This is a genomic window from Roseibium aggregatum (assembly GCF_017309185.1).
GTDB lineage: Bacteria > Pseudomonadota > Alphaproteobacteria > Rhizobiales > Stappiaceae > Roseibium > Roseibium aggregatum_B.
The window spans coordinates 57,041-113,494 of the sequence record NZ_JAEKJZ010000008.1 but is presented as its reverse complement, the minus strand read 5'-3'; the positions used below and the strand labels follow the sequence as shown (position 1 = coordinate 113,494).

Below are 56,454 nucleotides of genomic sequence, written 5' to 3'. Positions count from 1 at the left end.
CGGCGATTTCGCTCGACAGATCGAAGGTGCCGAAGTGGATCGTGCCGGATTTGCCCATTTCTTCCAGCGCGGCCAGCGTCGGATGAGCGGAGGTCGGGCCGAGGGTCAGGACGCCGTTGGTGTCCGGATTGCTCTGCAGATAGGCCATGACCTTGGACTTGATTTCCGCCGGGTCCTGGCCGCTGTCGATCATCTGCCCGCCAAGCTCGACACCGAGGGCGTCGGCGTATCCCTGGCAACGCTCAACCGAAGCCGGGTTGGTGATGTAGTGGTTCACGCAGAGAAACTTGGTGACGCCGGCGGCCTTGGCCTTTTCACCCGCTCCCATGCCGGCGGCATGCTCGGGCTGGCCGACATGCATGAGCGCGCCGATCTTCTTGGACTGCTCTTCGGTTCCGGAGTTGATGGTGATGACCGGAATGCCTTTGGCCACCGCGTTCGACAGGGGACCCGACAGAACGTCGTAATCCGCGATCGTCGCGATAATGCCGTTCGGATTGGAAGCGGCCGCCTGCTCGATGATACGGGCCATGTCCGCAAGGTCGCCGGTCGGCGGATTACGGTATTCGACTTCCACATCCATCTGGCCGCCGGCGACGGCAATCGCGTTCTTGATCGTGTTCCACCAGCTGTCGCTGTCCGGCGCATGGCTGACCAGAACAAAACGTTCGCCGTCGGCGGACGCAGGAGCGGCCAGGCCGGTAAATGCAATGGCTGCGGTGGCCATCGCCACTAGGGTCTTTTTCATTCGTTCCTCCCACAAGATGGACGCGGGTCCGAAATCCCTCCCGCGTTTTGAAAGTCTCCGGTGGCGGGGATGTCCCCAGGCCACTTTTGGAATTTAAATTCCATTTATCTTTTTATGCAACAGATTTTTTCCAATCCGGTCAAATCCGGTTCCGCTGGGCCCCGACAGAAACCGCCAGGGAGATCGCAAGAGACAGGCTGGCGGACAGGGCGCGGAAGGCGCCGACGTCAAGTTCCGTGACCAGAAGCTGGATGGCTTTCAGCTGAGCCAGCGGGCTGGTGACCACGTCGGTGATGGCGACGATGTCGGCTCCGATGGTGCGCGCCCTGGCCGTCATCTCGATCGTTATCGGTGTGTAGGGGGCAAACGTCACCGCAATGACCGCATCGTTGGGGCGGATCAGGTGTTCCATGTTGATGTTGGCGATGCCGGAATGAAGGACCGCCGGAACGTCCATTTTTTCAAAGGCATAGGCAAGGTAAGACGTGACCGGAAAGGCACGGCGGAAGCCGATCATGTGAATGGTCTCGGCGCGGGCGAGCACGTCGACCGCCTGCTGAAGCGCGATCGGGTCGACAGTGGTCAGAAGGTTTTCCAGGGAGGCCCGGCCAACCTCGACGAACTCGGCCAGAAGGGCGGAGGGAGATTCGGTCCCATGCTCGCGCAATTTGGCTAGGCGGGTGGCGTAATCGGGCCACTTCTGCGAGTAATCGGAGCGGAAGAGCCGTTGCATCTGCGAAAAACCGGAGAACCCCATTTCCTGGCAAAAGCGCATTACGGCCGAAGGCTGAACGTTGGCCCCTTCCGCGAGTTCCGCAACCGTCGAGACAGCGACCCGGTCCGGGTTGGCCGCGATGAAATCGGCGAATTGTTTCAGTCTCTTCGGGAGTTTCTCCGCCGTTTCGCCAAGCCTTCGGAAGAAAGCGTCAATGGTCTGGGGCGGAGTGCCGCCGTCCGGTGCGGCTTTGAGGACGTCGAGAGGGGTGTCATCCATTGTGGTCTTCTTTTCAGCTTGACACGTTCCGATGAAAGTGATTTTGGAATTTTTATTCTAATTTGGCAAGCCGCCGGATGAGCCGCGTGTGTGCCTTATGGATTTCGGGAGGAAACAATGGCGGTAAGTGTCGCACTGCTTGGGGCAGGACGTATCGGCAAGGTGCATGCGAAAGCAATCGCGGCCACGGAGGGCGCACGGCTCGTCGCCGTGGCGGATGCCTTTGCCGAAGCCGCGGAAGGCCTGGCGGCGGCTTATGGAGCTCGCGTCGGTAAGATTGACGAGATTGCCGGGGCGCAGGACATCGACGCCGTCGTGATCTGCACCCCGACCGACACCCATGCGGACCTGATCGAGCGCTTCGCCCGCGTCGGCAAGGCGATCTTCTGCGAAAAGCCCATCGATCTTTCCCTGGACAGGGTCCGCTCCTGCCTGAAAACGGTCGAAGAGGCCGGCGTGCCTTTCATGCTCGGGTTCAACCGCCGCTTCGATCCGCATTTCCAGGCCTTGCGGGCGGCGATCGACGAGGGCCGGATCGGCGACGTCGAAATGGTTCAGATCACGTCTCGCGATCCCGGGGCGCCGCCGCCGTCCTACATCACGTCGTCCGGCGGCATCTTCCGTGACATGACCATTCACGATTTCGACATGGCCCGCTTTCTTCTGGGCGAAGAGATCGCGACCGTCTACGCGACGGCGTCCGTTCTGGTGGATCCGGAAATCGGCAAGCTCGGCGACTACGACAGCGCAACCGTCGTGCTGACGACAGCCTCGGGCAAACACTGTGCGATCTCCAATTCCCGCCGCGCCACCTACGGCTATGACCAGCGGATCGAGGTGCACGGTTCCAAGGGGGTCGTCTCCGTGGAAAACCAGCGTCCGGTTTCCATCGAGGTCGCGACCGCCGAAGGCTACCTGCGGCCGCCTTTGCACGACTTCTTCATGACCCGGTACATCGACGCCTATGCGGCGGAGATCGCGGCCTTTGTCCAGGCGATGGAACAGAACAAGCAGCCGTCTCCCGGCGGACAGGACGGGCTGAAGGCCCTGGCTCTCGCCGAGGCGGCGTTGAAATCGATCCATGAACGCCGGGCCGTCGGTCTGGATGAAATCTGAAATGACTGACGCAGCCAGTACGGGAGAAGCAGCCGTGAAAAGCCTCGGGATTGGATTGATCGGTACCGGCTTCATGGGCAAGTGTCACGCGCTCGCCTATGGCTCGGTGAAACCGGTCTTCGGTGACGTCCCGGACACCCGTCTGGAGGTCTTGTGCGACGTGCCGGCCGAGAAGGCGTCTTCCTTCGCGGAGCAGTTCGGTTTCGCGCGCGCAACGGACGACTGGAAGGATCTTGTCGCCGATCCGAAGGTCGACATCGTCTGCATCACAACGCCGAACAAGGTGCACAAGGAGATGGCGATTGCCGCGCTGGAGGCCGGCAAGCATGTCCATCTCGAAAAACCGATGGCGCTGACCCTGGAAGACGCCAGGGCCATGCTGTCCGTGGCTGAAAGAACCGGCGCCAGGACGATCGTCGGCTACAACTATCTGCACAATCCGGCGATTTCCCACGCCCGCAAGCTGATTTCGGACGGGGCGATCGGCCGAATCGTGCATTTTCGCGGCATGGTCGACGAGGACTATCAGGCGGATCCCGATCTCGCCTGGACCTGGCGGGCGACCCGGGCGGACGCGGGTCTCGGCGCGCTCGGCGATCTCGGCTGTCATCTGGTCTCGCTCGCCGTCGCGCTGGTGGGCCCGGTAGAGAGCCTGATGGCGGAGACCAGGACCGTTCACCAGACCCGGCCCGTTGGCGATGGCTCGGAAGAACGCCGCCCGGTGGAAAACGAGGACATAGCCTCGGCGCTGCTTGCCTTTGAGAATGGCGTTCACGGCGTCATCTCGACCTCGCGCAGCGCATGGGGCCGCAAGAGCTATATCGCTCTCGAGGTGCATGGCACGGAGGGCATGATCACCTTCGACCAGGAGCGCATGAACGAGCTTCGGCTCTACCAGAACAGGGGACCGTTGGCCGAACAGGGCTACAAGACGATCCTGACCGGCCCTGCGCATCCGCCTTACGGCAACTTCGTCCCGGCCCCGGGACACCAACTCGGTTTCAACGATCTTAAGGTCATCGAGGTCCACGAGTTTCTGCGCGCGATCGCGGAGAACCGGTCACCCGTTCCGTCCTTTCGCGAAGCTCTGCATTTCGAAACCGTCATTCACGCCATTGCGTCGTCCGGTGAACAAGGTACCCGGGTCGGAATCCGGTAACGCCAAGCCGAACGAAGAGGACCCCGTTCAGTTGGCAAAGCCCGTACCGACCGCCATCGCCGCGCGGGCGCCGATTTCTGCCAGGGTCGCGGGGTCCGGACTGAGGATCTCCTCGCCGCCGTATTCGTTGAAGTTCTCGTCGAAGAGACGGTCGCGCTGAGGAAAGAAGGATTTGAGAACAATGTCGTTCGACGGTTTGCACCGCGCGAGAAACTGCTTCGCCGCGTCCCGGGACGCCAGCTTGCGCGCCGCCGGGTAGTTCCGTTCCAGGAAGCGAACGAGATCGTTGCGCAACTTCCTCAGTTCGCCCGCCCGGTCGGGAAACGCGTCCATCTTTTCATTGAAACTCGCCAGGAAATGGATCGCTTCGAGAGACAGGGATTCGTTGTGCGTCTTCGCCAACTGCGTCTTCGGAGGCGTTACACGGGCGGCGTTCAGGAAGGAGTTTATGATGCCTCCCTTCGCCCGGACTTCTTCCTCGAAGATCCTGACGGTGATGTTGTCCTTGCCGAACACTTCGCTCCATTGGGTCACGATCTTCCCATAGTCGTAGTAGTGGGGCAGTTGCCCGGCGACGTCGGGAATGACGCGGTCCACCGTCTTCTTGCCGAACTTGAACGGCGTCGAATAGTAACTGACCGCGAGGCGGTCCTGCCGCCTGATATAGAGGACGATCTCGATGTTGTCGGTGATGGTCGACAGGAGGCGCTTGAGCCGGTGCACCTGCTCAGTCGTCGTGATCCGGCTGTGCAGATGCTCGTTGGAAAGAAGGATCGTGTCGGGTTTCGAGGCCGCGATCTGCCAGTCGAGGGTTTCGAGAACGTATTTGTCCATTGCGTCGTAGCCAAAACGCTTCATCAGCGCGTAGGCCGCGGTCGTGATCTCATCCGCGTCCGGCCGGCCGATCGCCAAGGCCGGAAAACACAGGTGGTTCTCGCCGCCAAGTTTCTCGGGATAGAGGACCCCCTTTTCCGCGAACAGCTTTCGGTTCTCGTAAAGGTGCCATTGAATTGAAGTGGTGGCGGTTTTTTCCGTACCGATATGAAGAACTATTCTCACCATCTTCCCTTTCACAGGTTATGGCGGACTGACGTCTGCCAGTCAGCCGGCGTTTCCTCATTGCGCCTCGAGACCGACGGCCAGGGCGCCGGCAGGCGACAATCTCCCGCATCGCCAGATGCTGTATCGCTCGTGGGAGTCCCAGTCGTAGTAGTAAACGGCCTCCAGTCTGCCGGCTTCGCTCAAGTCACCAAAGTTTTCGCGGACCTGGCGGATCAGGGGTTCGCGCTTGCTGTCGTTGACGGGGCATGTCCGGCTGACGTTGGCGATGCCCCATTCGGTGATCCAGCAGGGCGTCCCGGCCTCGTCCGGCCGGCAGAATTCCAGCACGCGGTCGATGCGCCTGGCCAGGGCCGGTCCCGTCCGCCTGTTCGGATAGATGTGGATGCCATAGGCGTCGACGATGTCGTCGATGCCGCGTTGTTGCAGCAGTTCGATCGTTTCGGCCGCATTCAGGTGCTCGAAGCCCAACCTGTCCGCGGTTCCCGGTCCCATGTCGGAGAGCCCGGCGGAGATCAGTTTCGCCTCGCGGCTCAAAGCCGTCCTGCCCAGTTCCTCGCGGGTGATGCGCAGCGCTTCGATGTACTTGTCCAGACCGCGTTCGAAGGCGGCCGGGTTCGTCAGTTCCGAGATGCCGCGCGCCGTTCGCACGCGCCGTGCCGGATGGATCAGCAGGTCGCCGTTGTAGGGAGCGATATTGATCTCGTTTCCAGGTTCCACGGCGTGTAGCCGGATGCCCGCTGCGTCGATCTCCTGGAGGGACTGGCGCAGTTGCGAGCGGTACAGGTCCAGGTCGAGGTCGGAGAGGCGGTGGACGTCCCAGGTGCGGCCGTGAGCCGTGCGCGGTTGCCGGTCCGGCGGATAATAGCTTTTGTTCGCGAGCTGGACCTCGAGGAGAATACTCAGTCCCAGCCGGTTGGCGATCTTCAGGGCCCGAATGGCCCTGTCCACCGGGCGCGCGAGCGAAAGGCGGACATCCGTGACACCGCTTTTGGCGATTTGATTGAGGATATCCTGCTGTTCCGCCCTGGTGCGCCAGGCGAGATTGACCCGGTTGACGCCACTGAGAAAGCCGTCGTCCGCCGAGGCCGGCGGGAAGCCGAGCGCGGCAAGGGCAACGGCGATGATCAGCAGCGCAGCCTTCATTCTTTTCCGACTCCTATTTCCCGAAGGGTCTCGCGGAAGGTGCGCTCGCGGTCGGAATAGCGGTCGACCATCTCGGAGGCATTCAGGCTTGCCAGGTGATCGGCGACAAACTCTCGCCTGTTGTCCGCCCGGTCCAGATCTTCCCGGTCTATGGCCGGCAGACCCGTGTAGCCGAGCATCTCGCGCATGCGGTCGTCGATGGCTACCATGAGGCTGGGCACGCCCGACTGCATCGCGATGATCGAACCGTGGAACCTCCGGCCGAAATTGAAGTCCATCGACGACGCCCATCCGCGCCACTGGTTGGTGTCGAAGAATGTGCGCACGGCGAAAGGCCGGTCTCGTCTCTCCAGGCCCGGATAAGTCAACTTGCCGATCATTCGGCCCGAGGCGGAATCGTAACTGCGTCCTGTCTCGTCGGGTTCGACCTTCATGTCGAAATGAAGGAATTCGTCCTGCACGACATATTGCGGAACACTGCCCTCCGGCTCGAGCGCGTCGGCATCCGCGATCGATTCCAGATCGGCGCCGAGATAGCCGGAATAGATCGTACGGGCCTTGCCGACGGGAACCTGCGGCAGCTTTTTGAAGGAGGCGCGCATGTTGTGCGGCAGGAAGTAGGTCGACGGACAGCCGGTCGGCTTGACGAAGGAAAAGCCCTGGTCCTTGAGATAGCCGGCGGTTTCATGCCCGCGCGTCAGAAAATAGTGTTCCCTGTCCTTGAGGACATCCAGAAGTTTCCGGGTCCCTTCAGGCAGATCGTGCTCCTCAAGGTCCTTCCGGTTCTGCATGCCGATCCCCAGCATCACGACGGGCATCTTGAGTTCGCTGAGCACCTTTGCCTCTGCGTCCGCCGAAAGGCCCTTGCGCAGAAGGTTGGCGCACGTGAAGACGCAGATGTCGAATTGCTTGTTGAAGGCTTCGAGCGTCTCGCCATTGCTGAGGCAGTTGAAGAGATGCCAGAACGGGATGGCCTTGGCGGTGGAGGGAAGCGCACCCATGGCGCCTTCGCCGATGAGATAATTGCCCGTATTGCTGATGCCATTCAGCTCCTGCAGGAACTGTTCCGTCGTCTCCGGCTGTTTTTGCTGCTCGGAATAATATATTGCCAGGCTCTGAGCGCCCTTGACCAGGCGCGTATAGTGCCCCGGAACACCCGTGACAAGAATTCTAGGTGGCATGCAATGGTAACCTTTCTGCTTGTTTCACCCTGAAAAGATTCACTCCGCGGCTGCAACGTCGCGGTATGTGATTTCATGACGGCCGGGCGCCGCCGGGCGTGCCGCCGCCGAATTGGCTGCCGTTTCGTCGCACCAGCCTATGAACTCGGCGAACGAACTCGACCAGGACCGCTGGGCCGCCGATCTCAGACAGCCTTCCACAAGCGGTGCCAGCCTCGAGCGGTCGGTGGCGACCGCCTCCACGACGTTGACCAGCTCGCTGACGACCTCGGCATCGGTCGGGACATCAATCAGAATGCCGTCTTCCCAGTTCGTGATCAGTTCGCCGACCGCGCCGACCGCCGTCGCGATCGGAACGCAGCCGAGCTGCTGGGCCTCGGTTATCATCAGGGGCGCGCCTTCCCAACGCGACGGCATCACGAGAATGTCGGCCCATCCCAGGGCCTTGATAAGGTCGTTGCTGGCGAACACGGGAGGCTGCACGGTGACGTCCTGTTCGCGAAGCCGGTCGGCCCAGGACACGTTGGAATCCGCGAGAATTTCTCCCCCGATCGCAAGCGCCTCGAAGGGCGTGCCGCGGGCCCGCAGCCGGCCGAGGGCCGCGGTCAGGCGGTCGATGCCTTTCTGCCGGTCGAGCCGCCCCATGTAGAGCAGTCTCAGCGGGCGGTCCCTGCCGTCTTCTCGGCGTTTGGACACGACCTCGGAAAGCACTTTCGGCGGCACGGTGAAACTGGCGCCGTTGGGGACGGCGAAGGTCTTTTCGAACGGCACGCCGAAACTGTGCAGGTAGGTCTTGAGCTGTTCCGAACAGGTCAGGAACGCATCGTAGCAATGCTCATGCGCGATGGCGGCGTAGGGCTGGCCGGCCGGCCGTTGGAACACCGTGCTGTCGATGACATGGAGATAACAGGCGGTGCGCGAGCCTTCCGAACGCAGCCGGGAGATCAGCGGATGGACCGCCATCACGTGATTGTTGATGATGAGATCGAAGCCCGACAGCAGCCCTTTCAGGGGTTGCCAGTCCATCGGATGATCCTCGGCGATGAAGTCCTGACCGACAAACAGGCCGGAGCCGCCCCAGGCGGGAATGCCCTCGTTCCAGAAGTGGATATAGTCGAAACTCGTGTTGAATTCGTCGATCACGTCCATGCGCGCGTTGCCAAGCACAAAGAGGTGGGTTTCGTAACCCGACGCCTTCAGTTCCCGGGCCGCGGCATAGATGACTTTCTCCGCACCGCCGAAGGAGGCATTCGGCACCAGAAGGGCGACGGTTCTCTTGCCCTGCTCGTTGTGGCCGAGCGGCAGAACCGGTGACCCTCCCAGCTCTCTGCGCATGGCCCTGAAAAGCTCCGAATAGGGCATGAGCCGCATTGGGCGCCAGGTCCAGCGCCTGTCGGCCATCCGGCGCAAGGAGCTTTTTGCAACCGCGTTGAAGCAGCTCAGGATGATCTGCTGAGGCGGGATGAGGGCGCGGCGCGGGACCTTTTTCGGGTAGGGGAAACGCACGTTCAACACGGCGACCGTGGGCCAGATCTGATCGTTTCCGATGGTTGAGAACCAGTCCAGGGCATCGTTGTTGATGACGTCACGCATCAGCGAGGTGGACAGAAAGATCAGGTCCGCCGGCGGCACGTTCTGCGCGCCGGCCTCGTAAATCGTCGACTTGAGCTCCCGTTGCTTTCCGTCGTTGCTCAGATGCACGAAGACAACATTGGCCTTCTCGCTCAGGACCTCAAGATGGGTAAGGATGCCGGGCAGCATATGAGAACTGCGCAGGAGTTCCAGCGTCGCCCCGCTGCCGGCCATGACGAAGGGCGGAAAGTGGACATTGTCCGGTTCGCCGACGCTGGCCCAGAACTCCGCGACGAGTTCGTCGAGACGTATCGACTTGCCAGGTTTGATCGGGTCGGAGAAACACGACAGCGAGGAATCCTCCGTCCGCATGAACAGGTAGCGGGGGCATTCTTCGTGTTCGAAATCCACCAGTGTCGGCCGCTGGTAGAGCGACTTGTGGCGTTTTTTCAAAAAGCTTTCGGAGGCGGCGCGGTCCCGGTTGGCTTCCTTGAACCGGCTTTCCGCCCGCAAGCGGTATTCGAAAGTGGTGTCGTGGCACGGCTTGCCGACGAAGCCGTGTTCGATGCACGACAGCCAGAATTCCCAGTCCTCGAAGCCGTTTTGCCGGTCGTCGTTGAAGCGCACACCGGCCTGAAACACCTCGATGGCGATCATCGAGCCGGTGTCGCAGATATTGTCGGTGATGCAGTGAACCAGCCGGGAGTAGCGATTGCCGTAGTGGGAGCGCCAGCTGACCGAGAACGTGTCGATATTCGTGTAGACCCACCCGCAGTCGCTGGACACCAGTGTCCGGTAGAGGGTTTCGATCGTGGTCGGCAGGACCCGGTTGTCCGCATCCAGGAAATACACGGCCCGCGCTTCGGGAAGCTCCTCCAGCACGAAGTCGATGGCCCGGTTGCGCGCGCCGCCCGGTCCCGCGTTTTCCCCGAAAATGACGTGGATCGAAGGGTAGGCGGCGGAGAAGAGGAGAAGCTGCTCGAAGGTTTCCTGCCGGATGTCACCGTCGACCGAAACCACGATCGCGATACGGCAACCGGACGGTTTCGACGACAGGACGGATTGAATGGCTTCCATGGCGAGGGCCGCATGGCCGTAGAGCGGCATCGCAACCGCGATAAGGTCGGTCTGCGCTTCGCTACTGGACATGAACGTCCCCAGTTCCCGCCGCCGCCGGAGATTGCCTGACGATCCGGAAGCCCGAGACCTTCAGCCAGGAGAAATCCACCGAGTCGCCGACCGCGCGGCTGAGGATCATCAGGTCCATGGGGCCGCCCAGCGGTTCGTCGAGCTGCATGTTGATGCTGATCGGGCTCTCCGGACCGACTTCGCGCCAGCCGGAGAACATGGCGGTGGGGAAGGCCGGTTCGCTGCGTTCGATTTCCTCGACCTTCGACCGAGGGTCCGTGTTGGCGGGAGCGAGCAAAAAACTGACGGCCGCCGGCGCACCCTCCGGATGATCGATGATCGCATTCGCCGAAAGCGACGTTGTCCCTGCTTCCACGGCGCCGCTGATCGCGCCCGCGGTGATACCGCTCGGCAGCGGATGGCAAACCAGGGCGTGCTCGTGCTCGAGAAAGCTGATGGTTTCGAAGTCGGGAACGATGGAACTCACCGAAACGTCGATGACCTGCTTCAGCAGATCCACCGGCAGGTGATAGTTCTGTACGCGGGGGGTGCCCTGCGTCGATGTCGGCGCGATCATGTTGGGCGCGAGAGTCGGAGCAACGCCTGGAACGCCGGTGTAGACCCGAAAGGCCAGTGGACGTAAGTCGAGATCGGGATGTTCCACGTTCGATCGGGTCGTGTATCGCTCGCTGGCGATCGGGTAGCCAAGGGACAGACCGATGGTCTCGGTGCCCGATGTGGAGACACGAAGCCGCAATGTTCTCGCCGCACCTCCGCAGGCGCGCGGCAGGGAGAAGTAGTTCCAGCCGGTCACGAGGTTCTTGTAGTCGACGGTCCATTCCGCGACGGTCTCCTCGCTTTCGACGTAACTGAGCGTCACGGAGAGTGCGCCGCCGTCCTTCGGAACCGAGCTCAGGTGGAGCGCGATGCCGGCCACGCCGAGGCTCGACACCGGGAGCAGCTGGTCGATGAAACCGCTGGCGAGCAATTGGCCGATGCCTTCGTCTTTCGGATCGACATAGGGGTCGTGAACGAAGGTTTCGGCCAGGGGCTCCCAGTTGCGGGCCTGAAAGGCATCCTCCAGCGCCCGATAGTTTTCCAGAAGCGCTTCGCGTTCGCGCCGCAAAAGGGCGAGTTCGGCGGTGAAGGACGCCGAAAACGACGCCACCCGCCCGACACCGCCGTCAAGCAGGGCGCGCATGAGTTCGAACGCCTTTTCGCTCTTGCCGGCTTCGAGCCTGAGGACTTCAACCTCGGGGACGGTTCTAAGCTGTCTGATCGACGAGAGGATGGTCTTGAGGGAGGCCTCGCTTTCCTTCGAGAAAGCAACGGCAAGGAGGGGGAAGGTATTCCTGAGAACAGGGATGCCGGTTGATCCGGGTTCAAGGTATCGAACCAGATGCTCGATCGAACTCCCTGCAAGTGCTTCCCTGTCCTGTTCGGACGCTAATACCAGCTTTCGGCCAGCTGGCAACTGCCATGGTGCTAAAGACATCTCGTCTTGCATTGCCTCTTTAAAGCTTTGGAAGATTCTGCCGTGGATCGCCCCGCGTTTACACCGGCCGCATCAGGTAGGGTTCTACTGGGAGCGGTTGATGTGATCTGCCTCATCGAAACAAAAACGCCTTTAAATTACAGCAATTATTAAAATTTGCTGCACTTATTCCTGAGCTGTACGGATATCATGAAAACATCATCATGTAACCACCAATCGGAAAAATAAAAACCAGCAAATATACAAGTAAATTCGAACTATTATTGATTTACTTGTTTCTTTGCGGCCTAAAAATCTTCTCGATCCGGTGCGTTTCGCGCCTGCCTTTTGACCTGGCGGACGGAGGCGCGGCGTGCCCCGGGACACGCTTCGGGATTTGGGTCCGGGGCAATTGCACTACGTTTTTTCCGGAAATGAGGCTAAGTTGTCATGTGTTGAATTCAGTTGGGGAAGGGCTGGCGCATGAGGGCGGCCGCGGTTGACGATGTTGTGGAGACTGTTCTGTCGCCGGATGTGCCGAGAGCGCCGGTCTTTATCGTCACGATCTATGGTGATGTCGTCGAACCGCGCGGCGGTACGCTGTGGATGGGCGATCTTGTGTCCTGCTGTGCGGTCCAGGGCATCAGCGAAAGCCTCGTGCGCACAGCCGTCTCCCGGCTGGTCGCGGGCGGAAAGCTGCTTGGCGAACGGATCGGACGCAAGAGCTATTATCGTCTGACGGATGAGGCGCAATCGGAATTCCGGGCGGCGGCCCGCATCCTTTATGCCCCGCCACCGCCGGCGAGCGGTTGGCTCATGGCCCTCCGGACGCCCGATCCGCTACCGGAAGGATGGGTCTCGACGGGGCAGGGAGGCGCGATGGCTCCAAACCGGGACGACATTCCCAAGGTGGGCGGTCCGGTGCTGGCCGCCGAACCCGTCTCTGACCCCGGTGGACTACGGACCTATGCGGCGGAACGCTGGGACCTGGCTGCGGTTGCCGCCAGATACCGGGCCTTCCTCACCCGCTTCGAAGCGCTTGGAAGCCTGCTGTCCAGAGACGCGGGCGGGTGCGGGATGAGCGGGGAGCAGGCGCTCGCGCTGCGCCTGCAACTGGTCCATCATTACAGGCTGGCCGCGCTGAAGGACCCACGCCTGCCCCGTGCCGCCTGGCCGGAAGACTGGCCTGCCGAAGACGCAAGGCGTCTTTTCGTGACCTGCTATCTGGCCCTGACAGGCGCGGCGGACGACTTTGTCGGACGCATGTTTCACGATGAGAAGGGCCTGTTGCCGCCCGAAACCGAAGCGACCGTGCTTCGATTGAATCGTCTGCGGCGCGAAGCGACCGTGTAACGATCTGAAATAAATAGGGAATTTTTGCCAGCCGCGAAAGCATCACGTTTTTATGTAAAAAATGGTTTTATGCGTGATGTATTGATGCTATAAGACTGACCGAGCGGTCGGTAAATGATGGTCGGCCGGGAGGATAAATCGGGAGGACTTCATGACGGACGCCTTTATCTGTGACGCGGTGCGAACGCCAATCGGACGCTATGGCGGAGCCCTGTCGCAGGTGCGTGCGGACGATCTCGCGGCGAGACCCATCGAGGCGCTGATCGAACGGAATCCGAACGCGGATTGGGAAGCCGTCTGCGACGTCATCCTCGGATGCGCCAATCAGGCCGGCGAAGACAATCGCAACGTGGCGCGAATGGCGGTCCTGCTGTCGGGTCTTCCGGTTTCCGTGCCCGGCACCACGGTCAATCGCCTCTGCGGGTCCGGAATGGATGCCATCGGCCTGGCGGCGCGCTCGATCAAGGCAGGCGACGCCGACCTGATGATCGCCGGCGGCGTCGAAAGCATGAGCCGCGCGCCTTTTGTTGTTGCCAAGGCAACGTCGGCGTTCTCCCGCAATGCGGAAATGTACGACACCACCATCGGCTGGCGTTTCAAGAACAAGAGGCTGGACAAGGCTTTCGGCACCCATTCGATGCCGGAAACGGCGGATAATGTCGCCGAAGACTACAAGATTTCCAGGGAAGACCAGGATCGGTTCGCTGCTGAAAGCCAGCGCCGTTGGGATGCCGCGCAAAAGGCGGGCATCTTCAAGGACGAGATCGTTGCGGTCACCATTCCGCAGCGCAAGGGCGATCCCCTTGTGGTTGACACGGACGAGCACCCCCGTCCGGGCACGGGCGTGGAAGCGCTCGCAAAACTTCGCGGCGTGAATGCGCCGGATCTGACGGTTACCGCGGGCAATGCCTCCGGTGTCAACGACGGGGCCGCGGCCGCGATTGTCGCTTCGGAAGCCGCCGCGCAGGCGAACGGCCTGACGCCGAAGGCGCGCATCGTCGCCATGGCGGCGGCCGGCGTGCCGCCGCGGGTGATGGGCATCGGTCCTGTTCCGGCGACGCGGAAGGTTCTTCAGCGGGCGGGTCTCGAGTTGGGCCAGATGGACGTGATCGAGCTGAACGAAGCCTTTGCGTCCCAGTCTCTGGCGGTTTTGCGCGAACTCGGTCTGCCCGAGGATGCGCCGCACGTGAATGCCAATGGCGGCGCGATCGCGATCGGTCACCCGCTCGGCATGTCGGGAGCGCGGCTGGTTCTGCACGCCGCCTATCAGTTGCAACGCACCGGCGGACGCTACGGCCTTTGCACCATGTGCGTCGGCGTCGGGCAGGGCATCGCCCTTATCCTTGAGCGGGTGTAGCCTGAAAGTGGCGGGCTGTGGGGGCAGAGCCCGCTGGGTCGAATGACATAGGCGGACGCCTGAAGGTCAAGTGCCGGACCGAAGACCAGACCGGGCCGGCGGAATTGGAGGAAGTTTCATGTATGCGCAGCTCGTGAAATCGGATGCTATCAAGTCCCGCGAAGACATGTCGCCCGAGGAAAGGGCCTTTCAGGACCGTGTCGATGCCGGCGAAAAGATCGAACCCAAGGACTGGATGCCGGAAGGCTACCGCAAGACCCTGGTGCGCCAGATCGGCCAGCACGCCCATTCGGAAATCGTCGGTCAGCTGCCGGAAGGCAACTGGATCACCCGCGCGCCGACGCTGGAGCGCAAGGCCATCCTGCTTGCCAAGGTGCAGGACGAGGCCGGTCACGGGCTCTATCTCTACTCAGCGGCCGAGACGCTGGGCGTCTCCCGTGACGAGCTTCTTGAAAAGCTCCATTCGGGCAAGATGAAATACAGCTCCATCTTCAATTATCCGACCCTGAACTGGGCGGACATGGGCGCGGTCGGCTGGCTCGTGGACGGGGCGGCGATCATGAACCAGGTGCCGCTGCAGCGCACTTCCTACGGCCCCTACAGCCGCGCCATGATCCGCATCTGCAAGGAAGAGAGCTTTCACCAGCGCCAGGGCTATTCGATCATGATGAAAATGGCCTTCGGCACGCCGGAACAAAAGGAAATGGCTCAGGACGCGATGAACCGCTTCTGGTATCCGGCGCTGATGATGTTCGGACCGTCCGACAAGGATTCCGTCCATTCCGCCCAGTCCATGGCCTGGAAGATCAAGATCAACACCAATGACGAACTGCGCCAGAAATTCGTCAACGAGACGGTGCCCCAGGCGGAATATCTGGGCCTCACGATTCCGGACGAGAACCTTGCCTGGAACGAGGAAAAGCAGGGGTACGATTTCTCCGAGCCGGACTGGTCGGAGTTCTTCGAAGTGATCAAGGGCAACGGCCCGTGCAACCGCGAACGGCTCGGCGACCGGGTCAAGGCCTGGGAAGACGGCGCGTGGTTCCGCGACGGGTTGAACGCCTATGCAGAAAGGGCTGCCGAACGCCGCCGGGCGGCTTCCGTGGCCGCCGAATAATCCGAAGATATCAAGGTTTCGAGGGAGGACCTGTCATGTCCAAGAAAGAATGGCCGCTTTGGGAGGTTTTTATCCGTGGGCAACACGGACTGAACCACCGTCACGTCGGCAGCCTGCATGCACCCGACGCGGAAATGGCTATCAACCATGCCCGCGACGTCTACACCCGCCGCAAGGAGGGTGTCTCGATCTGGGTGGTGCCGTCCAAGGAGATCACCGCGTCGAGCCCGTCTGAAAAGGGCCCGCTGTTCGATCCGGCGGAAAGCAAGACCTATCGTCATCCGACCTTTTTCGACATTCCCGAAGAAGTGGGGAAAATGTGATGGCTGCGCTCGAAACGGCTGCAACATCCGTTCCCGAGGATTCCTTCGTTTCGGATGCCTCGCTTCGGCCCGCGTTTTTCGAATGGCTCTGCCGGATGGGAGACAACGCGCTGATCCTCGGTCACCGCACCTCCGAATGGTGCGGTCACGGTCCGGTTCTGGAAGAGGACATCGCGCTCGCCAACACGGCCCTGGACCTGATCGGCCACACCCAGATGTGGCTGGGTCTTGCCGGCGAGGTCGAGGGTGAAGGCCGGGACGCCGACAAGCTCGCCTATCTGCGCGACGCCATGAAATTCCGCAATCTTCTGCTGGTGGAGCTGCCGAAAGGCGACATGGCGGTGACGATGATGCGCGAATTCCTGTTCGACGCCTTTCACTATCACCTGCTCACGTGGCTCGCTGACAACTCAAAGAGCCCGCGCGTTGCCGAAATCGCCGCCAAGGCGCTGAAGGAAGTCAGCTATCACCTGGACCGCGCCTCCGATCTGGTGGTTCGCCTGGGCGACGGGACCGAGGAAAGCCACCGCCGCATGCAGGACGCGCTCGATCTCCTTTGGGCCTATTCCGGCGAGATGTTTGTGGGTGACGAGGTCGATGCGGCCATGACGCAGGCCGGTATCGCACCGGATCTCGAAAGCCTGCGCGGAGAGTGGGAAACCACCGTGCGCGACGTGCTGAAGGAAGCCACGCTGGCCATGCCCGCGGAAGCCGGCTTCGTCCACAAGGGCGGCAAGCAGGGCCGGCATACCGAGCATCTCGGTTTCATCCTCGCGGAAATGCAGTTCCTGCAGCGCGCCTATCCCGGCGCGAGCTGGTAGGGCGAAAGCAATGTCCACCACGCTTCATCCGGCACCGGACGAGGTCTGGGACTGGTTGTCCGAGGTTCCGGATCCGGAAATTCCGGTCGTCTCGGTCACCGAGCTCGGCATCGTTCGCGACGTCAGCTACGACGGCGATACGCTCGTCGTGGCCGTGACGCCGACCTATTCGGGCTGCCCGGCCACGGCGGTCATCGACATGATGATCGAGGACAAGCTGCGCGAGAAGGGCCTGGACAACCTGCGCCTTGAACGCCGCCTGTCGCCGCCTTGGTCGACGGACTGGGTGACCGAAGAGGCGCGCGAGAAGCTGAAACAGTTCGGCATCGCGCCGCCGGTCGACGGCACCGCGTCCACCGGCATGAGCGCCAAGGCGGCGCGCCTGTCCGGGGAAAGCGGCCTCACGGTTGCCTGCCCGCGCTGCGGCTCGAAAAACACGGAACGGGTCAGCCAGTTCGGCTCGACGCCCTGCAAGGCCGCCTGGCGCTGCAAGGACTGCCTCGAACCATTCGATTATTTCAAGTGCATCTGACCTCTGGGAGGAGGGTTTCGCCCATGGCACGATTTCATTCTCTGGAAGTAACCGACATCCGCCGGGACACCCGCGATGCGGTGGTGGTCACCCTGAAGCCGGAGGACGACGCCGATGCGCCGGCCTTCGATTTTACCCAGGGCCAGTATCTGACCTTTCGCCGCGATTTCGACGGGGAGGAACTGCGCCGGTCCTACTCGATCTGCGCCGGCAAGGACGAGGGCTGCCTCAAGGTCGGCATCAAGCGGGTCGAAGGCGGCGCGTTCTCGACCTGGGCGAACGAAGACCTGAAGGTCGGCGACCGGCTGGAGGCGATGACGCCGATGGGCCGCTTCTTCACCGAACTTGAGCCGACAAGCGCTAAAACCTATCTGGGCTTTGCCGGCGGCTCCGGGATCACCCCTGTCCTGTCCATCATCAAGACCGTTCTTGCCCGCGAACCGCAGAGCACCTTCACGCTGATCTACGCCAACCGGCAGACCAGTTCGATCATGTTCCGCGAAGAGCTTGAGGACCTGAAGAACGCCTATCTCGGCCGGTTCTCGCTGATCCATATCCTGGAAACGGAATCGCAGGACATCGAGCTTTTCACCGGGCGCATCGACGCGGAGAAGATGGACATGCTGTTCCGTCTCTGGGTTGACGCGGAGGAGGTCGACACGGCTTTCATCTGCGGTCCGGAACCGATGATGCTGACCATCGCCGACAGTCTGCGCCGGCATGGCCTCAACGACGACCAGATCCGCTTCGAGCTCTTCGCTTCGTCCCAACCCGGCCGGGCCAAGGCCCGCGCCACGTCCAGCGCTGTTTCGGCGGCCGCCGGAACCTGCGAGATCTCGGTCACACTCGACGGCACCACGCGCAACTTCCAGATGGAAAAGGACGGAACCTCGGTTCTGGACGCCGCGATCGCCAACGCCATGGACGCGCCTTATTCCTGCAAGGCGGGGGTGTGTTCCACGTGCCGCGCGAAGGTGATCGAGGGCGAGGTGGAAATGGAAGTGAACCACGCGCTGGAGGACTACGAAGTCCGGGCCGGCTACGTGCTTTCCTGCCAGTGCCTTCCTGTCTCAGACAAGGTGGTGATCAGCTATGACGAATGAAGCGGTTATCCAGGACGACGAGATCATGCCGCTCGCCGATTATCTGGAGCAGGGCGGCAAGCTCACATCTCCGGACAACGTACCGGCCCGCTACCGGGGCGAGTTGCTCCGCCTGATGTCGTCCTTCGTCGACAGCGAGCTGGCCGGTTCCGCCGGTTTCGCCGATGCCATCAACTGGGCGCCGGGCCTGAAGGAGCGCGCGGCCGCGAGCCGGATCACGCTGGAAAAGGTCGGTCATGCCGAACGGGTCCTTGACCTGATGAGCGATTTCGGCACCGACAAGGCGCTTTACAACAAGGCGCACAGCTGGGCCGCGCGCCTGCCGCGCGAAAGCCATGTCGACCCGAAACGCCAGGGCGGCGACATGCGTCTTTCGGTGTTTCACTACCCGCTGGAAAACTGGACCGACGCGGTGGTCATGAACGCGCTGATGGGGTTGGCGACAGTGCACCAGCTCGAAGAGCAGTGCCGGATATCCTACCAGCCGCTTGGCGAGGCCTTCCGCGAGATCCTGCCGCGCGAAAAGCAGCACATGGAAATGGCTCTGGAAGGCCTCGAAGGACTTGTTGGCGACGCCGGCGCCAAAGAGCAGGCCCGGGCCTCCGTGGACTACTGGATGCCGCGCGTGGCGGAAACTTTCGGCCCGGCCAGATCGGCCCGTTTCGAGCGGCTTAAGGCTATGGGTCTGCGTCATGCCGACAACGAAACCTTGCGGACGGCCTGGAAGGCCGACGCCGAAGCGCGGCTTTCCGAACTCGGACTCGCGTAAAACGCAAAAATAAAAAGGACAGGTCGATCATGGCAATGGGGACGACGGCGCGCCGTCTGGAAAGCTATCTCGAGGGCGCGTGGCGCCGGGGCGAGGGCGATGGCAGGCCGGTGCTGAATGCCGCGACCGGCGACATTCATGCCCTGATCGGCACCGAGGGGCTCGACTTCAAGGCGGCGCTGGAATGGGGACGCGCGAAAGGCGGTCCCGCCCTTCGTGCCATGACGATCCACGAACGCGCCCTGATGCTGAAGGAAGTCGGCCTGAAGCTCATGGACCTCAAGGAGGAATTCTACCTTGAGAACTTCGCGACCGGGGCGAGCCGCAAGGACGGCTGGGCCGACATCGACGGCGGGATCGGCACTCTTCTGACCTTCGCCTCCAAGGCACGCCGCGAGCTCCCCAACACGCGCGTGCTGACGGAAGGGCCGGTCGAAGCCCTGTCGCGGGACGGCTCCTTCGTCGCCCAGCATATCCTGACCCCGCTTCAGGGTGTGGCGGTGCACATCAACGCCTTCAATTTCCCGGTCTGGGGCATGCTGGAAAAGATCGCGCCGTCTCTGATCGGCGGCATGCCCTGCCTGGTCAAGCCCGCTTCCCAGACCGCCTACCTGACCGAGCTGGTCGTCCGCCGCATCCTGGAAACGGGCCTTCTGCCCGACGGCGCGCTGCAAATCGTCACCGGCTCTGCCGGTGACCTGCTCGAACATGTCATCGAACAGGACGTCGTGACCTTCACCGGTTCCGCGTCCACCGGCCAGATGCTGAAATCGAGCCCGGCGATCCTGAGAAATTCCGTGCGCTTCACCATGGAAGCCGACAGTCTCAACGCTTCGATCCTCGGCGCCGATGCGGCGCCCGGTACAGAGGAATTCGATCTCTTCGTCAAGGAAGCCCACCGTGAGATGACCGTCAAGGCCGGTCAGAAGTGCACCGCGATCCGCCGCATCATCGTGCCGAAGGCTCATCAGGACGCGGTCATCGAGGCCCTTTCCGCCAGACTTGCGCAGACACCGGTCGGCCTACCGGACGACGAAGCCGCGCGCATGGGCGCGCTGGTCTCGCTGAAGGACCGCGACGACGTTCGGGCAAAGGTTTCGGAGTTGGCCAAGGAGGCGGAGATCGTATCGGGATCTCTCGACGAGGTGCCGCTGGTGTCCGGCGACGCGGACAAGGGCGCCTTCATGGCGCCGGTGCTGCTGCATTGTTCAAACCCGATGCGGGCCGAGGCGGTCCATGCGGTGGAGGCCTTCGGCCCCGTTGCGACAGTGATGGCCTACGAGGACACCGGAGAGGCCGTGGCGCTTGCCCGCATGGGCCGGGGCTCCCTGGTGTCGTCCCTGTTCACCAACGACGGCGGCGTTGCCCAAGATGTCGTGACCGGTCTTGCTCCCTTCCACGGCCGTGTGCTGATCGGCAACCGCAAGTCCGCCAAAACGTCGACCGGCCACGGTTCGCCGCTGGCGCCCCTCGTTCACGGCGGTCCCGGGCGGGCCGGCGGCGGTGAGGAAATGGGCGGTATGCGCGGTGTGAAGCATTTCATGCAGCGCACCGCCGTGCAGGGAACGCCGGATCTGCTGTCCGCCGTCACTGGCCAATGGGTCGAGGGCGCGTCGGTCCGCGCCGACATTCACCCCTTCCGCAAGTCGCTCGCGGACTTGAGGATCGGCGATCAGATCGTCACCAGGACGCGCGAAGTGACCCTGGAAGATGTCGAGCATTTCGCCGAGTTCACGGGCGACACGTTCTATGCTCACATGGACAGCGACGCGGCCAGGGCGAACCCGTTCTTTGACGACCGGGTCGCCCATGGCTATCTGATCGCGTCCTTTGCCGCCGGTCTCTTCGTCGACCCGGAACCGGGCCCGGTTCTGGCGAACTACGGCGTCGACAACCTGCGCTTCCTGACGCCGGTCTATTTCGGCGACACGCTCAAGGTTCGGCTCACCTGCAAGGAGATCAACCCGCGTGAGAATGCCGGCCACGGTGAAGTCCGCTGGGACTGCCAGGTGACCAACCAGAAGGACGAGGTTGTCGCGCAATACGACGTGCTGACCATGGTGGCGAAGACCTGGCCGTTAGCAGGCTGACGATCGGGAAGGTCTTTGTTCCTTTATTTCTATCCGGTGTCGTCCCGTCAGTGCGCAGGCGCCTGATCGGGACGACCGCCTTTCCTCATCGATATATGCAGGTCTTGCCCCGGTCCGCTTATTGCTGTGAGGCGAAGACGCATCTCCGTCGCGTCCTGTCCGAGTGGAACAGGTTGAAAAACCGTTCATCGGTGGCGCGAAGGCGCGCTGTCAATCGAGCTCCTGCGAAATTTTGGAAGCTACCGATTTTCAACAGCGTGGCCTGCACGATAGTGACAGAATCTTCCGCAGCGGTAGGTGTTTCTGGAATCAACTAATGATTGAGTCATAACAATACGCATTAGGTAAAACTATCCTTAAATGTGTTTTGTGCACTATGTTTAAGCAGTATTTGACGAATTTTTCGGCGTTTTCCGGAGAAAATATTTGCCAGAAACTCGACGGGTTCGAATTTTACAGTACACTGGGTTTTGTTGCGCTGCACACCTCCCATGCGGCGTCGCACAAAAGGACCTGACCAAATGCTGTACACTGCCTATGTGGCCGTGTGCCTTGCATCGACACCGGTCCAGGACTGCAACAGGAACACCGCGCACGACTGGATGGTCGCGCCGGGCAAGGTTCAAAGCCTCTCCTATTGCATGGTCCGCGGACAGCAATACGCCGCCACATCCGGAATCGTGAAGGAAGGCGACATTGTGAAAGTCTACTGCAAGGCTCCCGACCAGTTCAGAACGGCCGGCTGACCGGCTCCTCCCATCTGAACGCACCCTTGAAATCCGGACGCTCCGAAAGGACCGTCCGGATTTTTCTTTGCCGTTGGCATTGGCGAGGAAGACGGCAGTTCAGGCCGACCACACTGGTTCTCGGTCTTGCTCCCTGTTCGGAGCAAAGACCTTTGTCCCTTTTGAGGATATGTATGCGTTGGGATCGACTTGCAGGAGTTTTGCTCTAAAATTGTCTTCTTGCGCGCGAACGTGAACCCGTGCGGCGCAAGTTTGAAAAAGGACAAGACCGCATGCTCTACACCGCCTATGTGGCCGTCTGTCTTGCAACCATGCCGGTTCAGGACTGCAATCGGGATACCGCAGTCGACTGGATGGTCGCGCCGGGACACTACGATCTTGCGCACTGCATGGTCCATGGCCAGAGGTTCGCTTCAACCTCCGGCATCGTGAGGGACGGCGATACGGTCAAGGTCTACTGCAAGGCTCCGGACCAGTTCAGATCCGCCGGGTGAGGCGGCGCTGCGTTTCTTCAACGCGTCAACGTTTGCGTAAATCACGGTATTCTCCACGTTTCGGCAGCGTTTTCGGCCCGCGCGAAAATATCACGGCAGAGGGAGAGAGAACCATTGGAACTCTCCCCATCTCACGCGCTTTGGCAATCATCCGATCGCTCGGGTCCGCCCGGAAACGCGCACCGGCGCGCCTTTGATGTCGTCGAGGGCCACCTTGATCAGGGAAGGGCTGCCCATGTCTTCGCCCTGGCGAATGGTGAATTGCCCGCCATGCGGCCAGCCGGTGTCGCGCAGGTATCCGGCGAAGGCCGCGGCTGCGGCCCCGGTCGCGGGATCTTCGAGCACGCCACCGGAAGCAAAGGCATTGCGAACGTCAAACGTCTGATTGCCTTCGATGAAGACCAGCATCACCGTGACAAGTCCATGTTTGCGCATGACGGCCCGGCCCCGGTCGAGATCGTAGGTCATGGCGGCGAGCCTTGAACGGTCCTTCAGGGGCAACACGATGTGGTCCGCGCCGCCGTGGATGCGTGCCGGCGCAAGCCGTTCGTCGAGATCCGCCTCCCTGAGATCGAACAGGGCCAGCACATCCTGGCGTTCGTCCGCCGATATGGCCTGGCTGCGGGTCGGAGGCGACTGCAGTGTCGCGACGATGCCGTCCGGCGCCTCTTCAGTGTCGACGGAGATCGACGCATTGTTGAGTTCGAGCGCGAATGTACCCGGTCCGCTTTGCCGTCCCAGGGCGGCTCCGAGAGCGATGGTCGCATGCCCGCAGAAGGGAACCTCGGACTCAGGTGAGAAATAGCGTACGCGCCAGGCCTTGCCGGTGTCGTCCTGTGCGACCGCGAAGGCGGTTTCGGAAAAGCCGACCTCGGCGGCGACGCGCGCCATGTCGTCTTCGTGTGCGGCCTCGTTGAGCAAGACCACCCCCGCCGGGTTGCCTCCCGTCGATCCCTGGCTGAAAGCTGCGATGCGTTGAATGTTCATGATAATCTCCTGTGCTTGTTTGACAGGATTTTAGGGACTGGCTACGTTTTCGTCCCGGCGATGGCGAATGCCGTTCTGCAAATATTCATTCACTTCGAAACTGTCGGACGGAATTTTCCTTCATGTCGAAAACGCTGGATCAGACCGACTGCCGGATCATCGAGATCCTCGAATCCGATGGCCGCCTGAGCCTCGCGGACATCGGGAAGATGGTCGATTTGTCCGGGCCGGCGGTCGGCGAGCGGCTTCGCACCTTGCGCGACCATGGATATATCTCGGGCTTCGGCGCCAGGGTGGATTTGCGCGCGCTCGGATACACCATCCAGGCGCTCGTCAGGATCAAGCCCCGCAGCGGACAGCTTCATGTCGTTGAAAGGATGATCGAGGAACAGCCCCGTTTCATGTCCTGCGACCGGGTAACGGGTGACGACTGTTATGTCGCGCGCCTGGCGCTCGCGGATGTCGCGGAACTGGACGACATACTGATCCCTTTTCACGAACGCGCCGAAACCCATACCTCGATCGTGAAGTCCTCGATCTTCGAAGGCCGGTTGCCGCCACTGCGTCCGGTGAAATGAAAGCCCCGTTACGAGAAGTCTGATGCGGGCGGTGCCGGTGGGGACAACGGGTTTCCCCCCCCCCCTCACTTCACCGCCTTCACGCCTTCCAGGATCAGCGTCGTCGCGACATTGGCGTAGTCGTCCCGTGAGATCAGGCCGCCTTCCTTGAACCACATGTAGACCCAGTTCATCATGCCGAAGAGCGACATGGTGACGGGCATCAGCAGTGGGCGGTCGGGATTGGCGAGTTGGGGGTGGATATCCTTCAGCGCCTTGGAGAAGTGCCGCACGATGCGGCGCTCGATGGCGACGATGTCGGCTTTCTGCGCGTCCGACAGCGCCGGGCCGGCGTTGAGCTGGACCTTGTGCTGGTCGTCGGCGCCGCGATAGTTGTCGAGCACCGTCAGCACCAGCGTCTTCAGGCGTTGGTGCGGCGGCAGGGACGGGTCGTCGGCCTTGTCCAGGGCTTCGTCCAGAATTGTCAGATGGGACTCGATGATCGCGAAGATCAGCGCGTCCTTGGACGGGTAATAGTGATAGAGCAGCGATTTCGAGACGCCCGCCTCCTGGGCGATCTGCGACATGGAGGCTTTTTCCATGCCCTGGGTCGCGAAGACGTTGGCCGCCGTGAGAAGCAGGCCGTGCCGCTTTTCCTCAAAATCGCTTGCGCGGGTTCTCGCCATGCGCTTTGAACTCCGTTTCTTGTCCGCTGCCCCGATCCGGCGCTTTTTAAACTTTACGTGAGGGAATGGCCAGAGGGCGAGTATCAGACGATTCTCGCCGCCCTCTCCGCGCCCGCCTCTGGAGAAAGCGGACGTGGGGAGCGGGCGGCCAAACCTCGGTCAAAAGCTCTCGGCTCAGTCCTTCGGCCGGTTGTCGACAACCCGCTTGGCCTTGCCGGCGGAGCGGTCGACGCCTTCCGGTTCGTGCACGTCGATCTTTGTGGAAATGCCGATGGTCGATTTGATGTGATGGGCAAGTTCCTTGGCCAGCGCTGCGCGGGCGTCGGAACTTGAGTGGGTCGGCATGGCCTCGGCATGGACGATCATGGCGTCCATCCGGCCGGAGCGCACCAGCTCGATCTGGAAATGAGCGGCGAGGCCCTCGCATTTCAGGATCAGTTCCTCGACCTGCGTCGGGAACACGTTGACGCCGCGCAGGATGATCATGTCGTCGCTGCGGCCGGTGATCTTCTCGATCCGGCGCATGGAGCGTGCCGTGCCCGGCAGGAGCCGTGTCAGGTCGCGGGTCCGGTAGCGGACCATCGGCAGGCCTTCCTTGGTAAGCGTGGTGAAGACCAGCTCACCCATTTCGCCATCCGGCAGGACTTCTTCCGTGACCGGGTCGATGATTTCCGGATAGAAGTGATCCTCCCAGAGGTGGAGACCGTCCTTGGTTTCAACGCATTCCTGGGCAACGCCGGGGCCCATGATTTCCGACAGGCCGTAAATGTCGACCGCGTGCATGTCGAAAGCCTGCTCGATTTCCAGACGCATGGCGTTGGTCCAGGGCTCCGCGCCGAAAATGCCGACCTTCAGCGACGACTGCCTCGGGTCGAGCCCACGGCGGCGGAATTCGTCCAGGATGGAAAGCATGTAGGACGGAGTCACCATGATGATGTCGGGCTTGAAATCCTCGATCAGCGTCACCTGGCGCTCGGTCATGCCGCCGGAAATCGGCACCACCGTGCAGCCGAGACGTTCGGCGCCGTAGTGGGCGCCGAGACCGCCGGTGAACAGGCCGTACCCGTAGGCATTGTGAAGGATGTGGCCCTTGCGGCCGCCGGCAGCGCGGATCGAGCGGGCGATCAGGTCCGACCATGTGGAAATGTCGTTGGCCGTGTAGCCGACCACGGTCGGCTTTCCGGTCGTTCCCGACGAGCCGTGGATGCGCACCAGCTCCTCGCGCGGGGTCGCGAACATGCCGAAGGGATAGGTGTCGCGCAGGTCCTGTTTCACCGTGAAGGGGAATTTGGCGATATCGGCGAGCGACTTGAAGTCGCCTGGGTGCGCGCCGTGCTCGTCGAAGCGTTTCCTGAAGAACGGCGAATTCTCGTAGGCATGGCTCAATGACCAGGCGAGGCGTTTTTGCTGGAGCGCGGAAATCTCGTCGCGGCTCGCGATCTCGACAGGGTCGAGGGTTGACCGGTCAGGGGTCAGGTCGATCATCTCTTGTCCTCCCTTGGCGTAACTTACGCCGGTGTGGTGTCGTCAGGCAAAAAAGTGCGGTTGATGGTTCGGGAATGGCCGCGAAACTCCGCAAGCACCGTCCCGTCCTCCCGTGTCACACGGATGTCGTAGATGCCGGAGCGTCCCTTGCGGGACACTTCGCGGGCGTCGGCCGTCAGCATGTCGCCCAGGCTGCCGGGCGCGATATAGGTGATCGAACAATGCTGCGCGACGGTCATCTGATTGTAGCTGTTGCAGGCGAAGGCAAAGGCGCTGTCGGCGAGCGCGAACAAGAAGCCGCCATGCATGTTGCCGTGGCCGTTGGTCATGTGTTCGGCGACCCGCATGGTAAGCACCGCCTTGCCGGGCTCGACCTTCAGGAGTTCGATGCCGAGGCCCTTGGAGGCCCGGTCGTCGTCCCACATCAGCTTGGCGCAGGCCTCAGCGAGTTCCTGCGGGCTCATCTCCGAAACGTTTTTCATGTCATTCTCCCTTGAAGACGGCAGCGCGTTTTTCAAGGAAAGCCGTGACGCCTTCCGCGTAGTCCTCCGTGTGACCGGCAATACGCTGGCAGTCCCGCTCCATATCGAGATGGCTGTCCAGATCCTGGGACGCGGCGGCCTGGATCAGCCGCTTCGTCAAGCCAAGTCCCACCGTCGGACCGGACGCCAGCTTTTCAGCGGTTTTTGTTGCCTCGCTCATGAGCGCGTCGTCGCCCACCGCCTTCCAGATCAGGCCCCAATCGGCGGCCTGGTCCGCCAACAGCGGTTCCGCCAGAAGCGTCAGCGCCTTGGCGCGGGGTTCGCCGACGATCCGGGCAAGCGACCAGCTTCCGCCGGCATCCGGAATCAGACCGATCTTGGAGAAGGCCTGGATGAACTTGGCGGATTTCGCCGCGAACACGATGTCGCAGGCAAAGGCGATATTGGCGCCGGCACCTGCCGCAACACCATTGACGGCGCAGACGATCGGTTTCTCCAGGTCGCGCATCAGGCGAAGCGTCGGATTGTAGAAGGTTTCCAGCGTGTGGCCCAGGTCCGGTTTTTCGCCGCCCTTGCGCGGGTCGCGGTCGCCCAGATCCTGTCCCGCGCAGAAGCCGCGGCCGGCACCCGTCAGCAGGATTGCACGGACAGACGTATCCTTGTGGGCCCGCTCGAGTTCGGCCCGCAGAGCCAGGTGCATGTCCTCGTTGAACGAGTTCAATTTGTCCGGACGGTTCAGCGTCAGCCGCAAAACGCCATTTTCGAGAACAGAGATAACTGTTTGATTATCCGTCATTAAATCCTCCCGGACACATTTTTCCTCGGGTGTCCCTGAAACAAGTTGTTGCATAAACCGTCCGGTCGGTCAATTATAAGAACCGCGCCGGCGACGTTTCGAGCGCATCTGGGAGGAGACTATATGCCTGAGCTGTTCGATCGTCATCGATCATTGCTGGACGACGCGTTGAGCGCGATCAGGACCCGTGAGTTCTGGACGCCGTTCCCCGAGTTGCCGTCCGGCAAGATCTACGGCGAAACCGCCCGCGACGACGGTGCGGCGGCCTTTGAAGCGCTGCTCGGCAAACCCTTCGCCATTCCGGGGCATCCTGAAGAGCGTCGCCTTGGCGCGGAGCGCTCTCCCTGGAGCCTCGATCTCGGACTGAGCTATCCGGCCGCCTCTCCCGGAGCCTTGATCGAAGCCTCCGAACAGGCGTTCGAGGCCTGGTCAGAAACCTCTGTGGAAACCCGCGTCGGCGTTCTTCTGGAGGCCCTTGTCCGGCTCAACAGACAAAGTTTCTTCATCGCCAACGCGACAGTCCACACCACTGGCCAGGCCTTTCCGATGGCCTTTCAGGCCGGCGGGCCGCATGCCCAGGACCGGGCGCTGGAAGCCGTCGCGGCAGCCTATGCAGAGATGACCTCCGTGGCCGGCGGCGCGACCTGGGAAAAGCCGCAGGGCAAGCAGCCGCCCATCGTTCTGGAAAAGCGCTGGGACCTCGTTCCGCGCGGCGTAGCGCTTACGATCGGATGCAACACCTTTCCTGCCTGGAACGGCTATCCGGGTCTTTTCGCCAGCCTTGCGACCGGCAACACCGTGATCGTGAAGCCCCATCCCATGGCCATCCTGCCCCTGGCGATCACCGTCAAGGTGCTGCGCGAGGTTTTGAGCGAACAGAACCTGCCCGAGGACGCGGTGCTGCTGGCTGTCGACGAACCGGAGGCGCCGGTGACGAAGGAGCTGGTGGAGGCTCCGGAAATCCGGATCGTCGATTATACCGGTTCGTCCGCCTTCGGCGGCTGGATCCGGGAGAATGCCGGCGATGCGCTCGTCTTCACCGAGGAAACCGGCGTCAATTCCGTGGTCATCACGGGCACGGACGCCTTCAAGGCCATGTGCGCCAATCTGGCCTTTTCCGTCTCGCTCTATTCGGGACAGATGTGCACGTCGCCCCAGAACATCTATGTCCCCAAGGGTGGCATTGAGACCGACCAGGGGCACAAGTCCTTCGACGAAGTGATTGCGGGAATCGCGGCGGCCGTCGACGATCTGACGGCGGATCCCAAGCAGGCGTCCGGCATCTGCGGGGCCATTGTCAATCCAGCGACGCTCGCGCGCCTCGATGCGGCCCGGTCCGCCGGGCGCGTGGTGCGCGAGAGTGCCGGGACCGGGGCCGGGCGGTCGGCGACGCCCCTGATCGTCGCGGTCGCGGAAGGCGCGGAGATCCACGAGGACGAATGTTTCGGTCCGGTGATCTTCGCGATTGCCACGGAGACCGCGAAGGATGCGATTGCCGAAGCCTCGGACCTCGCGCACCGCAAAGGCGCCATTACCGCGGCTCTCTATGCGACCGATCAGGCCCTGATCGGCCGGGCGGCGAAAGCCTTCGCGCGCGCAGGGGTCAATCTGTCGGTCAATCTCACCGGCAACATATACGTCAACCAGTCGGCGGCGTTTTCCGATTTTCACGTGACCGGAGCCAATCCGGCGGGAAACGCCAGCCTGACCGACACGGCATTTGTCGCGCCGCGGTTCCGGCGCGTCATGATCCGGTGGCCGAAATCCGCTTGAGGAAGGGCGGCCGGCCGTTTTTTGAACAGCAAGGGAGGAACCCCCATGAAAGTAACGACGACTGCACTGGCCACGCTGATGGCCCTCGGAATTGCGACCGCGGCACATGCGGAAATCAAGTTGGGCGCAAGCCTGTCGGCCTCCGGCGGCGCAGCGTTCCTGGGCGATCCGGAAGCCAAGACGCTCGAAATGCTGGTTGAGGAACTCAACGCCAAGGGCGGCATCAACGGCGAAAAGGTCGAGCTGGTGCTCTATGACGACGGCGGCGACCCGAACAAGGCTCGGACCTTCGCGACCCGCCTGGTCGAGGATGACGAGGTTTCCGCCATCATCGGCGGATCGACCACCGGAACCACCATGTCGATCCTCGCGGTGGCCGAGAGCGAGGGCATTCCGTTCATTTCGCTGGCCGGCGCGATCCAGATCATCGACCCTGTGCGCCAGTTCGTGTTCAAGACGCCGCACACCGACCGCATGGCCTGTGAAAAGATCTTCACCGACATGCAGAAGAACGGCATCACCAAGATCGGCATGATTTCCGGCACCGACGGCTTTGGCGCTTCCATGGAGGCCCAGTGCAAGGACGTGGCCGGCGGCTATGAAATCGAGATCGTGGCGCAGGAAACCTATGCGCCGCAGGACGCGGACATGACGCCGCAGCTCACCAAGATCAAGTCCACGGACGGCGTCCAGGCGATCCTGAACCCGGGCTTCGGCCAGGGCCCGGCCATCGTCACCCGTAACTACGCCCAGCTCGGCATCGACCTGCCGCTCTACCAGAGCCATGGGGTGGCCTCCGACGGATTCATCGAGCTGGCCGGGCCGGATGCAGCCGAAGGTGTCAGGCTGCCGGGCACGGCCCTTCTGATCGCCGACATCATCGAGGACGGCGATCCGCAGAAGGACGTCGTAAGCGCCTACAAGGCCGCTTACGAGGAAAAATACGGCGAAGACGTTTCCACCTTCGGCGGCTATGCGCACGATGCCTTCAAGCTGATGACCGGCGCCATCGAACGGGCCGGCAGCGACGATCCGGAAGAAATCCGCGACGCGCTCGAGGCCACGGATGGTCTTGTCGGCACCACCGGCACCTACACCTTCAGCGCAGACGATCACCTGGGCCTCGACCTCAGCGCCTTCCGGATGCTCGAAATCCGCGACGGCGAGTGGGTCTCGGTCGACTGATCGCGCAACTTCCGGCCGGGAGGGATCTCTCCCGGCCGCTTTCTCCGACAAGCATGCACGGGAGACGTCCATGGACGCCTTTATGCAGTTCATTTTTTCCGGCCTGACGGTCGGCGCGGTCTATGCCCTTGTCGCGCTGGGCTTCACGATCATCTACAACGCGTCCGACGTGGTGAACTTCGCCCAGGGTGAATTCGTGATGCTCGGCGGCATGATCACGGTCTTTGCCTTCGACGCCGGTCTGCCGCTGCCGCTTGCGGCCGCGATCGCCATCGTGATCACCGCGGGTATCGGCGTCGCGCTCAACAAGTTCGCGATCGAGCCGGCCCGCGGCGCGCCGGTGGTCACACTGATCATCATAACGATCGGGGCATCGATCCTGATCCGCGGCGCCTCCCAGGTCGTGTTCGACAAGCAGCTTCACCGTCTGCCGGCCTTTTCCGGCGACGACCCGATCCATGTTCTGGGCGCGACCCTGTTGCCGCAAAGCCTCTGGGTGATCGGCGGGGCCATCGGAATTTTCATCGCGCTGTGGCTGTTCTTCACCCGCACGCTTCTCGGCAAGGCCGTCCTTGCGACCGCCAACAACAGGCTCGCCGCGCAGCTTGTCGGCATCAACACCGGCTTCGTCATGACGCTGTCGTTTGCCCTGTCGGCAGCCATCGGTGCGCTTGCGGGCGTTCTGGTGACACCGATCACCCTGGTGAGTTACGACGTCGGCGTCGGCCTCGCTCTGAAGGGCTTCGCCGCCGCGATGCTCGGCGGCATGGGCAATCCGAAAGGCGCGCTCGCAGGCGGTCTTCTCCTCGGCCTGTTCGAGGCTCTGACGGCGGGTTACATCTCGTCCCAATACAAGGAAGCTGTCGCCTTCATCGTCATCCTTGCCGTGCTCTTCGTCATGCCCCAGGGCCTGTTCGGCGCGAAAAAGACGGAGAGGGTCTGACCATGTCCGCCAACAGCAAATGGGTCCAGCTTGCCGTTCTGGCCGGCATCATGCTGGTCCTGCCCGTATTCTTCCCCTCCGGTTACTACTATCGGGTCGGCGCGCTGGTTTATGTCAACGCGCTCTCCGTGATCGGGCTCGTCATCCTGATCGGATACGCGGGGCAAATCAGTCTCGGCCATGCGGGCTTCGCCGGGATCGGCGCCTATGCCTGTGCGCTCGCGCCGGTTCATCTCGGTATTCACCCCGCGCTTGCCGTGCTGCTTGGAGCGGTCATTTCCGGCGTGCTCGCAATCCTCATCGGTCGGCCGATCCTGCGGCTGAAAGGCTATTATCTGGCGGTCGCCACGCTCGGCTTCGGCATCCTGGTCTCCATGGTTCTGTCGAACGAACGCGGTCTGACCGGCGGTCCGGACGGCATGGCCGTGCCCGACCTCGGCCTGCGCCAGGTTCTGCGCGGCATGGGGCTGAAGCTGTCCGGCGGCGAATTCTGGTATATCGCCAACGCGCTCGTGCTTCTGGTCGCGATCTGGATCGCGCTGAATCTCTTTCACAGCGCGACGGGCCGCGCCATGCGGGCGCTCCACGGTTCGGAAACCGCCGCGCGCACAGTCGGGATCGACGTTGCCCGCTACAAGCTGCAGGCCTTCGTGATCTCCGCCGTCTATGCCTCCGTCGCCGGCTCGCTGCTGGCGCTCCAGAACGGCTTTATAACCCCCGATGTCGCCGGCTTCATGCATTCGGTGGAGATGGTGACCATGGCGGTGCTGGGTGGTGTCGGATCCGTGCTCGGGGCAACCCTGGGTGCGGCGATCCTGACCCTTCTGCCTCAGGTTCTGACGGTTCTGGCCGACTATGAGCAGCTCGTCCTCGGCCTGATCATGATCCTGGTCATGATCTTCCTGCCGCTGGGTCTGTTGCCGTCCATTGCCGCGCGGATCAGATGGAGGGGCGTGTGATGGCCATTCTCGAAATCAACGGCCTGGGCATCAGCTTCGGCGGCTTGCGCGCCGTCAACGATGTCAGCTTTTCCGTCAAGCCGGGCGAGATCGTTTCGGTAATCGGCCCGAACGGCGCCGGCAAGACCACGCTCTTCAACATGATTTCCGGTGTTTACCTGCCGAGCGACGGCGAGGTGAAACTCAACGGCGAGAACGTGACCGCGAAAGCCCCGCATCTTCTGGCCGAAAAAGGCCTTACACGGACGTTCCAGAACCTGCAGATCTTCCAGGAAATGACGGTTCTGGAAAATGTTCTCGCGGGCTTCCATCTGAGCGTGCGCCCGTCGATCCTGAGTGATCTTCTGTCGCTGCCGGGCGCGAAGCGCCGCTCCGCGGAAGCGCGCGAAAAGGCGATGGCCTTCCTGGAAAAGGTCCGCCTGGCCAACGCGGCGGAAGAGGAAGCGGGAAATCTTTCCTATGGCGCGCTGAAGCGCCTGGAGATCGCCCGCGCGCTCGCTGTCGGACCGAAGGTGCTCCTGCTCGACGAGCCGGCCGCCGGCTGCAACGCGGTGGAGACGGAAGAAATCGACGAGCTGATCGCCGAACTCGCCCAGTCCGGAATCGCCATCTTGCTGGTCGAGCACGACATGAAGATGGTGATGCGGATATCCAACCATATCGTGGTGCTGGATCACGGCGAGAAGATCGCCGAAGGCACGCCGGAGGCCGTTTCCAAAAACCCGGACGTGATCGCCGCCTATCTCGGCGCCGAGGAGGAGCCTGCTCATGCTGACGGTTGAGGGACTGCGCTCGGCCTACGGCCATATCGAGGTGCTGCACGGGATCGATCTTGAGGTTTCGTCGCGCGAAATCGTCACCGTCGTGGGCGCCAACGGCGCGGGCAAGACAACGCTTTTGAAGTGCCTGTCCGGCACCCAGCCGGTCACCGGCGGCGATATCCGCTTTCGCGGCGACGCCCTGACCGCCGTGCCCGCCTACAAGCGCCTGCGCCGGGGTTTGGCCCAGTCGCCTGAGGGACGGCAGATCTTCACCAATCTTTCGGTTGAGGAAAATCTCCGGCTCGGCGCCTTTCTCTTCACGGACGACAGGGTCGACCGGGACATGGAAGATGCCTTCCAGATGTTTCCGATCCTGCGCGAGAAGCGTAATCTGGCGGCCGGAGGCCTGTCGGGCGGGCAGCAGCAGATGCTGGCGATCGCCCGGGCGCTGATGGGGCGTCCGCATTGCCTGCTGCTCGACGAGCCGTCCATGGGTCTTGCCCCGCTTCTGGTCGCGCAGATCTTCGAGGTGGTCAAATCGCTCCGCGACAAGGAAGTCACCGTGCTTCTTGTGGAGCAGAACGCCTATGGCGCGCTGAAGATTGCCGATCGCGGCTATGTCATGGAAACCGGGCGGATCACGCTGTCCGGTCCATCCGGCGAGTTGATCGAGGACCCGCGCGTCCGCGAAGCCTATCTGGGTCTTTAGGTTCAGGTCCTGGGAGGACCAGTCTCAAGGAGTAGTCATGTCCGTTCTGTCCGTCAGCCATGAAGGCGAAATCGCCGTTGTGACGCTCGACAATCCGCCGGTAAACGCCATTTCGGAAGAGGTCCGCAAGGGCCTCTTCGAGCTGGCCGGACAGCTTGATGCCGATGACGGTGTGAAGGCGGTGGTGCTGATCTGCGCAGGCCGGACATTTATCGCCGGTGCCGATGTGCGTGAATTCGGCAAGCCGCCGGTTGAACCGCATCTGCCCGATGTGGTGACGCGGCTGGAACAGGCGGAAAAACCCTGGGTCGCGGCGATCCACGGGGCTGCGCTCGGCGGCGGCTTCGAGATCGCCATGGGTTGCCGGTTCCGTGTCGCCGAGGAAAAGGCGAAGGTCGGGCTCCCGGAAGTGACTCTTGGGGTTATCCCCGGCGCGTCCGGTACGGTCCGGACACCGCGTCTTGCAGGGTTGGAAACGGCGGTGGAACTGGCAACCACCGGCAAGCCGATGACGGCGGCTCGTGCCCTGGAAAAGGGTCTGATCGACAAGGTGGTCGCAGGAGATCTCAGACAGGAGGCGACAGCGTTTGCGCGGCAGGTCCTGAATGTACCGCTGCCGACACCTGTTTCCGAGCGGCCGGTCGAGGTCAGGGACGAGGCCTTTTGGCAAAGTGCTGCCAAGGCGGCGGGCAGGGCCGGCCATCGAGCGCCGCTCGCGGCTCTGGAGAGCATTCGTTTCGCCGTCAGTCATTCCTTTGAAGAGGCGATGGCGCACGAGCGGCAGACCTTCCTGGAGCTGCGCGGCTCCGACGAGGCGGCGGCCTTGCGCGCCGTCTTTTTCGCCGAACGCGCGGCCCCGCGGCCGGAGTTTCTGAAAGGCATCGAGCCACGGCCGGTCAGGACGGTCGGCGTTGTCGGCGGCGGCACCATGGGCTCCGGCATTGCCTCCGCCTGCCTGTCTTCCGGCCTGGAGGTCGTCCTGATCGAGCGCGATGACGACGCGCTGTCCCGTGGCGCCGCGAATGTCGAAAGAACCTTCGACGGCGCGGTCAAGCGCGGCAAGATGAGCGCGGACGGCAAGGCGGCCCTCATGACGAAGCTTGGCGCCTCGACGGATTATGCTTCGCTTGGCGATTGCGATCTGGTGATCGAGGCCGTCTTCGAGGAAATCTCGGTCAAGCGCGAGGTGTTCGAGAAGCTGAACCGCCATTGCCGCGCCGATGCTATTTTGGCGACGAACACATCCTATCTCGATCCGCGCGGCATCGCGTCGTCGCTGGACGATCCAAGCCGGTTCCTGGGCCTGCATTTCTTCAGCCCGGCCAACATCATGAAGCTTCTGGAAATCGTTCCGGTTCCCGAGACCGCACCGGACGTTCTGGCCGCCGCCTTCGCGCTCGGCCGGCAGCTCGGCAAGATCCCGGTCCGCTCCGGCATCTGCGAAGGCTTCATTGGCAACCGCATCCTGAAGCGCTATCGCGCCGAAGCGGAGACCCTCGTTCGCGAAGGCGTTGCCATTGCCGATGTGGACGCCGCGATGCGGGGCTTCGGCTTCAAGATGGGCCCCTTCGAAGCCCAGGACCTGGGCGGTCTCGACATTGCCTTCCTGCAGCGCGAAGGCGCCCGCAAGGACGGGCAGGACGTTCCCGAAACGCTCGGCGACATTCTGGTGCGCGCGGGACGCACGGGTCAGAAATCCGGTGGCGGCTGGTACGATTACGCCGAAGGCGACCGCAAGCCGCTCGCCTCGGCAACGGTCTCGGAGCTGCTCGCATCGAAGATAAGCGGATCGGCGACGCTGACGGGCGAAGAGATCGCCGCCCGCCTGGTCGGCACGATGGCGGCGGAGGGAGAGGCCATCCTTGAAGAGGGCATTGCGGCCAGCGGTTCCGACATCGACCTGGTCGAGATTCATGGATACGGCTTTCCGCGCTGGAAGGGCGGGCCGATGTTCTGGAGCGAGCGGGTCTCCGGTACACGCCAGGACTGAACACAAATCGCCATGGCAATTCAGGATTTAATGCGGCGGGTTTTTCTCGACTCCGAGATCGGGACGCTGTTGAATTGGCACTGGACAAAGTCCGAAAAGTAGTTATTCAATATAACTATTATAGACCATCACATAGCCGGAGGGAGGAAACCCGGTGATGTGGTGGAGTTGATCTGACAGGGAGGAAACGATGATCAACTTTGACAAGCGCCTTGTGAAATGGGCGTGTGCCGCCGCGTGTTCGGCGATGACACTCACTGCCATTCCATCCGCTTCGTTCGCGCAGGAGGTGACGCTTCGTCTTCACCAGTTCCTGCCTGCCCAGGCGAATGTGCCGAAAAACGTCCTGGACCCCTGGGCGGACAAGGTCGAAGCCGACTCCGGCGGCCGGATCAAGATCGAACGCTATCCCGCCATGCAGCTCGGCGGTAAGCCGCCGGAGCTTATCGATCAGCTGGTCGATGGCGTCGCCGATATCGTCTGGACCGTCTCCGGCTACACCCCGGGCCGTTTCCCGCGCGCGGAGGTATTCGAGCTTCCCTTCACCATGGCCGATGCCGAAGCTTCGTCCCGTGCCTACTGGAAACTCGCTGAAGAAACCATGATGGACACGGACTTCGCCGACTTCAAGCCGCTGGGGCTCTGGGTGCACGGACCGGGTGTGATCCACTCCTCCAAGCCCATCGAGAGCCAGTCGGACCTGAACGGGGTCAAGCTGCGCGCGCCGACCCGCGTGACCAACGTCCTGTTCTCAAACCTCGGCGCCACCCCGATCGGCATGCCGGTTCCGGCGATCCCCGAAGCGCTCAGCAAGGGGGTGGTCGACGCGACAGTCATTCCCTGGGAAGTCGTCGGCGCGCTCAAGGTGAACGAACTCGTCAAGAACCACACCGAGTTTCCGGACAAGGCGCTCTACACGACCACGTTCATCTTTGCCATGAACAAGGACAAATACGATTCCCTGCCGGACGATCTCAAGGCCGTGATCGATGCGAACTCGGGCCTCGAATTCTCCGCGTTCGCCGGTAAGCAGATGCAGGCCGACGATGCCGGACCGCGCGCGGCGGCCGTTGAGATGGGCAACAACATCATCGAGCTCTCCAGCGAGCAGGCCGCGGAGTGGCAGGCAGCCGCCCAGGGCACCGTCGATGCCTGGACCGCCGAGATGGATGAAAAGGGCCTCGACGGCACCGGACTGCGCAAGCGGGTCGACGAACTCCTGGCCGAATAATCGTCGGAGCGAACATCCCGGCAGGACATCCTGCCGGGACAGTTTTCCGGCAAGGGAACAATGAACATGCTGTTTCAACTGATGGAGCGCGTGGCGCGCTTCATGGCAATTCTTGGCGGCCTGGTGCTGACGGTTCTCATCGCGCTGACCTGCATCAGCGTGCTCGGGCGCGGTCTGAACACACTCGGGCATTCGCCCTTCCTGAACGCTCTGTCGGAAGGGATCGCGAAGGCGCTGATCGCGACGGGTGTCGGACCGGTTTCCGGGGATTTCGAACTGGTCGAGGCCGGTATCAGTTTCTCGATTTTCGCCTTCCTTCCCATCTGCCAGCTCCGGAAGGGGCACGCGACCGTCGATATTTTCACCAACGCTCTGCCGCAAGCCGTGAACCGGTTTCTGACGGCCTTCTGGGAAGTGCTGTTGAGCGGTCTTATCGTCCTGATCACCTGGCGGCTCTATGTCGGCATGAGCGACAAGATGCGCTACGGCGAGACAACCTTCCTGCTCCAGTTCCCGGTCTGGTGGGCCTATGCCTTGAGCCTCGCCGCTGCGGTGATTGCGTCCGTTGTCGCCCTTTACTGTGCCTATGTGAGCATCGTTGAGGCGGTTACCGGCAAGCGTATCCGGTTCGTACCCGAGGGAGGCGTGCATTGACCTCCCTTGAACTGGGCTACCTGTCCTTTCCCGTTCTGCTCCTCTTGATTTTCCTAAGAGCGCCCATCGGCCTGGCGATGATGATCTGCGGTCTGGGCGGTCTCTACTTCGCGACGGGAACGCCGGCGATCTTTCTCTCCAAGCTGAAGAACGAGACCTATTCCACCTTCTCCAGCTATTCCCTGACCATTATTCCGATGTTCCTGCTGATGGGCCAGTTCGCGACCCATTCCGGCATGTCCTCGTCCCTGTTCAAGGCCGCGGAAAGCTGGCTCGGGCACCGCAAGGGCGGTGTGGCCATGGCTGCCGTCGGTGCCTGCGCGGGCTTCGGCGCGATCTGCGGATCGTCTCTGGCCACGGCCGCGACCATGAGCCGGGTCGCCCTGCCGGAGCTCCGCCGCTACGGGTATTCCGGCGGCTTCTCCACGGCAACGCTCGCCGCCGGCGGAACCCTTGGCATTCTGATCCCGCCGTCGGTCATCCTGGTGATCTACGCGATCCTGACGGAACAGAACATCGCCAAGCTGTTCCTGGCGGCTTTCGTCCCGGGCATCCTCGCGGCAATCGGTTATATCATCACCATTTCGATCTACGTGCGCCTCAATCCGGATTCCGCCGGAACCCGCGAAGCGGTTCCCTATGGCGAAAGGCTTCGGGCACTGATGGATGTCTGGCCGGTGCTTCTGGTCTTCGGGCTCGTCGTCGGCGGCATCTACCTCGGCTGGTTCACGCCCACCGAGGGCGCCGCAGTGGGTGCGGCCGGAACCGGCCTGCTCGCCCTTTTCTCGGGCAACCTGACCTGGGCAATCTTCAAGGACAGCATTGTCCAGACGGCCATGAGCACCGCGATGATCTTCTTCATCGTCCTGGGCGCGAGTTTCTACAACAGCTTCCTGGCGCTCAGCCAGGTGCCGCAGGAGCTTTCCGGCTGGGTTGTCGGCCAGGGCTTCAGCCCCTGGACGGTGCTGATGCTGATCCTGCTGTTCTATCTGGTCTTCGGCTGCCTCATGGACAGCCTGTCCATGATCCTGCTGACGATCCCGATCTTCTTCCCCGTCATCAGCGTGCTCGATTTCGGCATGACCCCGGAGCATCTGGCGATCTGGTTCGGCATTCTCGTGCTGATCGTGGTCGAGGTCGGCCTGATCACGCCGCCGGTGGGGATGAACCTTTTCATCATCAACGCGATGGACCGCCAGACCCCGATGACAGAGACCTACAAGGCGGTTCTCTGGTTCGTCATCTCGGATATTCTGAGGGTCGTTCTGCTGGTTCTGTTTCCGTCGATCACCCTGTTCCTGCTGGCCGGTTAACCCGGCCGGCGGACGAGGGAAGCCTTCGCGCGTAAAAATAGATATGAGACATAATAATGATGAAACAAACTGAACTGGGGCTGCATGATGCTGGTATCTGAAACCGCCGTTCTCGTGACCGGGGGCGGTAGCGGACTGGGGGCTGCCACGGCGCGTCATTTCGCAAGCCGGGGCGCCAGGGTCGCCATTCTCGATTATGCCATCGACAAGGCTGAAAGCGTCGCGGCCGATATCGGCGGATGCGCCGTTCAGGCGGATGTGTCTGACCCGGATGCCGTTGACAGCGCAATCGAGGAAGCCGCCGGAAAGCTCGGATCCGTACCGCGTGTTGTCGTCAATTGCGCCGGCGTCGGCCTGGCCGCCCGCATCGTCGGACGGGAAGGCAAGACCTCCTTCGATGTTTTTGAAAAGACCTTGAAGGTGAACCTTTTCGGCACCTATCACGTCATGAGCCATGCCGCGAAACGCATGATGAACCTTGATCCCTTGGAAACCGGTGAGCGTGGCGTGATCGTCAACACCGCGTCGGTCGCCTATGAGGACGGCCAGCTTGGGCAGGCCGCCTATGCGGCGTCGAAAGGCGGTATCGCTTCCATGTGCCTGCCGGCCGCCCGGGAATTCGCGGCCTACGGCATTCGCGTCGCCGCCATCGCGCCCGGGCTCTTCAAGACGCCGATGATGGAAGGATTGCCGGAGGAGGTCAGCGCGAAGATCGCCGCCAACATTCCCTTCCCGCCGCGGCTCGGAGAGCCTGAGGAATATGCGCTTCTCGCCGAGCATATCGTAACCAACCCGTTCCTCAACGGAACGACCATCCGCCTGGATGGGGCCGTGCGTCTGCCGCCCCGCTGAGGAAAATCCGATGACTGACCCGATACTGAAAATCGACCTGGACGGCGCCGTTGCCACCCTGACCATGAACCGGCCGGACAAGCGCAACGCCATGTGCGACGAATTGCTGGCGGCGCTGGACGGCTTCTTTTCCAATCCGCCGGCGGACGTGAAGGTCGCCGTTCTGACGGGGACCGCCGGCCATTTCTGTTCCGGGCTGGACCTGAGCGAACATGTTGCCCGCGACGCCGAAGGCACCATGCGCCATTCGCGCGGCTGGCATCAGGTGATGGATCGTATTCAGTTCGGCGGACTGCCGGTGGTCTCTGCGCTTTTCGGGGCGGTGATCGGCGGTGGCCTGGAGCTGGCGGCGTCGACGCATGTTCGGGTGGCCGATCCCTCCGCCTTCTTTCAATTGCCGGAAGGCCGGCGGGGCATCTTCGTCGGCGGCGGCGCAAGCGTGCGCGTGGGGCGGATCCTTGGCGCCGACCGGATGACGGAAATGATGCTCACCGGCCGGAAATACAACTCCGATGAGGGGCTCGCGCTCGGCCTGACTCACTACGTCGTCGGCGAGAACGAAGCCCTGGCGAAGGCCCGGGAGCTGGCGGCCAGAATCGCCGCCAACGCGCCCCTGTCGAACTACATCATGATCCAGGCCCTGGCGCGCATCGAGGACATGTCGAAGGCGGATGGGCTCTTCACCGAAAGCCTGTGCGCCGCGATCACGCAAACCAGCCCGGATGCGCTCGAGGGGCTTGCCGCCTTCCTCGAAAAACGCAAGCCGAATTTCAGGTGACGCCATGAAGAAAACCGCCCCGGAGCCGGAAACCGTCGGCGGGACCGTCCGCGTGAGCGACAAGACGCTGCGGTCCCTGCACGGCTATCAGATGAAACGGACGTTCAACGTCATTCAGTCCGATCTGATCCAGACGCTGAAACCGTTCGATCTCAGGATGCTGACCTATACCGCGCTCGTGCTGATCGTCGACAATCCGGGCCTGCGCCAGTCGCAGCTCGCGGAGGCGATGGATGTCGAGCGTCCCAACCTTGTTGTCATCCTGGACGAGCTGGAACGCCGCGATCTGATCGTCCGGGATCGCCTGAAGACCGACCGCCGGGCCTATGCGCTGAAGGCGACGCTCTCCGGGCGACGCCTCTGCGAGAAGGCCGTCGCCGCCGTGTCGAAACACGAGGAACATCTGCTGCGGGGCATTGGTCCGGAAGACCGGGCAGTCGCGATTGAGGTTATGCGGCGGATCGAGGCCAACCGCCGGTAAAATTGAATTTGCAGTCTTTGGGAGGAGTCCTGCATGAAGCGTACTTCGGCTTTCCAGCCGCATTCCGTCGAGCGGGAGGACCGCGCCGACGGCACGATCCTGCTCAGATCGAAACACGAGCTGACCAAGCCGGTGGCCCGCACGGGCGACTGGCTTCTGAAGTGGGCGGACAAGGCCCCTGACCGGGTGTTCCTCGCGGAACGCAGCGGTGCGGGTTGGCGGGAGGAGACCTATGCCAGCGTGCTTCAGAAGGTCCGGGCCGTCGGCTCATCGCTGCTTGCCCGCGGACTGGGGCCGGAAACGCCGATCCTCGTGATCTCCGGAAATGGCGTCGATCACGGCATCCTTGCGCTCGCGGCGCAATATGTCGGCGTGCCGATCGTGCCGGTCGCCGAACAATACGCCCTGATCCACGGTGCACACGGACGTTTGCGGGAGGCGATCCGTCTGATTGGCCCGAGAATGGTCTACGCGGTTGACGCGGAGCAATATGGCGAGGCGCTTGATCTCGATGTCCTGCAAGGAGTCGAAATCGTTTGCAGCCGTCCTGGAAGCCGCAGTGTGACCGCCTTCGCTGATCTTTTGAAGGGAGACAACGCCACGGACCCCGACGCCGCCTTCGACACGGTGACGGCGGACACGGTTGGCAAGATCCTCATGACCAGCGGCTCCACCTCCAGCCCGAAAGGGGTTTTGACGACCCACCGCATGATGTGCGTCAACCAGGAGCAACTGGCGGATGCCTTGCCTTTCCTGCGCGCGCGTCCGCCGGTCATCGTCGACTGGCTGCCCTGGAACCATGTCTTCGGCGGCTCGCACAATTTCAACATGATGCTGGCCAATGGCGGCAGTCTCTATATTGACGACGGCAAGCCGGTAAAGGGCCTGTTCGACCGTACGGTCGAGAACCTGAAGCTGAAGACCGGCACGCTCGCCTTCAACGTGCCGCTCGGCTTTGGCATGCTCTTGAGCGCGCTGGAAGCGGACAGGGACCTGCGCCGCCGCTTTTTCGAGGATCTCGATCTGATTTTCTACGCCGGAGCGTCCCTGCCTCAGGAGGTCTGGGCGGGTTTCGAGCGCATGACCTACGAGATCAAGGGCGAGATCCCGCTGATGACCTCCTCCTGGGGGCTGACCGAGACGGCGCCTTCCGCGATGATGCAGCAGGAGCCGGCCCCCCGGTCCGGTATCGTCGGCGTGCCGGTGAACGGGGTGACCGTGAAACTGATCCCGGACGAGGACATGCGCTGCGAGATCCGGGTCAAGGGACCGAACATCATGCCCGGCTATTTCAACGATCCCGAGAAGACCAAAGCCGCCTTCGACGAGGAAGGCTACTTCATCACCGGCGATGCGATGGTGTTTCTCGACGAGAAAGACCCCGACAAGGGCATGCGCTTCGACGGCCGGATCTCCGAGGACTTCAAGCTCCAGTCCGGGACCTGGGTCCGGGCGGCCCAGCTCAAGCTGGACATGCTCTCCCGTCTTGCCCCTCTGGCGTCCGATCTGATCGTGACCGGCGCCGACCGCGGCCAGATCGGGGTCATGATTTTCCCGAACGTGGCCGAACTCACCCGTGAGGGCTTCGCGCTCCAGGAAGACGGCGGTGCCTATTCCTGCGAGTTGCTGCAGGGGGAAATTCATCGCAGGCTCAGCGAGCGGGCTCGCGAAATCAGCGGCAGTTCGGCCCTGGTGTCCCGCGCCATCGTCCTGTCGGACCCGCCATCCATGCCGGAAGGCGAAATGACGGCCAAGGGCAACCTGAATGCCCGCAAGGTCCTGACGCGCCGGGCAGCCCTGCTGGAACGCCTTTACATCGACAACGACCCCGCAGTGGTCACAATCTGAGGACGGAGACAATGGTCGACATCACCAAGGTCCGCGCGATCGACATCCACACCCATGCCGAGGAACCCTGCGGCTGCCACACGGACGACGGCTATGACGATTTGCAGGCGACCATGGCGAAATATTTCCGCGCGCCGTGGAGCCACCCGCCGACCGTGCCGCAAACCGCGGCCCATTACCGCGAGCAGAACATCGCCGCCGTCATCTTTCCCGTCGATGCGGAACGGGAGACCGGTTACCGGCGCTACAAGAACGAGGAAGTCGCGGGACTTGCCGCCGAGAATGCCGATGTGCTGATCCCGTTTGCGTCCATCGACCCGCACAAGGGCAAGATGGGGGTGCGCGAGGCGCGCCGTCTGATCCGGGATTTCGGCATCAAGGGGTTCAAGTTTCATCCGACGATGCAGGGCTTCTATCCCAACGACCGGATGGCCTACGACCTTTACGAAGCGATCGCCGAGGAAGGCCTGATCGCGTTGTTTCACACCGGTCAGACGGGCGTGGGTAGCGGCATGCCCGGCGGCAACGGCATGCGCCTCAAGTATTCCAACCCGATGTATATGGACGACGTTGCCGTCGATTTTCCGGAGATGAAGATCATCCTGGCGCATCCCTCCTTCCCCTGGCAGGAAGAGGCGCTCGCCGTCGCCCAGCACAAGCCCAATGTCTATATCGATCTCTCCGGCTGGTCGCCGAAATACTTCCCCGAGATCCTGGTCAAATACTGCAATTCGATCCTGAAGAAGAAGGTTCTGTTCGGCTCCGACTGGCCGATGATCACCCCGGAACGCTGGCTCGCCGATTTCGAGAAGATCGCGATCAAGGATGAATTGCGCCCCGACATCATCAAGGGCAATGCCGCCCGGCTCCTGGGGCTGTCATGACCGCCCCGGCGCTCGACCACGTCTGCGACCTGACCGTCGAACTCGGACCCGTGAGGGAAATGGGCCCTGGCCGCAACGGCCTGCGGCGGATCATTCCGATTGTGGGCGGTACGGCCACCGGGAGCATTTCCGGCAAGGTTCTGAACCTGGGCGCGGACTGGCAGACCATTCTCGCCGACGGCTCCGCCGATATCGACACCCGCTACGCGGTCGAGACGGATGACGGCGCGGTCATCGAAATCGTCAACAAGGGTGTGCGGCACGGCCCGCCGGAGGTTCTCGAAGCGCTGGCGCGCGGCGAGGATGTCGATCCCGCCCTTTATTATTTCCGCACCACCGCCCGGCTCGAGACCGGTGCGCCGGCCTATGCCTGGGTCAACCGGACGCTTTTCGTCGGCACCGGCCGGCGTCTTGCCTCCGCCGTGCGGATCTCTCTTTTCTCCATTCGCTGAAGCACCCGATGAAACCCTTTTCCGCTCCCCTCGACGATATCCTGTTCTCGCTCACCCATGTTGCCGGTGCCGCCGGGTTGCCGCACTGGGATGCGGACCTCGCGTCGGAAATCGGCGCGCATTTCGCCGCCTTTGCGGAGGAACAGTTCGCGCCGCTCAATGAGCCCGGCGATCGCCAGGGCTGCCGCCTGGAAGCGGGGCGGGTGCGAATGCCTGACGGCTTCAAGGCGGCCTATGAGGCCTATTGCGAGCAGGGTTGGCCGGGCCTTTCGGCACCGGAAGCCTTCGGGGGGCAGGGCTTGGATGCGACCGTTCTCGCCATCACCTCAGAAATCTTCTCCGGCGCGAACCACAGCTTGCAGATGGTGACCGGACTGGTGCCCGGCGCGATCAGTACCTTGATGAATTTCGGAATGGAAGATCAGCAGACCCGCTTCCTGCCGGCCCTGGCGTCCGGCGAGGCGCTGGCGACCATGTGTCTGACGGAGCCGGAAGCCGGCTCCGACCTGGCGCGCATCCGTTGCCGTGGCGAGGAACAGGGTGGAAGCTGGCGGATTTCCGGCGAAAAGATCTTCATCTCCGGCGGAGATCAAGACCTCAGCCCCCTCATTCATCACCTTGTACTCGCCCGCACCTCCGACGACGGCCTGAAGGGTCTGTCCCTTTTCATCTGCCCGAAGCTGCTGGAAAACGGGGAGCAGAACCGGATATCCGTGACCCGGATCGAGGAGAAAATGGGGCTCCACGCGTCGCCGACCTGCCAGATGCGGTTCGAGAATGCGGAAGGCGAGCTGATCGGCCGGCCCGGCGAAGGGCTGAAGGCTATGTTCACGCTGATGAACCACGCCCGGGTCGATGTTGCCCTGCAAGGCGTGGCCCATGCGGCGCGCGCTTACGATGTCGCGCGCGCCTATGCGGCGGAACGCATCCAGGGGCGCGGACCGGACGGCAAACCGGCGACGCTGGACCGGCACGCCGATATCCGCCGCATGCTGGAGGAAATCGACGGTCTCGCCCTGAGTGGCCGGGCGCTGGCGCATCTGACACTGGTGACCATCGAGGCAGGCAGGGACCCGGATCTGGCGGAGTTCCTGAAACCGATCGCGAAGGTCTTTTGCACCGAAGCCGGCATGCGTGCCACGGAACTCGGAATGCAGGTTCTCGGCGGCTACGGCTACCTGAAGGAATACGCGCTGGAACAGGCCTATCGCGACGCGCGTATCACCGCCATCTACGAAGGTGCCAACGGCATCCACGAGAAGGCGCTCGCCACACGCCTCTTGGCAAAACAGCCGGGTCAGGCCTTCGCGGAATTTCTGCAAGGCGAATGCGCGCGCCTCGAAACGGTCAGTCCGATTGTCGGGTCCCTTTACGCATCCTGGTGCGACGCAAGGGACAAGGTTTTGTCCGCGCAAGACCCTTCGGAACTCGCCCATGCCTTCATGCGCCGGACGGCGGACAGCCTGATCCAGGTGCTTTGGGCCCGCATGTTGGAAAAAGCCCACTTGCACCCGGACCCGGTCCGTCTCAGGCGGTGTTTCGACAGGGCTGTGGCGGGCTATGCCTGCTAGGGTTCCTCGGAAAGAGCCAACAGGTATCGAACCACTGACGGTCGCAGGTGAACGGTGCTCAGCTAACGAAGAGGGTCCGTCTTCAGGCCTGCTTTTGCTTGGAACCGTGCGTTTGCTCTAGCTGGACTTGTTTCCGTACTTGAATTTGAATTTTTCACCACCGATGTTGGCAACGCCGTTCCCGCTTCGATAATTCTGTTCGATCGTGAACCAGAAAGTTCCCTTGTTGCCATCCGTGCAAACAAAATTTCCTTTGCCGTATCCAGCAGCCAGGTCATTGACGGAGTCAAATCGGCCTTTACATTTTCGACCTTTATTGCTCGCGATATTGAATTTGCCCGACTGAAATCCAAGTGCGCTGCCCTTGAAAGTTTCCGTTCCTCTGGCGTTGCTACCAGTGATTTCAAATTCGCTACCGCAACCGGAAAGGGCGAGGGAGACAGACAATACCAAAAGCGGCAATCTCATTGTTGTTCATCCTGTTTCTTGATCTAAACGGCATCTCTGAAATTGATTTTGTGCCCAAGGACACAAGAGCCAACGTCCACCGGCAGTGCGTCTATAGACAATTCAGGATTGCATATTTTCACGACCATATCCAAGGCGTTTGTTTGTTTTTCTCCTGGTGCTGTCGTATTCGAATTTGAAGAATTTTCCTTCCGAAACACTTTTGCTTGCAGGCCTGGTGAATTGAGTGACGAGAACGCTCAAAAAGGCTTCCGGTATCGACTGCGGCGGCTGGCTTCGCTAACAATCAGGTTCCGACTTCTTTCGATAGGTCCTTTGCCTGTCATCCTGCATCTCGATCCACGAAACTTGCCCTCAACACCCGGAGATTTGCCGTTGCCGCTCGACCGTCTCGATTTCAATACCGACCGGATTCTCGCGGGCCTGAAGCCCTGGGTCGAATGCGAGAGCCCGACCTACGATGCCGCCGCCGTCGACCGGATGATGGACCTGGCGACCTACGATCTGGTCGCGGCAGGCGCCTCCGTCGAACGCATTCCTGGCCGCATGGGCTTCGGCGGTTCGGTAAGGGCGACTTTTCCGCACAAAAAGACGGGTGCACCGGGCATCCTGATTTCCGGCCATCTCGACACCGTGCACCCGAAGGGAACGCTGGAGGTCCTGCCCTGGCGGATCGAAGACGGCAAGTGCTACGGGCCGGGCGTCATGGACATGAAGAGCGGCAACTATCTGGCCATCGAGGCCCTGCGCAAGCTGGCGCTGGCCGGGATCGAAACGCCGTTGCCGGTGACAATCCTGTTCACGCCGGACGAGGAGGTCGGTACGCCGTTGACCCGCGACCTGATCGAGATGGAAGCGCGCAAGAACAAATATGTTCTGGTCCCGGAACCGGCGAGCGCCGACGGCGGAGCGGTCACCGGTCGCTATGCGATCGCCCGCTTCAACCTGAAGACAAGGGGCAGGCCGAGCCACGCCAGCTGGGCGCTCGAAGACGGCCGTTCGGCGATTGCCGCCATGGCGAAGAAGATCCTGGAAATAGAAGCCATGACCACGCCGGACTGCACCTTCAGCGTCGGCGTCGTCCATGGCGGCCAGTGGGTCAATTGCGTTTCGTCCACTTGCGAGGCGGAAGTGCTCAGCATGGCCAAGCGCCAGGAAGACCTGGACGAAGGCGTCGAAAAGATGCTCGCCCTGAACGGCGAGGAAAACGGCGTCGTCTTCGAGGTCACCCGCGGCGTCACGCGCCCCGTCTGGGAGCCGGGCGAAGGCACCCTGCAGATGTATGAGATCGCCCGGGAGATTTCTCAGGAAATCGGCTTCGAGCTCAATCACGGCAGCGCCGGCGGCGGTTCGGACGGCAACTTCACCGGCGCCATGGGCATTCCGACCCTCGATTCCATCGGCGCCCGCGGGCGCGGCCTTCACACGCTCGATGAGCACATCTTCATCGACAGCCTTGTCGAGCGCGCGCAGCTTATGGCCGGGCTTTTGACGCGGTTGAAGTGAGGGGTTGTTTGCCTCTCCTAAAGTCACCCCGGCCAAGCGAAGCGCGAGCCGGGATCGGAGAGCCATAGGTGTTTGTTTAATGTCTGAGTTTTCAGTTTGAGATTTGTGGTTCTCCGATCCCGGATCTTCGCTATGCTCCGTCCGGGAGGACGATAAGAGCGCTCGCCGCATGTCGCAAAGCGCTTAAAATTGGATTGGCATACCTTCCATGTCCTCACACGAAGTCCGGAACGATCTCATCGCGCTGATCGCGCGGTACCTGCAAGCGAGTTCGTCGCAGATCGTTCAATCCGTGGCGGCCCTGATGCCGGGGCAGGACTATCGGTCCCTTCCGGAGCCCTTAAGGAACGCGCCGGTCTGCGCGCATCTGACGGCGGCGGAGACTTTGTTCCCGTCGCAAGGCAACGCCGTCGCGATTGCCTCGAAGTTCCGGGAGTTGCTTCCCGTGTTGCACTGGACAGCGGATTATCCGCAGCATCCGGTCCTGAAGGACGCGTTTGGCCATGCGGTGATCGCGGCGTCTGACGCCATCGTCATGGGCTGCAATATGCTCGCTGCCAGGACGGACTATCCGGCGCATTGGCATCCGGCGGAGGAAATCTACATTCCGCTCAGCGGGAGTGGCGCCCGCTATTGGCAGGAGAGTATCGGGACGCACAAGACGGGATCTCCAGGTGACATCATCCTCCACGGAGCCCGCGAGCTGCACGCCATGAGTACGCTGGACCATCCCGTTCTCAACGTCTGGATCCAGTACGGAGCGGAACCGGGCGGCCCGGCGTTTTTTGGTTGACTGGAATCCGTAGCGCGCAGCAAGCAAACCCTGCGTTCCCACTCCCTGTGTCACCCCGGGCGAGCAGCGCGAGACACGGGGCATACTCGTTTCCAGATCGCTCGCGTGAATTATCGAGAGCTGCGACAAGGAGATATGCAAGTCGGCCCCGGACCTACGCTTCGCTGCGTCCGGGGTGACTCAAGGAGATGGATCGAGGCCAGTTCAAGGTCGGTTCAAGGGACAATGATCCAAAGACGTCAGGACGTCTTCGACAATTCGTCACGGCTCGCCGTCAGAAAGACTTCCGCGTTGTTTGTCAGCGACGGGCCGAGGTAGCCGCCTTCCTGGATCAGGGCCGTGGGCAGGCCCATGCGGACGATCTCGCGGGCCATGATCTCGAAGCCGGTCCCGGTCATGCCGACCTCGGAGAGCGGATCGTCGACTGCCATGTCGAACCCGAGGGAGATGACCAGGGCCTCGGCGCCGAAGTCCTGAATGGCTTTGACGCCTTCACGGAAGCGCTCGAGGATGGCCGCTTCCGAGGCGCCGGGCTCGAGCGTCAGGTTCAGGGTCGCGCCTTCCCCGTCGCCTTCACCCGTCTCGTCGGCATAGCCGAGATAATAGGTCGGGTAGTTGTCCGGATCGACGTGAAGCGAGCACAGGAAGACGTCGCCGCGTTCGTAGAAGATATCGAGCGTGCCGTTTCCGGTGTGCGTGTCGATATCGTAGATCGCGACCTTCTTGTGCGACTGGCGCAGCACCTGTGCGGCGACGGCGGCGTTGTTGAAGATGCAGAAACCGTTGGCGCCGTTCGACATGGCGTGGTGACCGGGAGGGCGGCACAGGCCGTAGATCATCCTCTCGCCCGCGTTGACCCGGCTTGCTGCCTCGATCGCCGTTTGCGCGGACCAGTAGATCGCTTCCCAGGTGCCCTCCGTGAGAGGCACGGACGTGTCGGTGGCGTACCAGCCCAGTTGTCCGTAGATGGAGGAGGACCGCCGTCCGGCCCGGCGGCCGGGGTGATAGGTCGGAATCGCCTCGGCGTCTTCCGCCTCGGCGCGCCAGCGTTGATAGGCGTCCTGCCAGAAGTCGACATAGTCCGGGTCGTGAACCGCCTTGATCGGTTCAACGCCGTGATCGCCCGGCGTCTCGATGGGAAACCCGTTCTTGATCAGCATGTCGCGGATCAGAATGGCGCGCTCGGGCTGTTCGGGATGGGGTATATAGGCCCCGCGCCGGAAATAGCGGGCCGGATTGTGCTTGAGCTGACGCTCGTCGAATATGGCTTTCATCGGCTGGCTTTCTCTCCGGGCTTCAATAGCCTCTGGAATGGTCGACGGTGTTTTTGGGGGCCTTGCCCAAGGCGACGTCACAGGCGGCCTGAACGACTTGTTTCGCCATCAGGTGGCGGGAGGAATCGCTGGCCTGGTGCGGCGTGATCAGGATGCGGTCGTCGGTCCACCAGGGGTGGTCGGGGGGAAGCGGCTCGGTATGGAAGACGTCCAGCGAGGCGCCGCCAAGCTGGCCGCTGTCGAGGGCCGCGACGAGATCCGCGTCGACAAGATGTTCGCCCCGGCCGATCTGGATCAGCCGAGCACCCCGTGGCATCAGGTCGAACAGGTCCTTGTTCAGGATGCCTTCGGTCGCCGGTGTCAGCGGCAGAACGTTGATCAATGCCTGGGCGCGTGCCGCGACACGTTCGACGGACCCCATGCCGGTTTCGAAGCTCACGCCGGCAGGCGAAGGGGTGGTCGGGGTGCTGCGCGCCGCCGCGACAACCGGGAACCCCATGGCGGCGACAGCTCGTGCGACCGCCCTGCCCATCAGCCCGTAGCCGAGCAGACCCACCGTGTAGTCGCAGGGGGACGGGGCCGCGTCGAAGTCCTGATGCTCCCAGATGCTTTTGGCCTGACGGTCCAGATAAAAGCCCATATTACGGTGATGCCAGACCACCTGCCAGGCGGCGAAGCCGGCCATGAGATCGGCCTGGCTGTCGTCCTGGACACGGGTGACATAGGCCGCGTCCGGCAGGCTCGGACAGGCCAGGATACTGTCGACCCCGGCCGCGATCGAGCACGCCAGCTTCAGATTGGGATAGGCGGTGAAGGCATCGTCCGCCGGATACCAGGCCAGGGCGAAACGGATGCTCTCGGGATCGTCGATCTCGCCGGGGCTGCGCAGCCGGATGCGATCCGCGTAGGGAGCGAAGACCGCACCGTAATGCGCATTCAAGTCGAAGCGTTCGCCGAGATAAACCCCCTCGACGACAGGTGTTTTCATGTCAGAGGTTTGCATCGCCGATCCGCTCCAATCCGCACCAGTCCGCAATGAACAGGGCAATCGCCCCGGTCACGCGCTTGATCGACGACAGGCTGACCCGCTCGTCGAAACCGTGAATGTTTTCCGTAATCGGTCCGTAGACCAGACACGGCATGTCCGCGTAGATGACGAAGACCCGGGCGTCGAGATAGCCGGGGGTGACGAAGCTCTGAAGATCGCTGCCCGTGGCATAGCGGTGAGCCTCGGCCAGGGCCTTCTCGGCATCGCCGTTTTCTTCCAGCACGTAGCCCCGCGCGAAAAAGCCGTTCCAGGTTATTTCCGGAGGCCGGTTGCCCAGGAAACTGTCCTCGCCGAGATCCCTTGCCAGATGTTCCTCGATCTCGCGTGCGCGGTCCTTGGGATCGTCGCCCGGATAGATCGCGATCCGGCAATGAAGTTTGCACCAGGCGGCCACCGTGGAGGCCCAGTCGCCACCCTCGATCTTGCCGACATTGAAGTTGATCGGATGGTCGAGGTCTTCGAAGTAGGGATAGTTGGCCTTCTGCGCGTTCCACGTCTCGGTCATGCGCTTCAGGCTTTCGATCACCCGGTAGCTGGCTTCGATGGCGTTGGCGCCGGTTCCGGCCTCGCGGACGTGAACCGGATGACCGGCGACCAGCACCTCGAACCAGAGAACGCCGACATTGGCGCGCACGAGCATCTCGTCCTCGGGTTCGGGAATGATCGCGGCGTCCGCCGTATAGCCTTCCACCAGACAGGCAAGCGCGCCGTTGCCGGTGCACTCCTCCTCGACCACGCTCTGAAAATGCACCTTGGCCGCCGGCTGATAACCGAGCCGCTTCAGCGCGTCGAGGGCGAAGAGGTTGGCGGCGATACCGGCCTTCATGTCGCCGCCGCCGCGCCCGTACAGCCAGTCGCCTTCGCACTTGGGCTCGTAAGGGGGGGACACCTCCCACAGGTCGTGGGGTCCTTCCGGCACCACGTCCATGTGGCCGTTCAGGATGAGAGACTTGCCGGCGACTTCCCGGGGCGTATGCGTCGCGACCACGTTCAGGGCGTCGGCATAGCTGACCGTTACCGGCGAGAAGCCGGGGTGATTGTGGATCTTGCTGACGTCGATGGCGAAGGTTTCGACGGCATAACCGCGTTTCGCAAGCTCGGCCTGCATGAATTCCTGGGCCGGTTTTTCCTGTCCGCGCAGGGAGGGAAAGCGGATCAGGTCGGAGGTAAAGGCGATCTGATCGTCAAAGCCCGCTTCAACGGAATCCAGTATCGCCTGGCGGAGGGTATCGTCCACTGATTGACTGTCCTGCATGAAAATTCAGCCTGCTGCCGCCAGTTCCTTTTCCCGTCCGGGAATGGCTTCGATCAGGGAGCGCGTGTAGTCGCTTTTCGGATTGTTGAAAATGTCGCTCGCCGTGCCGAGTTCGACCAGATTGCCTTTCTGCATCACGGCGATCCGGTCGCAGATCTGGGCGGCGACCCTGAGGTCGTGGGTGATGAACACGAGCGACAGGTTCAGGCGCGTCTTCAGGTCGTCCAGAAGATCCAGCACCTGAGCCTGGATCGAAACGTCGAGCGCGGAAACGGCCTCGTCGGCGATGATGATTTCAGGCTCGAGCGCAAGCGCGCGGGCAATGCCGATACGTTGCCTTTGTCCGCCGGAAAACTCGTGCGGATACCGGTCGATGGCCGATGGGTCCAGGCCGACCAGGTCCAGGAGTTCGGCGGCTTTCGCGTAGGCCTGCTTGGCGGGAACGCCATGGGCGATCGGACCTTCGGCGATGATCCGGCCGATCTTGCTGCGCGGATTGAGCGAGGCGAACGGGTCCTGGAAGATCATCTGGATCGACTTGCGTACCGTGCGCAGTTTCTCGCCGGTCAGCGTGGCCATGTCCTCGCCGTCCAGCAGCACCGAACCCTGGTCGGGGTCCTGCAGGCGGACGAGGCAGCGCCCGACGCTGGATTTGCCCGATCCGCTTTCACCGACGACCCCAAGCGTCTCTCCGACGCCGAGCTTGAAGCTGATATCGTTGACCGCGTGAACGACCCGCTCCGGCCCGCCGAACAATCCACCGCCGGAGCGGTAGGTTTTCGTGAGGCCGATCACCTCGAGAGCGGTCTTTTTCGTGTCTGCTTCTTCCGCGTCGTCTGCATGAAGTTTCGGGATCGCCGCGATCAGCTTGCGCGTGTAGTCGTGCTGCGGATGATCCAGCACTTCGTCGGCATTGCCATGCTCGACGATCTTGCCCAGCTGCATCACCGCGACCCGGTCGGCGATTTCCGCCACCACGCCGAAATCGTGGGTTATGAACATCACCGCCATGCCGTGGCGTTCCTGAAGGTCGGCGATCAGCTTCAGAATCTGCGCCTGGGTCGTCACGTCGAGCGCGGTGGTCGGCTCGTCGGCGATCAGGATCTCGGGCTCGAGGGCAAGCGCCATTGCGATCATCACCCGCTGACGCTGTCCGCCGGAGAGCTGGAACGGGTAGGCCCGTGCCGCCTTTTCCGGATCGGGAATGCCGACCTCGGTCAGGAGCTCGATCGCCCTTGTCCGGCGTTCTGCCGGCGAAAGCAGATCATGCGCCTCGAAAACCTCGGCGATCTGGTCGTCCACCCGCATCAGCGGATTGAGCGCCGACATGGGCTCCTGAAAGATCATGGCGATCTTCTTGCCGCGCAGGTCGCGCAGCGCGTCTTCGGAGAGCTTCAAGAGATCGGTGTCGTGAAACAGGATCTCGCCCGCCGTCGGACGGACAAGATCGGGCAGCAGGCCCATCATGGCGTTCGCCGACATGGACTTGCCGGAGCCGCTTTCGCCGACGATGCAGAGGATCTCGCCGGCTTTCAGATCATAGGACACGTCGTCGACGGCGAAGGGCCGGTCGGCGCCTTCGGGAAGCGCGATCTGCAGCCCCTTGATCTGGAGAACGGAGGAGGTGTCGGTCATGGCCTATTTCCCCTTTCTCGACAGGCGCGGGTTCAGAGCGTCGTTCAGCCCTTCGCCGATGAGATTGAGGGCGAGCACCGTCATCAGGATCGCGAAGCCCGGAAAGAAGGAGAGCCACCAGGCCTGGCGGATCACGGTGCGCGCGGCGCCGATCATGTACCCCCAGGACATCAGGTTCGGATCGCCAAGCCCCAGGAAGGAGAGGGAGGATTCCAGAAGGATGGCGGTCGCGACCATCAGGGACGCCAGCACGATGATCGGCGACAATGTGTTCGGCAGGATCTGGCGCAGAATGATGGTGCTGTTCTTCTGGCCCGAAAGGATCGCGGCTTCCACGTATTCGCGCGAACGCAGCGACAGCACCTCGCCGCGCACGAGACGCGCGACCGGCGGCCAGCTGACGATGGCGATGGCGCCGATGATCGACTGCACGCTCGGCTCGAAAATGGCGACGAGCACGATGGCGAGCGCGAAGTTCGGCACCGTCTGGAAGAACTCGGTGAACCGCATCAGTCCATCGTCGACCCACCCGCCGAAATAGCCGGCAAGGGCACCGATCGGAATGCCGATCAGGAGCGACACCACGGTGGAGACCAGTCCGATCAGAAGGGAGACCTGGGCGCCGTAGGCAAGGCCCGACAGCACGTTGCGTCCAAGCGCGTCGGTGCCGAGCGGCAGGGCGTCCATGGTCAATGGCGGCAGGAACGGCCGCTGAACCATTTTCCAGGGCGATTGCGGAAACAGGACGGGAGCGAGTGCGGCGACGGCGACCACGATCACAAGGATCGCGAGGCCCGCCACGGCGCCCCGGTTGCGTTTGAATCTGGACCAGAAATCCCGCATCACGATGCCCTTATTCTCGGGTCGACAACCCGGTAGAGGATGTCGGTGACCAGGTTGAAGAGAAGCACCATGGCGGCGGAAACGAAGAAGACGCCGAGGAGAACATTGTAGTCGCGCTGGGCGAGAGCGTCGAACATCAGCCGGCCGATACCCGGCCAGGCGAAGACCGTTTCAGTCAGCACCGCGCCGCCGACGAGCTGTCCGGCCTGAAGGCCTGCAAGGGTGACAACCGGCAGCATGGCATTGCGGAAGATGTGGCGCCTCTGGATGAGGCCCGGTTTCAAACCCTTGGCGCGGGCCGTCTTGACGAAGTCGAGGGTCGAGACTTCCAGCATCGAGGCGCGGGTCATGCGCATGTAGACCGCCATGAAGAACAGGCCGAGGGTCGAGGCGGGCAGGATCAGATGCTGGGCGATGTCGAGCACGCGGGCGAACCCGGTGTAATTGCCGCCGACGGTCTCGTAACCGAACCCGGGCAGCCAGTTGAGCTGGACGGAAAACAGAAGCACCGCCATCAGAGCGGCCCAGTAGAGCGGTGTGGCGTAAAAGAGCAGGGCGACCGTGGAAATGAGCGTGTCCGACCACTTGCCGACCCGGGCGGACGCCAGCACGCCGGCGAGTGTGCCGAGGACAAGCGAGATGACGAAGGCCGCGGTCGTCAGGAGCAGGGTTGCCGGAAGCCGGTCCCAGATCAGCTCGGCCACGGGCATCTGCTGACGGTAGGAAAAGCCGAGATCGAGCTGAACCACACCGGCCAGATAGATGCCGAGCTGGGTCAGCAGCGGCTTGTCGAGCCCGAACTGCTCCTTGAGCTGTTGCAGGAAAATCTCGTCCGCGGCGCCGGCCTCACCGGCCATGACGGCGGCGGGGTCGCCGGGCGCTGCGTGAATGAGAAAGAAGTTCAGCGTCACGATGGCGATCAGGATGACCGCCGCCTTGACCAGGCGAAGGGCGATGAAGCGCAGCATCTGTCCTCTGGAACCGTTTTATTATTATGGGGTGCCCGCGCGGGGTCTGGAGCCCCGCGCGGAAGAGGCTGTCGGCTTATTTTTCGATATAGGCGTCGCGGAAGCCGTCGTTGATACCGATGGCGGTGGTCACGAGGTCCTTGACGTTACAGCGGTAGATGGTCGGGAAGCCGAGTTCCAGAAGCCAGGCCACCGGAACGTCCTCGGTCAGGATCTGCTGGGCTTCGGTATAGATCTTCTGCCGTGCGTCCTTGCCGACCGCGGTCGCGCCCGCCGCGAAGAGTTCGTCGATCTTCGGGTTCTTGTAGCCTTCCACGTTGTTCCAGGGCGAGCCCTTGGCAATGTTGGAGGAGATGTAGGTCCGGCCGACGCCCAGTGCCGGATCGCCGTACTGGTAGAGGTACGTGAAGGCCATGTCGTAGTCCCACTCGCTGATCTTCTGGTTCCAGCCTGCGACGTCGGTTGCCACCATATCGACTTTGATGCCGACCTCTTCCAGGTTCTGCTTGATGGCTTCCGCCCAACGCTGCCAGGTTTCGCCGTAAGGCAGCGGCAGCAGACGAACCGGGGTCCCGTCGTAACCCATCTCGGCCAGCAGTTCCTTGGCCTTTTCCGGATTATAGTCGTATTTGGTCACATCGTCGGTGTAAAAACGCGTGGACGAGGAAACCGGGCTGGTAGCAACCTTGCCGAGACCGTTCCACAGCGCATCCTTGGCGAACTCGCGGTCCATGGCGTACATCACGGCCTGACGGAAGCGCTTGTCGGCGGTCGGGCCTTCGTTGTTGTTCAGCCAAAGCCAGGACAGCGGACCGATGAATTCCCAGCCCTTGTCGGTCACGCAGGTGTTTTCAAGTTCGGTCAGACGGCCGACGTCGAAGTTCTCGACCGACCCGCCGGGCAGGATGTCGACAACACCGGTCTCGAAAGCAACGGCGCGCGAGGCGGCGTCCGGGATGATGTGCCAGTAGATCTCGTCGAGATAGGGCAGACCGTCGACGTAGT

53 protein-coding genes (2 of these 53 only partly in view) are annotated in these 56,454 nt (G+C 62.4%); 33 read left to right on the top strand and 20 right to left on the bottom strand.

Translation table 11 applies throughout. The features are described from left to right. Window positions 1-748: the 5' portion of a sugar ABC transporter substrate-binding protein gene (locus JF539_RS26035; protein ID WP_207144117.1), read on the bottom strand. The gene continues 194 nt to the left of window position 1, outside the view; 748 of the gene's 942 nt are visible here — the first part of the coding sequence; the start codon lies at window positions 746-748; its stop codon lies off the left edge, out of view. Window positions 749-887: 139 nt separating this feature from the next. Continuing rightward, entirely contained in the window at window positions 888-1,742 is an 855-nt protein-coding gene (locus JF539_RS26030) for a MurR/RpiR family transcriptional regulator (RefSeq protein ID WP_207144115.1), read from the bottom strand. 117 nt (window positions 1,743-1,859) lie between these two features. Between JF539_RS26030 and iolG the strand changes: the two genes are divergently transcribed. Both iolG and JF539_RS26020 read left to right on the top strand, forming a co-directional pair. Continuing rightward, the gene (gene iolG, locus JF539_RS26025) at window positions 1,860-2,858 is read left to right on the top strand and encodes an inositol 2-dehydrogenase (RefSeq protein ID WP_207144114.1); all 999 of its coding nucleotides are present in this window, start codon (window positions 1,860-1,862) and stop codon (window positions 2,856-2,858) included. Between the two features lies 1 nt (window position 2,859). Then, the gene (locus JF539_RS26020) at window positions 2,860-4,017 is read left to right on the top strand and encodes a Gfo/Idh/MocA family protein (RefSeq protein ID WP_207144112.1); all 1,158 of its coding nucleotides are present in this window, start codon (window positions 2,860-2,862) and stop codon (window positions 4,015-4,017) included. Between the two features lie 27 nt (window positions 4,018-4,044). Here JF539_RS26020 and JF539_RS26015 read toward each other — a convergent pair whose 3' ends face one another. Genes JF539_RS26015 through JF539_RS25995 form a run of 5 tightly spaced genes read right to left on the bottom strand, consistent with a single transcriptional unit; the run spans window position 4,045 to window position 11,610 of the window. Continuing rightward, window positions 4,045-5,079, bottom strand: a complete 1,035-nt coding sequence (locus JF539_RS26015; protein WP_207144109.1) for a hypothetical protein — start codon at window positions 5,077-5,079, stop codon at window positions 4,045-4,047. A 54-nt stretch (window positions 5,080-5,133) separates the two neighbouring features. Next, on the bottom strand, window positions 5,134-6,222 hold the full coding sequence (locus JF539_RS26010) for a hypothetical protein (protein ID WP_207144107.1): 1,089 nt from the start codon (window positions 6,220-6,222) through the stop codon (window positions 5,134-5,136). Continuing rightward, window positions 6,219-7,403: a polysaccharide pyruvyl transferase family protein gene (locus JF539_RS26005; protein ID WP_207144105.1), complete on the bottom strand. Its 1,185-nt coding sequence runs from the start codon at window positions 7,401-7,403 to the stop codon at window positions 6,219-6,221. Before JF539_RS26005 ends, JF539_RS26010 begins: the two co-directional genes overlap by 4 nt. A gap of 39 nt (window positions 7,404-7,442) precedes the next feature. Then, window positions 7,443-10,124, bottom strand: coding sequence for a glycosyltransferase (locus JF539_RS26000; RefSeq protein ID WP_207144104.1), 2,682 nt, complete (start codon window positions 10,122-10,124; stop codon window positions 7,443-7,445). Further along, entirely contained in the window at window positions 10,114-11,610 is a 1,497-nt protein-coding gene (locus tag JF539_RS25995; RefSeq protein ID WP_419247704.1) for a DUF6212 domain-containing protein, read from the bottom strand. The genes JF539_RS26000 and JF539_RS25995 overlap by 11 nt, the downstream gene beginning before the upstream one ends. 450 nt (window positions 11,611-12,060) lie before the next feature. Here JF539_RS25995 and JF539_RS25990 point away from each other — a divergent pair, with 450 nt between their 5' ends. The 11 genes from JF539_RS25990 (at window position 12,061) to JF539_RS25940 (ending at window position 22,282) form a co-directional block, all read left to right on the top strand. Then, window positions 12,061-12,930, top strand: coding sequence for a PaaX family transcriptional regulator C-terminal domain-containing protein (locus JF539_RS25990; protein ID WP_207144100.1), 870 nt, complete (start codon window positions 12,061-12,063; stop codon window positions 12,928-12,930). A gap of 151 nt (window positions 12,931-13,081) precedes the next feature. Beyond that, window positions 13,082-14,287 (top strand): 3-oxoadipyl-CoA thiolase, encoded by a 1,206-nt coding sequence (gene pcaF / locus JF539_RS25985; RefSeq protein ID WP_207144097.1) that lies wholly within the window; start codon window positions 13,082-13,084, stop codon window positions 14,285-14,287. A gap of 118 nt (window positions 14,288-14,405) precedes the next feature. Next, window positions 14,406-15,404 (top strand): 1,2-phenylacetyl-CoA epoxidase subunit PaaA, encoded by a 999-nt coding sequence (paaA, locus tag JF539_RS25980; RefSeq protein ID WP_207144095.1) that lies wholly within the window; start codon window positions 14,406-14,408, stop codon window positions 15,402-15,404. A gap of 35 nt (window positions 15,405-15,439) precedes the next feature. Continuing rightward, on the top strand, window positions 15,440-15,727 hold the full coding sequence (gene paaB / locus JF539_RS25975; RefSeq protein WP_040450973.1) for a 1,2-phenylacetyl-CoA epoxidase subunit PaaB: 288 nt from the start codon (window positions 15,440-15,442) through the stop codon (window positions 15,725-15,727). Next, a complete protein-coding gene (paaC, locus tag JF539_RS25970; protein ID WP_207144094.1) occupies window positions 15,727-16,548 on the top strand; it encodes a 1,2-phenylacetyl-CoA epoxidase subunit PaaC in 822 nt (273 codons plus the stop codon). Before paaB ends, paaC begins: the two co-directional genes overlap by 1 nt. A 10-nt stretch (window positions 16,549-16,558) precedes the next feature. After that, window positions 16,559-17,080, top strand: a complete 522-nt coding sequence (gene paaD, locus JF539_RS25965; protein WP_207144092.1) for a 1,2-phenylacetyl-CoA epoxidase subunit PaaD — start codon at window positions 16,559-16,561, stop codon at window positions 17,078-17,080. Between the two features lie 23 nt (window positions 17,081-17,103). Further along, window positions 17,104-18,183 carry a 1,2-phenylacetyl-CoA epoxidase subunit PaaE gene (gene paaE, locus JF539_RS25960; protein WP_207144090.1) on the top strand — a complete coding sequence of 360 codons (1,080 nt, stop codon included), beginning with the start codon at window positions 17,104-17,106 and terminating at the stop codon, window positions 18,181-18,183. After that, on the top strand, window positions 18,173-18,952 hold the full coding sequence (locus JF539_RS25955) for a Phenylacetic acid catabolic protein (protein WP_207144088.1): 780 nt from the start codon (window positions 18,173-18,175) through the stop codon (window positions 18,950-18,952). Before paaE ends, JF539_RS25955 begins: the two co-directional genes overlap by 11 nt. 35 nt (window positions 18,953-18,987) lie before the next feature. Then, window positions 18,988-21,042, top strand: coding sequence for a phenylacetic acid degradation bifunctional protein PaaZ (gene paaZ / locus JF539_RS25950; RefSeq protein WP_207144236.1), 2,055 nt, complete (start codon window positions 18,988-18,990; stop codon window positions 21,040-21,042). A gap of 521 nt (window positions 21,043-21,563) precedes the next feature. Then, a complete protein-coding gene (locus JF539_RS25945; RefSeq protein ID WP_207144086.1) occupies window positions 21,564-21,788 on the top strand; it encodes a hypothetical protein in 225 nt (74 codons plus the stop codon). Between the two features lie 272 nt (window positions 21,789-22,060). After that, complete coding sequence (locus JF539_RS25940) at window positions 22,061-22,282, top strand: hypothetical protein (protein WP_207144084.1); 222 nt, start codon at window positions 22,061-22,063, stop codon at window positions 22,280-22,282. A 147-nt stretch (window positions 22,283-22,429) separates the two neighbouring features. Here JF539_RS25940 and JF539_RS25935 read toward each other — a convergent pair whose 3' ends face one another. After that, window positions 22,430-23,269 carry a PhzF family phenazine biosynthesis protein gene (locus JF539_RS25935; protein ID WP_207144082.1) on the bottom strand — a complete coding sequence of 280 codons (840 nt, stop codon included), beginning with the start codon at window positions 23,267-23,269 and terminating at the stop codon, window positions 22,430-22,432. A gap of 122 nt (window positions 23,270-23,391) precedes the next feature. On the opposite strand from JF539_RS25935, the gene JF539_RS25930 reads away from it, so the two are divergent. Beyond that, the gene (locus JF539_RS25930) at window positions 23,392-23,847 is read left to right on the top strand and encodes an Lrp/AsnC family transcriptional regulator (protein ID WP_207144080.1); all 456 of its coding nucleotides are present in this window, start codon (window positions 23,392-23,394) and stop codon (window positions 23,845-23,847) included. Between the two features lie 65 nt (window positions 23,848-23,912). Here JF539_RS25930 and JF539_RS25925 read toward each other — a convergent pair whose 3' ends face one another. The 4 genes from JF539_RS25925 to paaG form a co-directional block, all read right to left on the bottom strand. After that, window positions 23,913-24,512, bottom strand: a complete 600-nt coding sequence (locus JF539_RS25925; RefSeq protein ID WP_207144077.1) for a TetR/AcrR family transcriptional regulator — start codon at window positions 24,510-24,512, stop codon at window positions 23,913-23,915. Window positions 24,513-24,686: 174 nt separating this feature from the next. After that, window positions 24,687-25,997 (bottom strand): phenylacetate--CoA ligase PaaK, encoded by a 1,311-nt coding sequence (gene paaK / locus JF539_RS25920; RefSeq protein WP_207144075.1) that lies wholly within the window; start codon window positions 25,995-25,997, stop codon window positions 24,687-24,689. A gap of 23 nt (window positions 25,998-26,020) precedes the next feature. Beyond that, window positions 26,021-26,479, bottom strand: a complete 459-nt coding sequence (gene paaI / locus JF539_RS25915; RefSeq protein ID WP_209017607.1) for a hydroxyphenylacetyl-CoA thioesterase PaaI — start codon at window positions 26,477-26,479, stop codon at window positions 26,021-26,023. Window position 26,480: 1 nt separating this feature from the next. After that, window positions 26,481-27,275, bottom strand: a complete 795-nt coding sequence (paaG, locus tag JF539_RS25910; protein ID WP_207144073.1) for a 2-(1,2-epoxy-1,2-dihydrophenyl)acetyl-CoA isomerase PaaG — start codon at window positions 27,273-27,275, stop codon at window positions 26,481-26,483. A 123-nt stretch (window positions 27,276-27,398) separates the two neighbouring features. Here paaG and paaN point away from each other — a divergent pair, with 123 nt between their 5' ends. The 17 genes from paaN (at window position 27,399) to JF539_RS25825 (ending at window position 45,659) form a co-directional block, all read left to right on the top strand. Next, entirely contained in the window at window positions 27,399-29,048 is a 1,650-nt protein-coding gene (gene paaN / locus JF539_RS25905; protein WP_207144072.1) for a phenylacetic acid degradation protein PaaN, read from the top strand. Between the two features lie 45 nt (window positions 29,049-29,093). Further along, window positions 29,094-30,233, top strand: a complete 1,140-nt coding sequence (locus JF539_RS25900; protein ID WP_207144070.1) for an ABC transporter substrate-binding protein — start codon at window positions 29,094-29,096, stop codon at window positions 30,231-30,233. A 70-nt stretch (window positions 30,234-30,303) separates the two neighbouring features. Continuing rightward, a complete protein-coding gene (locus JF539_RS25895) occupies window positions 30,304-31,176 on the top strand; it encodes a branched-chain amino acid ABC transporter permease (RefSeq protein WP_207144069.1) in 873 nt (290 codons plus the stop codon). Between the two features lie 2 nt (window positions 31,177-31,178). Then, window positions 31,179-32,135, top strand: a complete 957-nt coding sequence (locus tag JF539_RS25890) for a branched-chain amino acid ABC transporter permease (RefSeq protein ID WP_207144067.1) — start codon at window positions 31,179-31,181, stop codon at window positions 32,133-32,135. Beyond that, window positions 32,135-32,917, top strand: a complete 783-nt coding sequence (locus JF539_RS25885) for an ABC transporter ATP-binding protein (protein WP_207144065.1) — start codon at window positions 32,135-32,137, stop codon at window positions 32,915-32,917. Before JF539_RS25890 ends, JF539_RS25885 begins: the two co-directional genes overlap by 1 nt. Then, window positions 32,904-33,605: an ABC transporter ATP-binding protein gene (locus tag JF539_RS25880; RefSeq protein ID WP_207144063.1), complete on the top strand. Its 702-nt coding sequence runs from the start codon at window positions 32,904-32,906 to the stop codon at window positions 33,603-33,605. Before JF539_RS25885 ends, JF539_RS25880 begins: the two co-directional genes overlap by 14 nt. A gap of 37 nt (window positions 33,606-33,642) precedes the next feature. Beyond that, entirely contained in the window at window positions 33,643-35,595 is a 1,953-nt protein-coding gene (locus JF539_RS25875) for a 3-hydroxyacyl-CoA dehydrogenase NAD-binding domain-containing protein (protein ID WP_207144062.1), read from the top strand. A 190-nt stretch (window positions 35,596-35,785) separates the two neighbouring features. Then, window positions 35,786-36,826: a TRAP transporter substrate-binding protein gene (locus JF539_RS25870; protein WP_207144060.1), complete on the top strand. Its 1,041-nt coding sequence runs from the start codon at window positions 35,786-35,788 to the stop codon at window positions 36,824-36,826. Window positions 36,827-36,892: 66 nt separating this feature from the next. Next, the gene (locus JF539_RS25865) at window positions 36,893-37,480 is read left to right on the top strand and encodes a TRAP transporter small permease (RefSeq protein WP_207144058.1); all 588 of its coding nucleotides are present in this window, start codon (window positions 36,893-36,895) and stop codon (window positions 37,478-37,480) included. Then, window positions 37,477-38,793: a TRAP transporter large permease gene (locus JF539_RS25860; protein WP_207144057.1), complete on the top strand. Its 1,317-nt coding sequence runs from the start codon at window positions 37,477-37,479 to the stop codon at window positions 38,791-38,793. Before JF539_RS25865 ends, JF539_RS25860 begins: the two co-directional genes overlap by 4 nt. 87 nt (window positions 38,794-38,880) lie before the next feature. Then, window positions 38,881-39,645, top strand: coding sequence for an SDR family NAD(P)-dependent oxidoreductase (locus JF539_RS25855; protein ID WP_207144234.1), 765 nt, complete (start codon window positions 38,881-38,883; stop codon window positions 39,643-39,645). Between the two features lie 10 nt (window positions 39,646-39,655). Then, complete coding sequence (locus tag JF539_RS25850; protein WP_207144054.1) at window positions 39,656-40,423, top strand: crotonase/enoyl-CoA hydratase family protein; 768 nt, start codon at window positions 39,656-39,658, stop codon at window positions 40,421-40,423. A 4-nt stretch (window positions 40,424-40,427) separates the two neighbouring features. Then, the gene (locus JF539_RS25845; RefSeq protein ID WP_207144052.1) at window positions 40,428-40,904 is read left to right on the top strand and encodes a MarR family winged helix-turn-helix transcriptional regulator; all 477 of its coding nucleotides are present in this window, start codon (window positions 40,428-40,430) and stop codon (window positions 40,902-40,904) included. Window positions 40,905-40,937: 33 nt separating this feature from the next. After that, window positions 40,938-42,752, top strand: coding sequence for a feruloyl-CoA synthase (locus tag JF539_RS25840; RefSeq protein WP_207144050.1), 1,815 nt, complete (start codon window positions 40,938-40,940; stop codon window positions 42,750-42,752). Between the two features lie 11 nt (window positions 42,753-42,763). Further along, window positions 42,764-43,636, top strand: a complete 873-nt coding sequence (locus JF539_RS25835) for an amidohydrolase family protein (protein ID WP_207144049.1) — start codon at window positions 42,764-42,766, stop codon at window positions 43,634-43,636. Beyond that, on the top strand, window positions 43,633-44,088 hold the full coding sequence (locus JF539_RS25830) for a DUF3237 domain-containing protein (protein ID WP_207144047.1): 456 nt from the start codon (window positions 43,633-43,635) through the stop codon (window positions 44,086-44,088). The genes JF539_RS25835 and JF539_RS25830 overlap by 4 nt, the downstream gene beginning before the upstream one ends. Before the next feature lie 8 nt (window positions 44,089-44,096). Next, window positions 44,097-45,659 (top strand): acyl-CoA dehydrogenase family protein, encoded by a 1,563-nt coding sequence (locus JF539_RS25825; protein ID WP_207144045.1) that lies wholly within the window; start codon window positions 44,097-44,099, stop codon window positions 45,657-45,659. A 117-nt stretch (window positions 45,660-45,776) separates the two neighbouring features. Here JF539_RS25825 and JF539_RS25820 read toward each other — a convergent pair whose 3' ends face one another. Continuing rightward, window positions 45,777-46,127 (bottom strand): hypothetical protein, encoded by a 351-nt coding sequence (locus JF539_RS25820; RefSeq protein WP_207144044.1) that lies wholly within the window; start codon window positions 46,125-46,127, stop codon window positions 45,777-45,779. Between the two features lie 375 nt (window positions 46,128-46,502). Between JF539_RS25820 and JF539_RS25815 the strand changes: the two genes are divergently transcribed. Both JF539_RS25815 and JF539_RS25810 read left to right on the top strand, forming a co-directional pair. Then, window positions 46,503-47,633, top strand: a complete 1,131-nt coding sequence (locus tag JF539_RS25815; protein WP_209017606.1) for a M20/M25/M40 family metallo-hydrolase — start codon at window positions 46,503-46,505, stop codon at window positions 47,631-47,633. 208 nt (window positions 47,634-47,841) lie between these two features. Further along, on the top strand, window positions 47,842-48,426 hold the full coding sequence (locus tag JF539_RS25810; RefSeq protein ID WP_207144040.1) for a dimethylsulfonioproprionate lyase family protein: 585 nt from the start codon (window positions 47,842-47,844) through the stop codon (window positions 48,424-48,426). 239 nt (window positions 48,427-48,665) lie between these two features. Here the strand turns inward: JF539_RS25810 and JF539_RS25805 are convergent, their stop codons facing one another. The 7 genes from JF539_RS25805 to JF539_RS25775 all read right to left on the bottom strand — a co-directional run. Beyond that, the gene (locus tag JF539_RS25805; RefSeq protein ID WP_207144038.1) at window positions 48,666-49,700 is read right to left on the bottom strand and encodes a histone deacetylase family protein; all 1,035 of its coding nucleotides are present in this window, start codon (window positions 49,698-49,700) and stop codon (window positions 48,666-48,668) included. Between the two features lie 22 nt (window positions 49,701-49,722). Further along, window positions 49,723-50,703, bottom strand: coding sequence for an NAD(P)-dependent oxidoreductase (locus JF539_RS25800; RefSeq protein WP_207144037.1), 981 nt, complete (start codon window positions 50,701-50,703; stop codon window positions 49,723-49,725). Then, complete coding sequence (locus JF539_RS25795) at window positions 50,690-52,003, bottom strand: ArgE/DapE family deacylase (RefSeq protein WP_207144035.1); 1,314 nt, start codon at window positions 52,001-52,003, stop codon at window positions 50,690-50,692. The genes JF539_RS25800 and JF539_RS25795 overlap by 14 nt, the downstream gene beginning before the upstream one ends. 6 nt (window positions 52,004-52,009) lie before the next feature. Beyond that, window positions 52,010-53,638, bottom strand: a complete 1,629-nt coding sequence (locus tag JF539_RS25790) for an ABC transporter ATP-binding protein (RefSeq protein WP_207144034.1) — start codon at window positions 53,636-53,638, stop codon at window positions 52,010-52,012. A gap of 3 nt (window positions 53,639-53,641) precedes the next feature. Then, a complete protein-coding gene (locus JF539_RS25785) occupies window positions 53,642-54,481 on the bottom strand; it encodes an ABC transporter permease (RefSeq protein WP_207144032.1) in 840 nt (279 codons plus the stop codon). Next, complete coding sequence (locus JF539_RS25780; protein ID WP_207144029.1) at window positions 54,481-55,449, bottom strand: ABC transporter permease; 969 nt, start codon at window positions 55,447-55,449, stop codon at window positions 54,481-54,483. The genes JF539_RS25785 and JF539_RS25780 overlap by 1 nt, the downstream gene beginning before the upstream one ends. Before the next feature lie 76 nt (window positions 55,450-55,525). Then, window positions 55,526-56,454, bottom strand: partial view of an ABC transporter substrate-binding protein gene (locus JF539_RS25775; RefSeq protein WP_209017605.1) — the 3' portion only. The gene runs 622 nt beyond the window's last position; 929 of the gene's 1,551 nt are visible here — the last part of the coding sequence; its start codon lies off the right edge, out of view — the gene reads right to left on this strand; its stop codon occupies window positions 55,526-55,528.

Excerpts from the sequence above, each read along its gene's own strand:
- JF539_RS26005 (WP_207144105.1), bottom strand. The coding sequence starts at position 7,403 with ATGCCACCTAGAATTCTTGTCACGGGTGTTCCGGGGCACTATACGCGC.
- JF539_RS26015 (WP_207144109.1), bottom strand. The coding sequence starts at position 5,079 with ATGGTGAGAATAGTTCTTCATATCGGTACGGAAAAAACCGCCACCACT.
- JF539_RS25890 (WP_207144067.1), top strand. The coding sequence starts at position 31,179 with ATGTCCGCCAACAGCAAATGGGTCCAGCTTGCCGTTCTGGCCGGCATC.
- paaD (WP_207144092.1), top strand. The coding sequence starts at position 16,559 with ATGTCCACCACGCTTCATCCGGCACCGGACGAGGTCTGGGACTGGTTG.
- JF539_RS25930 (WP_207144080.1), top strand. The coding sequence starts at position 23,392 with ATGTCGAAAACGCTGGATCAGACCGACTGCCGGATCATCGAGATCCTC.
- JF539_RS25830 (WP_207144047.1), top strand. The coding sequence starts at position 43,633 with ATGACCGCCCCGGCGCTCGACCACGTCTGCGACCTGACCGTCGAACTC.
- JF539_RS25780 (WP_207144029.1), bottom strand. The coding sequence starts at position 55,449 with ATGCTGCGCTTCATCGCCCTTCGCCTGGTCAAGGCGGCGGTCATCCTG.
- JF539_RS25940 (WP_207144084.1), top strand. The coding sequence starts at position 22,061 with ATGCTCTACACCGCCTATGTGGCCGTCTGTCTTGCAACCATGCCGGTT.
- paaE (WP_207144090.1), top strand. The coding sequence starts at position 17,104 with ATGGCACGATTTCATTCTCTGGAAGTAACCGACATCCGCCGGGACACC.
- JF539_RS25825 (WP_207144045.1), top strand. The coding sequence starts at position 44,097 with ATGAAACCCTTTTCCGCTCCCCTCGACGATATCCTGTTCTCGCTCACC.
- JF539_RS25855 (WP_207144234.1), top strand. The coding sequence starts at position 38,881 with ATGCTGGTATCTGAAACCGCCGTTCTCGTGACCGGGGGCGGTAGCGGA.
- paaC (WP_207144094.1), top strand. The coding sequence starts at position 15,727 with ATGGCTGCGCTCGAAACGGCTGCAACATCCGTTCCCGAGGATTCCTTC.
- JF539_RS25885 (WP_207144065.1), top strand. The coding sequence starts at position 32,135 with ATGGCCATTCTCGAAATCAACGGCCTGGGCATCAGCTTCGGCGGCTTG.
- JF539_RS25840 (WP_207144050.1), top strand. The coding sequence starts at position 40,938 with ATGAAGCGTACTTCGGCTTTCCAGCCGCATTCCGTCGAGCGGGAGGAC.
- JF539_RS25805 (WP_207144038.1), bottom strand. The coding sequence starts at position 49,700 with ATGAAAGCCATATTCGACGAGCGTCAGCTCAAGCACAATCCGGCCCGC.
- JF539_RS25955 (WP_207144088.1), top strand. The coding sequence starts at position 18,173 with ATGACGAATGAAGCGGTTATCCAGGACGACGAGATCATGCCGCTCGCC.
- JF539_RS25935 (WP_207144082.1), bottom strand. The coding sequence starts at position 23,269 with ATGAACATTCAACGCATCGCAGCTTTCAGCCAGGGATCGACGGGAGGC.
- JF539_RS25995 (WP_419247704.1), bottom strand. The coding sequence starts at position 11,610 with ATGCAAGACGAGATGTCTTTAGCACCATGGCAGTTGCCAGCTGGCCGA.
- iolG (WP_207144114.1), top strand. The coding sequence starts at position 1,860 with ATGGCGGTAAGTGTCGCACTGCTTGGGGCAGGACGTATCGGCAAGGTG.
- JF539_RS26030 (WP_207144115.1), bottom strand. The coding sequence starts at position 1,742 with ATGGATGACACCCCTCTCGACGTCCTCAAAGCCGCACCGGACGGCGGC.
- JF539_RS25835 (WP_207144049.1), top strand. The coding sequence starts at position 42,764 with ATGGTCGACATCACCAAGGTCCGCGCGATCGACATCCACACCCATGCC.
- JF539_RS25785 (WP_207144032.1), bottom strand. The coding sequence starts at position 54,481 with ATGCGGGATTTCTGGTCCAGATTCAAACGCAACCGGGGCGCCGTGGCG.
- JF539_RS25880 (WP_207144063.1), top strand. The coding sequence starts at position 32,904 with ATGCTGACGGTTGAGGGACTGCGCTCGGCCTACGGCCATATCGAGGTG.
- JF539_RS26000 (WP_207144104.1), bottom strand. The coding sequence starts at position 10,124 with ATGTCCAGTAGCGAAGCGCAGACCGACCTTATCGCGGTTGCGATGCCG.
- JF539_RS25795 (WP_207144035.1), bottom strand. The coding sequence starts at position 52,003 with ATGCAGGACAGTCAATCAGTGGACGATACCCTCCGCCAGGCGATACTG.
- JF539_RS25810 (WP_207144040.1), top strand. The coding sequence starts at position 47,842 with ATGTCCTCACACGAAGTCCGGAACGATCTCATCGCGCTGATCGCGCGG.
- paaZ (WP_207144236.1), top strand. The coding sequence starts at position 18,988 with ATGGGGACGACGGCGCGCCGTCTGGAAAGCTATCTCGAGGGCGCGTGG.
- JF539_RS25900 (WP_207144070.1), top strand. The coding sequence starts at position 29,094 with ATGAAAGTAACGACGACTGCACTGGCCACGCTGATGGCCCTCGGAATT.
- paaI (WP_209017607.1), bottom strand. The coding sequence starts at position 26,479 with ATGAAAAACGTTTCGGAGATGAGCCCGCAGGAACTCGCTGAGGCCTGC.
- JF539_RS25790 (WP_207144034.1), bottom strand. The coding sequence starts at position 53,638 with ATGACCGACACCTCCTCCGTTCTCCAGATCAAGGGGCTGCAGATCGCG.
- JF539_RS26010 (WP_207144107.1), bottom strand. The coding sequence starts at position 6,222 with ATGAAGGCTGCGCTGCTGATCATCGCCGTTGCCCTTGCCGCGCTCGGC.
- JF539_RS25865 (WP_207144058.1), top strand. The coding sequence starts at position 36,893 with ATGCTGTTTCAACTGATGGAGCGCGTGGCGCGCTTCATGGCAATTCTT.
- paaG (WP_207144073.1), bottom strand. The coding sequence starts at position 27,275 with ATGACGGATAATCAAACAGTTATCTCTGTTCTCGAAAATGGCGTTTTG.
- JF539_RS25945 (WP_207144086.1), top strand. The coding sequence starts at position 21,564 with ATGCTGTACACTGCCTATGTGGCCGTGTGCCTTGCATCGACACCGGTC.
- pcaF (WP_207144097.1), top strand. The coding sequence starts at position 13,082 with ATGACGGACGCCTTTATCTGTGACGCGGTGCGAACGCCAATCGGACGC.
- JF539_RS25895 (WP_207144069.1), top strand. The coding sequence starts at position 30,304 with ATGGACGCCTTTATGCAGTTCATTTTTTCCGGCCTGACGGTCGGCGCG.
- paaB (WP_040450973.1), top strand. The coding sequence starts at position 15,440 with ATGTCCAAGAAAGAATGGCCGCTTTGGGAGGTTTTTATCCGTGGGCAA.
- JF539_RS26020 (WP_207144112.1), top strand. The coding sequence starts at position 2,860 with ATGACTGACGCAGCCAGTACGGGAGAAGCAGCCGTGAAAAGCCTCGGG.
- JF539_RS25990 (WP_207144100.1), top strand. The coding sequence starts at position 12,061 with ATGAGGGCGGCCGCGGTTGACGATGTTGTGGAGACTGTTCTGTCGCCG.
- JF539_RS25845 (WP_207144052.1), top strand. The coding sequence starts at position 40,428 with ATGAAGAAAACCGCCCCGGAGCCGGAAACCGTCGGCGGGACCGTCCGC.
- JF539_RS25800 (WP_207144037.1), bottom strand. The coding sequence starts at position 50,703 with ATGCAAACCTCTGACATGAAAACACCTGTCGTCGAGGGGGTTTATCTC.
- JF539_RS25850 (WP_207144054.1), top strand. The coding sequence starts at position 39,656 with ATGACTGACCCGATACTGAAAATCGACCTGGACGGCGCCGTTGCCACC.
- JF539_RS25925 (WP_207144077.1), bottom strand. The coding sequence starts at position 24,512 with ATGGCGAGAACCCGCGCAAGCGATTTTGAGGAAAAGCGGCACGGCCTG.
- JF539_RS25820 (WP_207144044.1), bottom strand. The coding sequence starts at position 46,127 with ATGAGATTGCCGCTTTTGGTATTGTCTGTCTCCCTCGCCCTTTCCGGT.
- paaK (WP_207144075.1), bottom strand. The coding sequence starts at position 25,997 with ATGATCGACCTGACCCCTGACCGGTCAACCCTCGACCCTGTCGAGATC.
- paaN (WP_207144072.1), top strand. The coding sequence starts at position 27,399 with ATGCCTGAGCTGTTCGATCGTCATCGATCATTGCTGGACGACGCGTTG.
- JF539_RS25875 (WP_207144062.1), top strand. The coding sequence starts at position 33,643 with ATGTCCGTTCTGTCCGTCAGCCATGAAGGCGAAATCGCCGTTGTGACG.
- JF539_RS25870 (WP_207144060.1), top strand. The coding sequence starts at position 35,786 with ATGATCAACTTTGACAAGCGCCTTGTGAAATGGGCGTGTGCCGCCGCG.
- paaA (WP_207144095.1), top strand. The coding sequence starts at position 14,406 with ATGTATGCGCAGCTCGTGAAATCGGATGCTATCAAGTCCCGCGAAGAC.